At 64.6% G+C, this 57671-nt stretch carries 47 protein-coding genes and 1 pseudogene (2 of these 48 running past the window's edge); 32 read left to right on the top strand and 16 right to left on the bottom strand.

Annotated features, from left to right (window positions below):
- Nucleotides 1-125, bottom strand: partial view of a DUF6328 family protein gene (locus AC5RVD_RS08140; protein WP_494111640.1) — the beginning only. 391 nt of this gene lie to the left of the window's left edge; 125 of the gene's 516 nt are visible here — the first part of the coding sequence; the start codon lies at nt 123-125; its stop codon lies beyond the left edge, outside the window.
- Nucleotides 126-304: 179 nt separating this feature from the next.
- On the opposite strand from AC5RVD_RS08140, the gene AC5RVD_RS08135 reads away from it, so the two are divergent.
- From AC5RVD_RS08135 to AC5RVD_RS08095, 9 genes are all read left to right on the top strand, one after another.
- Complete coding sequence (locus tag AC5RVD_RS08135) at nt 305-1126, top strand: DUF4397 domain-containing protein (protein ID WP_494111641.1); 822 nt, start codon at nt 305-307, stop codon at nt 1124-1126.
- Nucleotides 1127-1220: 94 nt separating this feature from the next.
- Complete coding sequence (locus AC5RVD_RS08130; RefSeq protein ID WP_494126633.1) at nt 1221-1910, top strand: class F sortase; 690 nt, start codon at nt 1221-1223, stop codon at nt 1908-1910.
- Nucleotides 1911-1974: 64 nt separating this feature from the next.
- A complete protein-coding gene (locus AC5RVD_RS08125; protein WP_494126632.1) occupies nt 1975-2547 on the top strand; it encodes an RNA polymerase sigma factor in 573 nt (190 codons plus the stop codon).
- Nucleotides 2534-3319 (top strand): anti-sigma factor, encoded by a 786-nt coding sequence (locus AC5RVD_RS08120; RefSeq protein ID WP_494126631.1) that lies wholly within the window; start codon nt 2534-2536, stop codon nt 3317-3319. Before AC5RVD_RS08125 ends, AC5RVD_RS08120 begins: the two co-directional genes overlap by 14 nt.
- A 68-nt stretch (nt 3320-3387) precedes the next feature.
- Complete coding sequence (locus AC5RVD_RS08115; RefSeq protein ID WP_494126630.1) at nt 3388-4191, top strand: TspO-related membrane protein; 804 nt, start codon at nt 3388-3390, stop codon at nt 4189-4191.
- Between the two features lie 125 nt (nt 4192-4316).
- On the top strand, nt 4317-4877 hold the full coding sequence (locus AC5RVD_RS08110; RefSeq protein WP_494111646.1) for a Dps family protein: 561 nt from the start codon (nt 4317-4319) through the stop codon (nt 4875-4877).
- A gap of 17 nt (nt 4878-4894) precedes the next feature.
- Nucleotides 4895-5929, top strand: a complete 1035-nt coding sequence (locus AC5RVD_RS08105) for an acyl-CoA dehydrogenase family protein (RefSeq protein ID WP_494126629.1) — start codon at nt 4895-4897, stop codon at nt 5927-5929.
- Complete coding sequence (locus tag AC5RVD_RS08100; protein WP_494126628.1) at nt 5923-7362, top strand: PIG-L family deacetylase; 1440 nt, start codon at nt 5923-5925, stop codon at nt 7360-7362. Before AC5RVD_RS08105 ends, AC5RVD_RS08100 begins: the two co-directional genes overlap by 7 nt.
- 49 nt (nt 7363-7411) lie before the next feature.
- A complete protein-coding gene (locus AC5RVD_RS08095; protein ID WP_494126627.1) occupies nt 7412-8212 on the top strand; it encodes a glycosyltransferase family 2 protein in 801 nt (266 codons plus the stop codon).
- Between the two features lie 37 nt (nt 8213-8249).
- Here AC5RVD_RS08095 and AC5RVD_RS08090 read toward each other — a convergent pair whose 3' ends face one another.
- The gene (locus AC5RVD_RS08090; protein WP_494126626.1) at nt 8250-9068 is read right to left on the bottom strand and encodes a CPBP family intramembrane glutamic endopeptidase; all 819 of its coding nucleotides are present in this window, start codon (nt 9066-9068) and stop codon (nt 8250-8252) included.
- 79 nt (nt 9069-9147) lie between these two features.
- Nucleotides 9148-9423: a hypothetical protein gene (locus AC5RVD_RS08085; protein WP_494023487.1), complete on the bottom strand. Its 276-nt coding sequence runs from the start codon at nt 9421-9423 to the stop codon at nt 9148-9150.
- A gap of 297 nt (nt 9424-9720) precedes the next feature.
- On the opposite strand from AC5RVD_RS08085, the gene AC5RVD_RS08080 reads away from it, so the two are divergent.
- From AC5RVD_RS08080 to AC5RVD_RS08050, 7 genes are read left to right on the top strand one after another with little or no spacing between them, the layout of a single operon-like run.
- Nucleotides 9721-10812: a polyprenyl synthetase family protein gene (locus AC5RVD_RS08080; RefSeq protein WP_494126625.1), complete on the top strand. Its 1092-nt coding sequence runs from the start codon at nt 9721-9723 to the stop codon at nt 10810-10812.
- Nucleotides 10813-10817: 5 nt separating this feature from the next.
- Nucleotides 10818-11702: a phytoene/squalene synthase family protein gene (locus AC5RVD_RS08075; RefSeq protein WP_494126624.1), complete on the top strand. Its 885-nt coding sequence runs from the start codon at nt 10818-10820 to the stop codon at nt 11700-11702.
- Nucleotides 11702-13432, top strand: a complete 1731-nt coding sequence (gene crtI / locus AC5RVD_RS08070) for a phytoene desaturase family protein (RefSeq protein WP_494126623.1) — start codon at nt 11702-11704, stop codon at nt 13430-13432. Before AC5RVD_RS08075 ends, crtI begins: the two co-directional genes overlap by 1 nt.
- A complete protein-coding gene (locus AC5RVD_RS08065) occupies nt 13429-13809 on the top strand; it encodes a lycopene cyclase domain-containing protein (protein ID WP_494126622.1) in 381 nt (126 codons plus the stop codon). The genes crtI and AC5RVD_RS08065 overlap by 4 nt, the downstream gene beginning before the upstream one ends.
- Nucleotides 13806-14165, top strand: a complete 360-nt coding sequence (locus AC5RVD_RS08060) for a lycopene cyclase domain-containing protein (protein WP_494126621.1) — start codon at nt 13806-13808, stop codon at nt 14163-14165. Before AC5RVD_RS08065 ends, AC5RVD_RS08060 begins: the two co-directional genes overlap by 4 nt.
- Complete coding sequence (locus tag AC5RVD_RS08055) at nt 14162-15019, top strand: prenyltransferase (RefSeq protein ID WP_494126620.1); 858 nt, start codon at nt 14162-14164, stop codon at nt 15017-15019. Before AC5RVD_RS08060 ends, AC5RVD_RS08055 begins: the two co-directional genes overlap by 4 nt.
- Nucleotides 15016-15864 (top strand): glycosyltransferase, encoded by an 849-nt coding sequence (locus tag AC5RVD_RS08050; protein ID WP_494126619.1) that lies wholly within the window; start codon nt 15016-15018, stop codon nt 15862-15864. Before AC5RVD_RS08055 ends, AC5RVD_RS08050 begins: the two co-directional genes overlap by 4 nt.
- On the opposite strand, the gene AC5RVD_RS08045 is transcribed toward AC5RVD_RS08050, so the two are convergent.
- Nucleotides 15809-16201 carry a VOC family protein gene (locus tag AC5RVD_RS08045; protein ID WP_494023495.1) on the bottom strand — a complete coding sequence of 131 codons (393 nt, stop codon included), beginning with the start codon at nt 16199-16201 and terminating at the stop codon, nt 15809-15811. The two genes, AC5RVD_RS08050 and AC5RVD_RS08045, sit on opposite strands and share 56 nt — an antisense overlap.
- A gap of 170 nt (nt 16202-16371) precedes the next feature.
- Here AC5RVD_RS08045 and AC5RVD_RS08040 point away from each other — a divergent pair, with 170 nt between their 5' ends.
- On the top strand, nt 16372-16815 hold the full coding sequence (locus AC5RVD_RS08040) for a YkvA family protein (protein ID WP_494126618.1): 444 nt from the start codon (nt 16372-16374) through the stop codon (nt 16813-16815).
- A gap of 4 nt (nt 16816-16819) precedes the next feature.
- Here AC5RVD_RS08040 and AC5RVD_RS08035 read toward each other — a convergent pair.
- A pseudogene (locus AC5RVD_RS08035) lies at nt 16820-17689 on the bottom strand (serine/threonine-protein kinase); the annotation flags it as partial.
- A 364-nt stretch (nt 17690-18053) separates the two neighbouring features.
- Between AC5RVD_RS08035 and AC5RVD_RS08030 the strand changes: the two are divergent.
- The 3 genes from AC5RVD_RS08030 to AC5RVD_RS08020 all read left to right on the top strand — a co-directional run bounded on the left by AC5RVD_RS08030 (nt 18054) and on the right by AC5RVD_RS08020 (nt 19468).
- A complete protein-coding gene (locus AC5RVD_RS08030; protein WP_494126617.1) occupies nt 18054-18797 on the top strand; it encodes an ANTAR domain-containing protein in 744 nt (247 codons plus the stop codon).
- 105 nt (nt 18798-18902) lie between these two features.
- Entirely contained in the window at nt 18903-19247 is a 345-nt protein-coding gene (locus AC5RVD_RS08025) for a hypothetical protein (RefSeq protein WP_494126616.1), read from the top strand.
- Complete coding sequence (locus AC5RVD_RS08020) at nt 19244-19468, top strand: hypothetical protein (RefSeq protein ID WP_494023500.1); 225 nt, start codon at nt 19244-19246, stop codon at nt 19466-19468. The genes AC5RVD_RS08025 and AC5RVD_RS08020 overlap by 4 nt, the downstream gene beginning before the upstream one ends.
- Here AC5RVD_RS08020 and AC5RVD_RS08015 read toward each other — a convergent pair.
- The 4 genes from AC5RVD_RS08015 to AC5RVD_RS08000 form a co-directional block, all read right to left on the bottom strand.
- On the bottom strand, nt 19465-20865 hold the full coding sequence (locus AC5RVD_RS08015; RefSeq protein WP_494126615.1) for a dihydrolipoyl dehydrogenase family protein: 1401 nt from the start codon (nt 20863-20865) through the stop codon (nt 19465-19467). The genes AC5RVD_RS08020 and AC5RVD_RS08015 overlap by 4 nt on opposite strands.
- A 133-nt stretch (nt 20866-20998) precedes the next feature.
- Nucleotides 20999-21940 (bottom strand): DMT family transporter, encoded by a 942-nt coding sequence (locus tag AC5RVD_RS08010; RefSeq protein WP_494126614.1) that lies wholly within the window; start codon nt 21938-21940, stop codon nt 20999-21001.
- Between the two features lie 100 nt (nt 21941-22040).
- Entirely contained in the window at nt 22041-23774 is a 1734-nt protein-coding gene (locus AC5RVD_RS08005) for a serine hydrolase domain-containing protein (protein ID WP_494126613.1), read from the bottom strand.
- 129 nt (nt 23775-23903) lie between these two features.
- A complete protein-coding gene (locus tag AC5RVD_RS08000; protein WP_494126612.1) occupies nt 23904-24599 on the bottom strand; it encodes a TetR/AcrR family transcriptional regulator in 696 nt (231 codons plus the stop codon).
- 108 nt (nt 24600-24707) lie between these two features.
- Between AC5RVD_RS08000 and AC5RVD_RS07995 the strand changes: the two genes are divergently transcribed.
- On the top strand, nt 24708-25397 hold the full coding sequence (locus tag AC5RVD_RS07995) for a DUF2306 domain-containing protein (RefSeq protein WP_494126611.1): 690 nt from the start codon (nt 24708-24710) through the stop codon (nt 25395-25397).
- A 28-nt stretch (nt 25398-25425) separates the two neighbouring features.
- Here AC5RVD_RS07995 and AC5RVD_RS07990 read toward each other — a convergent pair whose 3' ends face one another.
- The 4 genes from AC5RVD_RS07990 to AC5RVD_RS07975 form a co-directional block, all read right to left on the bottom strand.
- On the bottom strand, nt 25426-25938 hold the full coding sequence (locus AC5RVD_RS07990; protein WP_494126610.1) for a hypothetical protein: 513 nt from the start codon (nt 25936-25938) through the stop codon (nt 25426-25428).
- Nucleotides 25935-26435 carry a hypothetical protein gene (locus AC5RVD_RS07985; protein WP_494126609.1) on the bottom strand — a complete coding sequence of 167 codons (501 nt, stop codon included), beginning with the start codon at nt 26433-26435 and terminating at the stop codon, nt 25935-25937. The genes AC5RVD_RS07990 and AC5RVD_RS07985 overlap by 4 nt, the downstream gene beginning before the upstream one ends.
- A 650-nt stretch (nt 26436-27085) precedes the next feature.
- Nucleotides 27086-28801 (bottom strand): NERD domain-containing protein, encoded by a 1716-nt coding sequence (locus AC5RVD_RS07980; RefSeq protein ID WP_494126608.1) that lies wholly within the window; start codon nt 28799-28801, stop codon nt 27086-27088.
- 9 nt (nt 28802-28810) lie between these two features.
- Nucleotides 28811-32320: a TM0106 family RecB-like putative nuclease gene (locus AC5RVD_RS07975; protein WP_494126607.1), complete on the bottom strand. Its 3510-nt coding sequence runs from the start codon at nt 32318-32320 to the stop codon at nt 28811-28813.
- 193 nt (nt 32321-32513) lie between these two features.
- Here AC5RVD_RS07975 and AC5RVD_RS07970 point away from each other — a divergent pair, with 193 nt between their 5' ends.
- On the top strand, nt 32514-33353 hold the full coding sequence (locus AC5RVD_RS07970) for a hypothetical protein (protein ID WP_494126606.1): 840 nt from the start codon (nt 32514-32516) through the stop codon (nt 33351-33353).
- 192 nt (nt 33354-33545) lie between these two features.
- Here the strand turns inward: AC5RVD_RS07970 and AC5RVD_RS07965 are convergent, their stop codons facing one another.
- From AC5RVD_RS07965 to AC5RVD_RS07955, 3 genes are all read right to left on the bottom strand, one after another.
- Complete coding sequence (locus AC5RVD_RS07965; RefSeq protein WP_494126605.1) at nt 33546-34067, bottom strand: TY-Chap domain-containing protein; 522 nt, start codon at nt 34065-34067, stop codon at nt 33546-33548.
- A 212-nt stretch (nt 34068-34279) separates the two neighbouring features.
- The gene (locus tag AC5RVD_RS07960) at nt 34280-35764 is read right to left on the bottom strand and encodes an ADP-ribosylglycohydrolase family protein (protein WP_494126604.1); all 1485 of its coding nucleotides are present in this window, start codon (nt 35762-35764) and stop codon (nt 34280-34282) included.
- 77 nt (nt 35765-35841) lie between these two features.
- Nucleotides 35842-36732: an ARPP-1 family domain-containing protein gene (locus AC5RVD_RS07955; protein WP_494126603.1), complete on the bottom strand. Its 891-nt coding sequence runs from the start codon at nt 36730-36732 to the stop codon at nt 35842-35844.
- A gap of 127 nt (nt 36733-36859) precedes the next feature.
- Here AC5RVD_RS07955 and AC5RVD_RS07950 point away from each other — a divergent pair, with 127 nt between their 5' ends.
- The 10 genes from AC5RVD_RS07950 to proA form a co-directional block, all read left to right on the top strand.
- Nucleotides 36860-37540: an NUDIX hydrolase gene (locus AC5RVD_RS07950; protein ID WP_494126602.1), complete on the top strand. Its 681-nt coding sequence runs from the start codon at nt 36860-36862 to the stop codon at nt 37538-37540.
- Between the two features lie 1415 nt (nt 37541-38955).
- Nucleotides 38956-39087, top strand: a complete 132-nt coding sequence (locus AC5RVD_RS07945; protein ID WP_494126601.1) for a DUF559 domain-containing protein — start codon at nt 38956-38958, stop codon at nt 39085-39087.
- 334 nt (nt 39088-39421) lie between these two features.
- Entirely contained in the window at nt 39422-40579 is a 1158-nt protein-coding gene (locus AC5RVD_RS07940; protein ID WP_494126600.1) for a DNA cytosine methyltransferase, read from the top strand.
- Nucleotides 40580-40641: 62 nt separating this feature from the next.
- Complete coding sequence (gene drmD, locus AC5RVD_RS07935; RefSeq protein WP_494126599.1) at nt 40642-43848, top strand: DISARM system SNF2-like helicase DrmD; 3207 nt, start codon at nt 40642-40644, stop codon at nt 43846-43848.
- Nucleotides 43838-47872: an Eco57I restriction-modification methylase domain-containing protein gene (locus AC5RVD_RS07930; RefSeq protein ID WP_494126598.1), complete on the top strand. Its 4035-nt coding sequence runs from the start codon at nt 43838-43840 to the stop codon at nt 47870-47872. The genes drmD and AC5RVD_RS07930 overlap by 11 nt, the downstream gene beginning before the upstream one ends.
- A gap of 1 nt (nt 47873) precedes the next feature.
- Nucleotides 47874-51611, top strand: a complete 3738-nt coding sequence (drmA, locus tag AC5RVD_RS07925) for a DISARM system helicase DrmA (RefSeq protein ID WP_494126597.1) — start codon at nt 47874-47876, stop codon at nt 51609-51611.
- Complete coding sequence (gene drmB, locus AC5RVD_RS07920; RefSeq protein ID WP_494126596.1) at nt 51608-53683, top strand: DrmB family protein; 2076 nt, start codon at nt 51608-51610, stop codon at nt 53681-53683. Before drmA ends, drmB begins: the two co-directional genes overlap by 4 nt.
- A 5-nt stretch (nt 53684-53688) precedes the next feature.
- On the top strand, nt 53689-54393 hold the full coding sequence (drmC, locus tag AC5RVD_RS07915) for a DISARM system phospholipase D-like protein DrmC (RefSeq protein WP_494126595.1): 705 nt from the start codon (nt 53689-53691) through the stop codon (nt 54391-54393).
- Between the two features lie 529 nt (nt 54394-54922).
- The gene (locus tag AC5RVD_RS07910; protein ID WP_494126594.1) at nt 54923-55996 is read left to right on the top strand and encodes a reverse transcriptase family protein; all 1074 of its coding nucleotides are present in this window, start codon (nt 54923-54925) and stop codon (nt 55994-55996) included.
- A gap of 440 nt (nt 55997-56436) precedes the next feature.
- Nucleotides 56437-57671 carry the 5' end (the start) of an anti-phage protein ProA gene (gene proA, locus AC5RVD_RS07905; protein ID WP_494126593.1) on the top strand. Its footprint extends 5269 nt past the window's final position, so only the first 1235 of its 6504 coding nucleotides appear in the window; its start codon is at nt 56437-56439; its stop codon lies beyond the right edge, outside the window.

Below are 57671 nucleotides of genomic sequence, written 5' to 3'. Positions count from 1 at the left end.
ATCTGCGCGCCGGTCTGCATCACCCGCAGTTCCTGCAGCAGTTCGTTCCAGTTCCGGTCCAGCTTCTCCTCGAAGGTCTCGGTCCGGCCTTTTGAGTGTTCGTTAACGCGATCTTCCGTAGCCATAGGAAAAACTTAGCGTCTTCGGCGGCTCTGCATGGAACCCGGACGACGGCGGTGCTCGCCACCGCTGGGAACGGCCGAAAAAAACTTTCATGAAAGTGCATCCAAATACCCTGCCCGGACAGTAGTAGGGATGTAAGCACCGATCAGCCCGATACACCGGGCCGTTGAAGGAGAAGAAAATGCGCAAGAGCATCGTTACGGTTTCAGCCCTGGGACTTCTGGCACTCGGCGCGGCAAGTCCCGCCCAAGCGGCCGAACAGGAAGCCCAGCTTTCGGTCCTGCACGGCGTCCCGGATTTGACCGTGGACGTGTGGGTGAACGGCGAGCGGACGCTGGATGATTTCGCTCCCGGCGACCTGGCTGGCCCGCTGGCCCTGCCGGCGGGCGCGTACTCGCTGGCCATCACCGCCTCGGACGCAGAGAACGCCGACAGCCCCGCCATCGGCCCGGTGGATGTCCAACTGGAGGGCGGCGGCAACTACACGGCCGTGGCCAACCTGGACGCCGAGGGAAATCCCACCGCCAACCTGTTCGCCAACGACGTCTCGGCCATCGACGCCGGCAAGGGCAAGCTGACTGTGCGCCACACGGCCGCCGCCCCCGCCGTCGATGTGCTGGCGGGCGGATCACCGGTGATCGAAGGCCTGTCCAACCCGAACGAACAGACCCTCACCCTCGACCCGGGCACGATCTCCGCGGCGGTGGCTGCGGCGGGCACCACCGAACCGGTGATCGGCCCGGCCGACGTGCCGGTGGCGGAGGGCACCCACACGATTGTCTACGCCTGGGGCAGCCTGAATGACGGCAATCTGGCTCTTGCGGTGCAGAACATCGAAGGACTGCATTCCGCGCCGGGCGCCGTGCCGGGCGGTATGTCGGGCGCGGCCGCAGAGGCCGGCCCGGACTACACCATCGCTGCGGTTGCCGGCGGAGCAGTGCTGCTGCTCCTCGGCACCGGCGCAGTCGCCCGTCGCAGGCTGGCGGTTCGCACCACCGACTAACTGCGACGGGTCTGAAGAAGCCGGCGGTGCCAGCCCGGGGCGCCGCCGGCTTCCATCGCTCCGGCACCAGCCAACCACCCCTCGAGGAAGAATCATGGCAACCGTAACGACGACGATGGGCACCCGAGCAGGGCTGCTGTGCTGCGCTGTCTTGATCGCCGCTACCGGCTGTGCCGCACCAATGCAGCCGGCAGCGGGCCGGCAGCTGGTTCCGGCCGCTTCCCCGGCAACTGCCGAAACCCCCGGGCCCGTGGCGACCGCGGTCCCGCTGGTCGACAAGATCCCGGATCCTGCGGATGTCCCGGTGCAGCGCGCCGCACCACTGACCGCCACCAGCGACGAGACACCACCCAGCCGGCTGCTCGTGGCCGGTACGTCAATCGATGTGCGCGTCGTCGACGTCGGCGTCAATACGGACAACGCCATGGAAATCCCCGAGTCGGTTGAGCAGGCGGGTTGGTACCGCTACGGTGCCGCGCCGGGTGACCGGAGGGGGACCGCGGTGCTGGCGGCGCACGTCGACACCTTGACGGGCTTGGCTCCCTTCTCCGAACTAAGGCAGCTCGAGCCGGGCACCCTCATCACGGTGGAACGGAAGGCAGCCGAGCCCGTTACCTACCGTGTCACCGAGGTGGCGCTGATGGACAAGGACGATTTCGACGGAAAGGGGATCTTTCGCCGTGATGGAAAACCGCTGCTCAAGCTGGTTACCTGCGGTGGCCAATGGCTGGACGCACGAGAGGATTACAGCCACAATGTGGTTGTCACGGCAGTTCCTGACTGACTTCTCCGGTCCTTCAACACCTGTTTGCGTGGCGTTTCCTCCCACCAACCGGAAGGACGCAGGCTTGGTACCTCATCCTTTCGAAGCGTGGGATACGGACATCGATGCAGCCTTCGTGGCCGGCGAGGAGTCTGCCATCGCCGATGCCTACCGGCACCTGGCCCCGCTCGTCCACACGCTGGCCGCCAGGGCGCTGCGGGACAAGTCCGCGGCGGACGATATCACCCAGGAAGTATTTATCCGGGCCTGGCGAGCCCGGGAAGGATTTGATCCCGCGCTCGGCCGGTTGCCGGCCTGGATCGTGGGAATCACCCGGCGCGCCATCGCTGATGCGTATTCCTCCGCCGCCCGCGAGCAGCACAAACTCCGGGCCGTTTCGGCGGTGATGCCCGACCCCGAATTTGCCCGGGACGCACAGTCGCCGGAAGTCCTCGCAGACCGCCTGCTGCTGGACGACGAGTTGGAGCGGCTGGGCGAACCCAAGGGCTCCATCATGCGCTTGGCGTTCTACGAGGATCTGACCCACGAGCAGATCTCCCGCCGGCTCGACCTTCCCGTTGGTACCGTCAAGAGCCATATCCATCGCAGTTTGCACCACCTGAGGAGCCGATTGGAGGTCGACCATGCAGCATCTTGATCCGGAACTGATCAGCCTGCTGGCGCTGGACGACGCCGTCGGCAACCAGTCCGACAGGGACCATCTACGCCGCTGCAGCCAGTGCGCGGACGAGTACCAAGCGCTTCGCCGGGCGGTGGAAGCGGTCAGGGCCGACCCCGAACCGACCTTGGACTCACCCGGCCCGGCGGTCTGGGAAACCATTCACCGGGAGCTGGCGCTTTCCCCCGAACTGGCCGCGGATCCTTTGCAGGGCCGTGCAGAAGCCGCCGCGGGGCGCCGGCCCTCCCGGACCCCGTCATCGCGCGGGTTGACTGCCAAGCCCAAGGCTTCCCGGCGCCTCCCCGCCGGACCTCCCTCCTCCCGGCGGCTGCCCTCCCGGCACCTGCCCGCCTGGCTGGCCGCGGCGGCGGCGGTGGTGATCATTGCCGCCATCGGCATCTCGTGGGGCGTCACCCGCGACGCCGCCACCCTGGCGCAGGCGGCCCTGGAGCCGCTGGAGCAATACGCGGCCACGGGAACCGCGCGGGTTGTCGAAGCCAACGGCACCAGGGAACTTGAGATCCGGCTGAGTGAGAACGAGGCACAGGGCTACCAGGAGGTGTGGCTGATAGCGCCGGATTTGTCCGCCCTGATCAGCCTCGGCGTGATGGACTCGGACACCGGCAGGTTCGCCATCCCGGACGGGCTGGACCTGTCGCGGTTCCCCATCGTCGATGTTTCGGACGAACCGCTGGACGGTAACCCCGAGCACTCCAGCGTCAGCATTGTCCGCGGCACCCTCGACACCTAGCTGTCCTTACGGTCAAGACAGGAGGGTTTCGCAGCGCATCTGAAATTCCGTCGACAGCCGGAGGAACCATGCAGCAGCAAACGGAAATGAGGACCGGACCGGCCGTGCCGATCCTGGTGTTGGTCAGTTCCCTGGTGGCCATCGTTGCCGCTTTCCTGGGCAGCGGGGCGCTCATGGGAACGCCGATCCAGGAGGCGGCAGGGGGTTGGCTGAATGAGGACTCGACACCGCTGGCCCCGGCCGCGGCGGCCTTCCGCATCTGGTCGGTCATCTACCTGGGCCTGCTGGCCTACGCGGTGTGGCAACTGCTGCCTGCGCAGCGGCAGTCGGAACGTCACGCGGCCCTGCGGCCCTGGGCGGTGGCGGCCATGCTCCTGAACGCGGCCTGGATCTGGGTAGTGCAGGCGGGCTTGTTGGTGTTCAGCCTGACGGTGATCGTTGTCCTGCTGGCGGTGCTGGCGCGCATCCTCGTGCTGCTGGTCCGGTCGACTTCCGGCGCGTGGCAGGAAACCCTGATCACCGACGGCACCTTCGGGCTGTACCTGGGCTGGGTCACGGTGGCCACGGTCGCCAACACCTCGGCCGTCCTCGCCGCGTCCGGGCTGGACAACATCGGGCTGCCGGTGACGTTGCTGTCTTCCATCGTGCTCGCCGTCGCGGCGGCGATCGGCGGCGGAACCGCCCTGTACAGCCGCGGCCGGATGGCGCCGGCACTGGCCACCACCTGGGGCCTGGCGTGGATCGCCGTCGGACGACTGGATGGCGGGCTCGTCGACGAGGGCACCGCGATTGCGGCCGGCATCTGCGCGGCGGTGGTGCTGGTCTCCGCCGTCGTCATCCGGTTCATCGCGAGGGGAGCCCCGGGAGATTAGTAAGCGTGCTGAATTTCGCCCTTGGCTGACGGATGCGCCGCCGACGGGACGAAACCGCCGGCCATGGCTAGGTTGGAAATAGCAGCACGCCGACAAGCGGCAGCACCTACACAAGGAGGTTTCTCATGGCGGAAACGAACCGATCGAAGGCAAGCTACACCGTACCGGGGCTCGAACTTGAAGAGGGTGTCAAGGTCGCCGACCTCTTGCAGATGCGGCTTCACGCCCTCAATGACCTGCAGCTGACGCTCAAGCACGCACATTGGAACGTGGTGGGCCGCGACTTCATCGGCGTCCACGAAATGCTGGACCCGCAGATCGAAAAGGTCCGCGCCATGATCGACGAGACAGCCGAGCGCATCGCCACCTTGGGCGTCTCGCCGAACGGTTTGCCCGGCGCCCTGGTCAAGGAACGCAGCTGGGATGATTACGACATCCACCGTGCCGGGACCGCCGAGCATCTGGCCGCACTGGACGTCGTGTACAACGGCGTGATTTCCGACCACCGCGAGGCCATCGAAACCGTCGGCGAGATCGATCCGGTCACGGAGGACATGCTGATCGGCCAGACCGCCGAGCTGGAGCTTTTCCAGTGGTTCATGCGCGCACACTTGGAAAACAGTGCCGGTGAACTGACTACCGCAGGCGCCAGGACCGAAAAGGGTGCGGCCAAGAAGACGAAGTAGCCCGGTAGCACCACGCTGTGGAACAACTCAACGGCGCCTTCAGGGTCCGGCGGCAGCTCCAGCTCGACTGGGGCGCCGCCGGGCCCTTGTTGGCAGCTGCCCGAACCTGTGGAGGCAACCCGCTGCCACTGCTGGACATCCTGCGCGGGGCCGACGGTCCGCCGCCGCTGCCCGGGACCGGCGGTACCCGGGCCCTGTGGGAGTTCCTTGCCGCCCTCGCGGCCGAGGACCTGACCGCCGTGCGCGCCGTGGAGCCCCATCTGGACGCAGCTGCGATCCTCAGGCAGGCAGGCCTGGAGCCGCCCGCCGGGACGGCGTGGGGTGTCTTTGCGGCGGAATCGGCTGGCGCCCGCGTGGATGCTTCACCGAAGAACGACGGCGGTGCCTGGCTCCTGTCGGGGACCAAGCCGTGGTGCTCCCTGGCGGCAGAATTGGATTTTGCCATTGTCACCGCACACGTGCCGGGTGGACGGCGTGCTTATGCGGTGGACCTGCGCCAGCACACCGTGACCGTGGAGGCGGCAGGCTGGGCCAGCCGCGGCCTGCGCGAGGTGCCGAGCGGCCCGGTGACCTTCGAACAGACACCGGCCGTCCCGGTGGGCGGAACCGACTGGTACCTGGACCGGCCGGGCTTTGCCTGGGGCGGCATCGGCGTGGCCGCCTGCTGGTTTGGCGGCGCGGTGGGACTGTTCCGCACGCTGGTGGCGGCGGCGTCCGCCCGGACCCCCGACCAGTTGGCGTTGGCGTGGCTGGGAGAGGCGGACCGGCTGCTGGCCGGCGGCGCCCATGTGCTGGCCGCCGCGGCCCGTGACGTGGATGACGGTTTGGCAGGGGCGGTGCTGGCGCACCGCGTGCGCGGGCAGATCGCAGGGCTCTGTTCGCGGATGCTGGAGATCTGCGGCCAGGCGATGGGACCGGCGCCGCTGGCCCGGGACGAGGACCATGCCCGCCGCGTGGCGGACCTGACCGTCTACCTGCGCCAACACCATGCCGCCCGCGACGACGCAGCACTCGGGGGCATGGTCCTGGACCAGCCGGAGTTCGCATGGTGACCTTCTCCCACTCCGAGGACGGCACCGCCGCAAGCAGCTGGCTGGCCGCGGGCGTCGAACGGTTGCCGGCCTTGACCCCAAACGTGCTTCCGGGGCGGGGCGAACGTCTGGTGGTGGTTGCGGCGCATCCCGACGACGAGTCCCTGGGAGCCGCCGGGCTGATCCACGCCTCGCTGGCCCGCGGGGCGGATGTCACCGTGCTGCTCTGCACCGCCGGCGAAGCCTCCCACCCCGAATCGGCCACGGTTACGCCCGCAATCTTGGCCCCCACCCGGCTGGAGGAGTTCCGGGCAGCCATGGCGTCGTTGGAGGCAGCGGCATCCGGTTCGGCGGGGGCCGGGGAGGCGGGAACGCTGGCGTGGAGGTATCTGGCCATACCGGACGGCCGGCTCGCCGAAAACAGGAAGGGGCTGGCCGAGGGGTTGGCGGAGGCGTTGGCCGGGGAACGGCGGACACTGGTGGCCGCGCCGTACCGCGAGGACGGACACCCCGACCATGCGGCCGCCGGAGACGCGGCTGCCGAGGCCGCCGCCTCGCACGGCGCCGCCCTGTTGGAGTTCCCCATTTGGTACTGGCACTGGGCTGTGCCGGAAGCGGACACCCGGTGGCGGAGCTGGCGGACGCTGGCTTTGGCCAGCGAAGGACTCGCGGCCAAGAAGCAGGCGTTGGCCCTCCATGAGTCGCAAATCCGGCCGTTGTCCGACGCGCCCGGCGACGAGGCGCTGCTCAGCGCTGCCTTCCAGCAGCACTTCGCCCGCGAAGCCGAAGTTTTCGCCTGGACACCGGCTCAGGCGCCGGAACCCGCGCGGACGGCCCCACCCCCGGGTGCGGCAAAACTTGCCGGCGCCAGCGATGCAGCCGGGATCTTCGACCGGCTCTACCGCAGCAAACCCGACCCGTGGGACTACGAAACCAGCTGGTACGAACGGCGCAAGCGAGCCGCGACGCTGGCCGCGCTTCCGCGTCAGCGCTACGCCCGCGCACTGGAGGCCGGCTGCTCCATCGGAGTGCTGACGGCCGAGCTGGCCGGCCGCTGCGACCACCTGATCGCGGTGGACGCCAGCGAGGTTGCCTTGGCCAAAGCCAGTGCCCGGCTGGCGGCAGCGGATCATGTAGAGCTGGTCCGCGCCGCCCTGCCGCTGGATTGGCCGGAGCAAACAGCTGGAGGCCTGGACCTGGTGGTGGTATCCGAGGTCGGCTACTTCATGACCCGCGCGGAACTCCTGGACCTGCTGCAGCGGATCCGCCGGGCGCTGCACCCCGGCGGCCATCTGCTGCTCTGCCACTGGCTGCACGCCATCGAGGGCTGGGAGCTGGACGCCGAGTCGGTCCACGGCATCGCCCGTGAAGCCACCGGTTGGGAGGCAGTGGTGGTGCACCGGGAACGCGATTTCCTGTTGGAGGTCCTGCAAGCTCCCGGAGGCAGCCCATGAGCGTCTCGGCCGTCGCGGCGGTGGTCCCGCAGGCGCCCGGAGTCCGTGCATGAGCACCCCGGCCGTCGCCGCGGCAACCCGCGGAGCAGTGGCGGTGCTCCCGGTGCGGCACATCGCCGTCGTCATTCCAGTACACAACGAGGCACAGCTGCTGGGCAGGTGCCTGCAGCGGGTGCGGCGCGCCATGGACGTGCTCCAAGCGGAGCGGCCCCGGTGCGGCGTAGCACTGACCGTCGTGCTGGACCGCTGCACCGACGCGTCGGCGGAGATTGTCCGAAGCATTTCCGAGCTGGATCCGCGGGTGGCCGTGGTGTCAGGGGAGTTCGGCTCGGTCGGCGCCGCCCGGTCGGCAGGCGTCGACGCCGCACTGCAGCGGGCAGACCGGCAGGACGCCGCGGCGGGGGAGGACATCTGGGTCGCCTGCACCGATGCGGACACCGTGGTGCCGGCCCATTGGCTGACCGCCTTCGCCGCCTTGGCCGAGACCGGGGCAGATGCGGTCACCGGAACGGTGGAACCCGAACCGGCCAGCATCGCGCCTGCGCTGCTGCGTGCGTGGCGGACACGGTACTCCGGGCAGGCAGCGCACACCCGGGTGCACGGCGCCAATCTGGGCGTGCGGGCGTCCAGCTACCTGGCCGCCGGCGGGTTCGCGGCCGTGGCCGAGCACGAGGACGTCCGGCTGGTGGAAGCTATTCGCTCCGCCGGCGGGGCCGTACTGCCCTCGGACCAACTGCAGGTGGTGACCTCCGGGAGGCTGCGCGGCCGGACGCCGTCCGGTTTCGCCGGCTACCTGGCCCGCCTGCGGCAGACGGACGGCCCGGCACAGCCCGACCGGGGCGCCAACTGACAGGGCGGGCGAGGATTTTCCGTCAGCGCCAGCGGGGTCAGTACAAGAAGATCGGCAGCCAGTCGCGGTTGTGCGCGTGGACCAGCGCCAGGAACAGTACGAAGTCGAAGATCAGGTGCACGGATACGACGTAGGTGAACGACTTTGTCAGCTTGAAGGTGTAGCCCTGCAGCAGCGCGAACGGGAAGGTCAGTAGCGGTCCCCACGCCTGATATCCGATTTCCCACAGGAAGGACGAGAACACGACGGCCTGCAGGATGTTGGCCAGCCAGTCGGGAAAGTGCCGGCGCAGCAGCGTGAAGGTGGTGCAGATGAAGAACAGTTCGTCCCAGATGCCAACGGCATTCACGCCGAGAAAGAGCCGCCAGAAGATCGTGGGGTCGGAGGCATCCGGCCAGTTTTGGTAGACGCCCGTGCTGACCAAGTACACCGGCAGGATGAAATAGCCGAGCGCCACGACGCCGATGAGGTACAGCTTGGCAGACAACGGCCATTTACGGCCGGTGTTGACCGGGAACCTGATGATCTTCTCGCGGTAAACAAACCTCGACACCAGCCACGGCACCAGGACGGCCAATGCGAGGGCGCCACCCATCAGGGCCATGTGCCCGATGCTCAGGTCGGCGTTCAGCGGGACCAGGCTGATGATCAGCATTCCCGCCGCGATCAGCGCGAGGTGCCGCACAAACTCCCGGTCGACCAACGCCGCCGTGGCCACGCTCAGCGCGAGCAGGCTGTAGCCAAGGGGGCCATTCTCGACGGCAAACAGCAACACGCCTGACGCCGAGAGGAACACCGCCGGCACCAGTTTCCAGCTCAGCGCGGTCCGGGGTGGTTCGGTCGAGATTGTTGTCACGCAACCAGCATGGCAGCACAGCCGCCCGCGCGGAAACCGTTGACGGCTTAGCGCCCGGTTGGTTCCACTCCAGCGCCGGCTAGTGGTGGCCGGCCCTGGTGGTGCCGAACATCAGCGTGCGGCGTTTTATGTCGTAGTACACGGTCTCCGCGGTGGAGAGGAGGTCCTGGAGGTTGTCGGCGTCGTCGGCATCCAGCGTCAGCACTTCTTCCCACGCGCCCTGGTCGAGGACCAGTTGCAGGGTCCAAGTGCCCGGGGCGCCTGGCTCGCCGGCTACCCAGGTGAACTGGTAGTGGCTGAGCTGGCGGACCTTGATGCTGTCGTCGGTGACAGGTTGTTGCGGTGTCGGTGTCATGGTTTTTTCCTTTTCGCGAGGAAGCCTTAACCGGCCTCACATGGCGCCGGGGTCCGGACGATATACCCCAACGATGCTAAGTGTGCTTACCACTTTCCATGATGGGACAGCCGCTGGCAAGCCTTTGGGCGACATCGGCGCCGGGCCCGCCAAAACGACCGGCTACTTGGGGATCCGGGCCCTCCAACCGGTGGCAATGGTCGCGTACTGGGGCGGAGTGACGCACACTATGGAACAACGAATTGCAGAACTGACGGGGGCAGCCATCGCGTCCCCACCTTGGGGAGAAGGCCAGTCATGACTCTGAACGCCGAAAGCCGCGCGGGCGCCGGGGCAGCGTCGGACTCCTGTGACTGGCAGCGCCTCGGTCCCCTCGTCGAATCGGAACTTCAGCGTTTCGCGGCAGGGAATCGCGCCCGGGCCGGCACGCTCTCGCGTTCCTTCCCCGTGCTGTGGGACCGCATTGATGCCGCGCTGGGTGGCGGCAAGCGGATGCGGCCCAGGATGGTGCACCTCGCCTATAGATCCTTCGGCGGCGAGGATCCGCGCCGCTGTGCCCGGCTGGCGGCGGCGTTCGAGCTGCTGCACACGGCGCTGGTGGTGCACGACGACGTCATTGACAGGGACTTCCTCCGCCGCGGCCTGCCGACCATCGGAGCCCGTTACCGGGACGACGCCGTGGACCAGGGGTTGTCCCGCCCCGAAGCCGAACATCTGGGCCACTCGGCGTCGATCATTGCCGGCGACCTCCTGCTGACCGGTGCCCTGCGGATGGCCGGCAGCTCCGGCGCGGGGCTGCCCTGCGCCGACGTCCTGATGGATACGGTCCACGATGCCGTCTTTGCCTCCGCGGCGGGCGAACTCGACGATGTCCTGCTGTCCGCCTCGACGGAGAGCCCGCGCCTGGGTGACGTCCTCGGCATGGAGAGTTTGAAGACGGCGGCCTACTCGTTCGAGGCGCCGCTGAAAGCCGGGGCGCTGCTGGCCGGCGCCGGCGAGCAGCCGGCCGAAGCGCTCGCCGCGGTGGGTCGCCGCATCGGCCTGGCCTACCAGATCGTGGACGACGTTCTGGGGACCTTCGGGGAGCCCGGTGCCACGGGCAAGTCTGCCGAATCCGACCTGCGCGAGGGTAAACGCACCGTGCTGACCGCGTATGCGGCAGAGTCGGATGGGTTCGACGGCCTGCTGGCTGCGTTTCGGCGCGGCGCGGCGGGGGTCGGCGAGGTCCGCGCGGCGCTCAAGGACTGCGGGGCCGACACGCAGGCAATGGGGCTGGCCCGCAGCCTGGTTGACGAAGCGCTCGAGGAGTCCCGCAGCCTGCCGCTGGACGCCGGGGCGTGGAGCGAACTGGCACGGGTCTGCAACCACGTGTTGACGAGGGGGAACTAGCGGCCATGGAACCGAACCCGCTGCTCCGCTATACCGACGCCGCCGGCCGGAGTGCCGGCGTCGTGATTGCCCGCTATTCCACGTCCTTCGGCCTGGCGTGCCGGCTGCTCGGGCCGGAGGAGCGCCGGCACATCGCCAACATCTACGCGCTGGTCCGGGTGGCCGACGAAGCGGTGGACGGTGCGGCTGCGGCGGCGGGGCTCGACGCCGTGGCCGTGCGCGACCAGCTGGACCGGCTGGAACACGAGACCGAAACCGCGCTGCTGACCGGTTACAGCACCAACATGGTGGTGCACGCGTTCGCGGGGACGGCCCGCGCGTGCGGCATCGGCGTCGATCTGACCCGGCCGTTTTTCGCCTCGATGCGCGCGGACATCACGGTGGCCGAACACACCGCCGATTCGCTGGTGGACTACATCTACGGCTCCGCCGAAGTGGTGGGGTTGATGTGCCTGCGGGTGTTCCAAACGATGCCCGGCGCGGTGCCCGGCCGGGACGACGAGCTCACCGTCGCCGCCCGCCGGCTCGGCTCCGCCTTCCAGAAGGTCAACTTCCTGCGCGACCTCGCCGCCGACCGGGCCGAACTGGGCCGCAGCTACTTCCCGCAGTCCGGCGCCGAGGCGTTAAACGAGGAACGGAAGCTAGCGCTGGTGGCCGACATCCGCGCGGATCTTGCGGCCGCACAGCGGGGCATCGGGCTGCTCCCGCCCGGCGCCTGCACCGCCGTCGCACTGGCCCATGCCTTGTTCAGCGCGCTGGTGGACCGGCTGGAGCGGATACCGGCGGACGAGCTGCTCTCCCGCCGGGTGCGTGTCGGCACGCCGCAGAAGGCGGCGATCGCCCTGCGGATCCTTGCCCGCCAGCGGCTGCGGGGAAGGAGCGCCGCCTGATGGGCCCGGCGTCGTTCAAGCACGGGCTGTCCCCTCGCCGACGGGCAGCGGGAACCGGTCCGCAGGCCGGCGGCTCCGCAGGCCAGCCGGTGGTGGTCATCGGTGGCGGGGTCTCGGGACTGGCCGCGGCCGGGCTGCTGGCCCGGGCCGGGCACCGCGTCACCCTGCTGGAGCAACGCTCCGGGCTGGGCGGCCGGGCGGGACGGCACGAGCGCGACGGCTTCCGCTTCGACACCGGCCCGTCCTGGTACCTGATGCCGGAGGTGATCGACCACTGGTTCAAGCTGATGGGCACGAGCGCCGCGGACCAGCTGGAGCTGGTGAGGCTGGACCCCGGCTACCGCATCTGGTTCGAGGGGTATCCGGCGGCCACGGAAGTGCGCTCGGGCCGCGAAAACGTGGCGGGACTCTTCGAAGGCCTGCAGCCGGGGTCCGGGCCGGCCTTGCACCGCTACCTCGACGAGGCGGCGGAAACGTACCGGCTGGCCAAGGAGCACTTCCTGTACGACGACTTCGCCAGCCTGCGCAACCTGGCCCACCCGCAGGTGCTGCGCCGGGCACCCCGGCTGGCCAAGCTGCTGGGCTGGAGCCTGGACTCCTACGTCCGCGAACGGTTCACGGACCCGCGGCTGCACCAGGTGCTGGGGTACCCGGCGGTATTCCTGGGAACCAGCCCGTACCGTGCGCCGGCGATGTACCACCTGATGAGTTACTTGGACCTGCACGACGGCGTGTACTACCCGATGGGCGGGTTCGCCGCCTTGGTCGACGCGATGGAGCGGCTGGCGCGGGAGGCCGGCGTCCGGATCGAAACCCGCGCCACCGCCCGGCGGATCGTCACCGGGCAGTCCGGCGCCAAGCCCCGCTGCGAGGCGGTGCTCTGGTCGAATGCTGACGGCGCGGAACACCGCACGACGGCGGGCGTCGTCGTCGCTGCGGCGGACCTGCACCACGTGGAGACCGCGCTGCTGCCGGCGCGCGTGCGCAGCCACCCGGAACGGGTGTGGCGCCGCCGCGACCCGGGACCCAGCGCCGTGCTGGTCTGCCTGGGCGTGCGCGGGGCGCTGCCCCAGCTGGCGCACCACAACCTGCTCTTCACCCGGGACTGGAGGGAGAACTTCAGCCGAATCCGCTCCGGGCGGGCGTTGGCACGGGAGACCTCCATCTACGTCTGCAAACCCAGCGCCACCGACGCCGGCGTGGCGCCGGCCGGGGACGAGAACCTGTTCATCCTGGTTCCCGCACCTCCGGCGCCGGCCTGGGGCTCGGGCGGGGACGACGGTTCCGGGGCGGCCGTCGTGGAAGCGGTCGCGGATGCGGCCATCGACCAGCTGGCCGCCTGGACGGGCGCGGCTGACCTGCGCGGCCGGATCGCCGTCCGCCGCACCTACGGCCCGGCGGACTTCGCGGACGGTTTCAACGCCTGGCGCGGCAGCGCGCTGGGTTTGGCGCATACCCTGCGGCAGAGCGCCTTCCTGCGCCCGGGCAACCGGAGCCGCCGGGTGGACGGGCTGCACTACGCCGGCAGCTCGGTCCGGCCGGGCATCGGCGTGCCCATGTGCCTGATCAGTGCCGAGCTGGTGCTCAAGGCCGTGCAGGGGATCGGGACGCCCGGGGCACTGCCGGAACCGGACCTTCCTGCGCCCGGCCAGGCGCCGTCGTTGGGGCCGGAACCGAACCCGACGGCCGGCCATGCGCCGACGCCGGATGCTGCGAGGAGGACCGCATGATCTACCTGGCCGTGCTGGTGGCGCTGCTGGGCTGCATGGCCCTGCTGGACGCGCGCTACCGGCTGTTCTTCTTCGCCCGGCCGGTCGCGGCCGCCGTCACCCTGGCCACCGGGCTGGCCTACTTCCTGGCCTGGGACGTCTGGGCGATCGCGCTGGGAATCTTTGTGCACCGCGACTCGCCGCTGATGACCGGCATCATGCTGGGGCCGGAGTTGCCGCTGGAGGAGGCCTTCTTCCTGGCCTTCCTCTGCTACCAAACCATGATCCTGTTCACCGGGCTGCTGGCCTGGGGCCGGCACCGGCGGGGTGCCCGTCCGGCCGGAGCGCAGTTGGTCAGCCACGACGACGGCCCCTCGGCGGGCGGTGGTCCGGCGTGAGTTTCCTGGAGCTGAATGGAATCTTCCTCGGTGTCGCAGGTGTGGCGGCCTTGGCCGCGGTCCTCGCCAGGCGGGTGCCCCGCGGGGCTGCGGCGGCGGCCGGCCTGTCCGTCGCGGCGCTGTGGGTGCTTACCGCCGTGTTCGACAACGTCATGATCGCGTCCGGGCTGTTCGACTACGGCGGACACGCGCTGGCCGGACTCCGGATCGGCCTGGCGCCGATCGAGGACTTTGCCTATTCGCTGGGCGCGGCGCTGCTGCTGCCCGCGGTGTGGCTGATGCTCGCCGGAGGGGATCGCCGCCGTCGTGCCGATGAAAGGTCAGGCCGGGCCGACGGGGGAGGGGAGTCGCCGTGATCCGCGAACTGGTCATCACCTCCCGGCCGGTGTCCTGGGTTAACACCGCCTACCCCTTCGCCGCCGGATACCTGCTGGCCTCCGGCGGCATCGACTGGCTGCTGCTGGTGGGCACCGTCTTCTTCCTGGTCCCGTACAACCTGGCGATGTACGGCATCAACGACGTCTTCGACTACGAATCGGACCTGCTCAACCCGCGCAAGGGCGGGGCCGAGGGCGCGGTGGTGGACAAGGCGCGTCACCGCGCGATCCTGCAGGCCAGCGCCGTGGCCACGGTGCCGTTCATCGCGGTCCTGGCGGTAGCCGGCAGCGTGGCGTCCAACCTGGTGCTGCTGGTCTCGCTGGCCGCGGTCTACGCGTACAGTGCGCCGGGGCTGCGGTTCAAGGAACGGCCGTTTTTGGACTCGTTGACCTCCAGCATGCACTTCGTCTCGCCCGCGGTCTACGGGCTGGTCCTGGCCGGCGCCGGCTTCACCCCGGGGCTGTGGGCCCTGCTGGCCGCGTACTTCCTCTGGGGCGTGGCCAGCCATGCCTTCGGCGCGGTGCAGGATGTGGTCCCGGACCGCGAGGCCGGGCTCGGGTCGATCGGCACGGTGCTGGGTGCCCGCCGTACCGTGCTGGTCTCCGCCGCCGCCTATGCCGCGGCCGGACTGCTGATGCTGGCCACCGATTGGCCGGGCCCGCTGGCCGGGCTTCTGGCCCTGCCGTACCTGGCCAACGTGTTGCGGTTCGCGCGGATTGACGACGCCGGCTCGGCCGCCGCGAACGCGGGGTGGAAACGGTTCCTGTGGCTGAACTATGTGGTCGGTTTCCTGGTCACCATGCTGCTGATCTGGTACGCGGGAGTCCGGTGAGACCGCGGGACGACGGCGCCGCGGCGGACCGTTCCGAGGGGCGCCATCGAACCATCATGACCGTGGTGATCCCGGTGCTCGACGACGCCGCGGCGCTCGCGGAGTGCCTCGCGCTGCTGGGGCGGCAAACCCGTCCCGCCTTCGAGGTCGTCGTCGTGGACAACAACTGCACCGATTCCTCGGCCCACGTTGCACGGGCCGCCGGGGCGCGCGTCGTCGTCGAACCACGCCCCGGCATCCCGGCCGCATCGGCTGCGGGCTACGACGCCGCTACCGCGGGCTTCGCTGCCGCCACCGCCGGTGTCATCGTCCGCTGCGACGCCGACACCCGTCCTCCCGCCGACTGGCTGGCACGGATCGGTGCCGCCTTCGACGCCGATCCCGGCCTCGACGCGCTGAGCGGGCCGGGCGTGTTCTACGACCTGCCGCGGCCGGTGGCCCGGCTCGCCTCCGCCGCCTATGGCTCCAGCTATCGGTTCGGCGCCTGCCTGGCGATGGCGGCCCTGCCGGTATGGGGATCGAACTTCGCCATGCGACGGACTGCCTGGGAACGGGCCAAGGCAGGCATCCACCGCGACCGGCCGGACATCCACGACGACCTGGACCTCAGCTTCCAACTGGCGCCGTGGGCGCGCATCCGGTTTGACCGGCGGCTGAGCGTCGGTGCCGCCGGGCGGATCTTCGCCGGCAGGGCCGCGTTCACCAAGCGCTTCCGGTGGGCTTTCACCACCCTGACGGTGAACTGGGCGGTCCAGCCACCCGGGCAGCGGTGGCTGCAGCGCCTAGGCTTCAGGCCTCCGGAGCGGAGGAGTGCAGCATCTCCAGATAGTGCGGGTTCTGCATGATGCCGAGCACGTTGCCGAACGGATCCACGACCGAGGCCGTGACAAATCCGTGCCCGCGTTCCGTGACGGGCTCTAATTCTTTTGCGCCCTTCTCCAGCAGGCGCTGCCGCACGGCCCTCACATCGTCCACATGCCAGTAGAGGATCGCGCCGCCCGGGTCGATGGCGTGTCCCGGCGGAGCGTGCATGGTGTCGATCAGCCCCAGTTCATGCTCGTAGTCGCCGACCCGGAACTCCGCATACCCCGGCTGCTCAAAGTAGGGCTTCTTGCCCAGCAGGTCGGAGTACCACTCGACCGCCGCCGGCAGGTCGGGGGTGTAGTAGCTGACCGTACTCATTCCCCGCAGCATGAGTCTCCCTCCGAAGGATTGCCGAAGCCGCCCCAGACGCCCGGACCGCTGTGATGGTTGGACGCTACCGCACATCGACGTCCCTGTCTGCCCTACAGTTGCCGTAGCGCGGCCAAGGCAAAGTACGACGGCGCGGCCGTGCCGGGAACGGAGCAGAAATGGACTGGGTTGACCTCCTGGTTGGTGTGGCGGGTGGCCTCGTCCTGGTCTACGGGGTGCTGCTGGCCAGCCTGTGGTGGTACGCCCGCCAGCATCCGGAGACCGTGGGAATGCGCGACGCCCTGCGCCTGCTGCCGGATCTGTTGCGCCTGCTGCGCCGGTTGGCGGGGGACCGCGCGGTACCGGCCCGGACCCGGATTCTGCTCGTGTTGCTGCTGGCCTACCTGGCCAGCCCCCTCGACCTGGTGCCCGATTTCCTGCCCGTCATCGGTTATGCCGACGACGTCCTGGTCGTGGCCTGGGGCCTGCGGCTGCTGATCCGGAACGCCGGCCCGGAGGCGCTGCGCCGGCACTGGCCCGGTACCCCGGCAGGACTTCGCGTGATCGAACGCTTGGCCGGGCTTCCGGCGACGGGCTCCGGGCCGGCCAAAACGGCGCCGTGAACCCCTAGCGCGCCACAGCTTCCAGGCGCTGCGGTTCGTGGTTTGGAACGAAGGGGGCGTCCAGCCTGCGCCTGCCCCACAGCCGGCGCCTGCCCCTGAGTGAAAGCTCCATCTCCTCCAGCGCCAACGCCGCCTCCCGTCCGGTGGGGCGGTCCGCCGGATCGGCAGCCGTCATGGCGCCCAGCAGCAGAACCCAGTCGGGCCCCAACTCGGCGGGAATCACCGGGTCGCGCAGCAGCCGGGCAACCGCCGCCTCCAGCGGCGGACCGGGAAAGGCGGGCTTGCCGGTCAGGCACTCCAGCAGCACCAGGCCCAGTGAGTAGATGTCGCTGGCCGGGCCGGCCGGCTCGCCCTTGGCCTGCTCCGAGCTCAGGTAGGCGGCGGTTCCATAGATGCCGTCCTCGCGGGCATCTTCGGAAATCACGACGGCGACGCCGAAGTCGGTGAGTTTCGCCCGGAGGCGGGACGCGTCGTCGTCGTAATTGAACAGCATGATGTTGCCGGGCTTGATGTCCCGGTGGACCACGGAGTTGCTGTGGATGTAGGAGATTCCCTCGGCCAACTCGTGGCCGACCTGGGCCACGTGGCGCGGCGGCAGCGGCCCCTCGGCCAGTCGCGTCCGCAGGTCCGCGCCCTCGATCAGCTCCATGACGAGGTAGATCTGCGGGTGTCCCGCTTCCACCCGGTCGATGCCCGCGTCCAGCAGGATCACCAGGTTGGGGTGGGTCAGCCGCGCCAAGAGCTTGATTTCCGCGTCATCGCGGTGGAACTCTTCCTCGTTCATCGAGGGCCGCTGGATGACCTTGACGGCCACCTCGCGTCCCAAGACTTCATCCTCCGCCCGATACACCCGCGCGCTCGCGCCGGTGCCGACAAGTTCCTTGAGCCGTTACCGTCCGCCCAAGTGCATGCCGGACGGATCTGAATGAGGCGTACTCGTCAACGTCTCCTGCTTTCCGGCTGTCCTTTTGACAGCATACTTAGCATCGTAAGGGTGCCGGACGCCAGAAAGTTGCCTCAAGCGATCGGTAGTCCGAATCGTTATCGGCAGGCGGCGGGAAAGGCCTGCCCGGTGCCGGCCCGGTGCCGGCGGCCGCTCCGAGCAAGGCCCGAGGCTCCGGCGAAGCTGAGTCCGCCGGCGGCCGTCCCGAGCAGCAGCCAAATCCTGAAGCCCTAGCTGTGACCCACCTCACGAGGTGTAGCGTGGAGCGTACGCCGGAGCATCAGTGGAGGGCATCATGGCACGCGAAATTTATGATGATTCCGAGACGACGGTCAAGGATTTTCTTCACGGACTGGCTGCCGACAGTGCGGACATCGAGGCGTTCCTGAACGCAGTGGCTCGATTGGCGGTGCACAACCTTTCCCGGCCCGGCGAGGAGCTCCTGAGCGGTATCACGCTGCTGCGCCATAAGAAGGCCGGCACGGTCGCCAGCAGCAGCGATCGTGCGCAGAAGATGGACGAAATCCAGTACGCCTATTCGGACGGACCCTGCCTGCGCGCAGCCCGTGAGCACACGGTTGTCCATATCGCCGAACTGCAGGTCGAGACCAGTTGGCCTGCGTACACCAAGGACATTTTGGCCCAAGGGATCCGGTCCATCCTGGCCGTGCCGATCCCGCTCGAAACCGGGGACAGCGCCGGGCTGAACCTCTACTCCGATCAGCCGCGGAGGTTCGACGCGGACGCCCTCAAGGCCGCCGAGCAGTACGCGCACCAGGCCTCCCAGGCACTGTCCCTGGCCGTCCGGCTGGCCCGCCACCGGGAGACCGAAGCGGACCTGAAAGCGGCGTTGGAATCCCGGACGACCATTGCCGTGGCCGTCGGGATCATCATGGGCCAAAGCCGCTGCAGCCAGGACGAGGCGTTCGCGATGTTGAAGTCCGCCTCCAATACCCGCAACATCAAACTCCGTGATCTGGCGTCCGACATCGTAGCCTCTACCGGAGCCCCCTCGGCCGAAACCCACTTCGACAAATAGTCGGCATCCGCATCGCCCAAGCCCTTGAGCAGCACGTGATGTTCTTGTACCGTTGGGTCCGGTTAAGCAGTTGGCCATCGATCCACTCATATGGAGCGCCGATCATTGGTTCACAAACTGCGTGTGCTTGTCAGGCTTGATATCGACCGTGTCTCAGCGGTCATCGAGGTGGGCGGATGCCTGACCGCCGACAGCTGCACAGCCCTTCTACCTCTTGTCCAACGCATGGATCGCCTGGCCCACGGAATGGGGGTCACGGTCGACCTGTCCGACGCGCAGCACATTGAGCGCCGCGGCCTGGAGATGCTCGAACGCTTCAGCGCCGGAGAAGCAGTTAATGCGACGCAGGCTGCGCCCTTCACCGGCACGTTGGCGATCGCCGTCCCGGCGGATCTGCCGGAGTGCCCCGCCCTGCCCGTAGGCCGGGCCCGATTCCAGGGGGCGGCATGAACAGCATGACGCCAACGTCCGGGCCCTCGCCGTTCCCCCGTGACCTGTCGGTCCTTTCCGTGGACCAGCTGCTGACGCTTAGCAACCAATGCTTCGAGCAACTGGACTGCGAACACCCGACGCGGGATGCGTTCGTCCAGTACTACGTGCTCACCGCGGAGCTCGAAGTCCGGGACGAAGCTGTGGAAGACGGTGACAAGCGAAGCCGCCTTGGCGCTTAGTCCTCCAGCCACGCAGGTGTGAACAGCAGGTTCAGCCCCTCGGAGACGGTGGGGTGCGTGATGATGGCGTCGCGCACCGCGGTGAAGTCCATTCCGCCGATCATCGCCATCTGCAGCACCGCGATTGCCTCGCTGGCCCCAGTTCCCAGCAGCGCGGCACCCAGGATCTTGCCGGTCTTCCGGTCGAGCACGGCCTTCCATTCGCCGTCCAGCTGACCGAGGGTCCTAGCGCGGGGGATCGCGCTCACGGGCATCCTGGCGATCCGCACATTATGGCCGGCGTCCCGGGCCTGTGCCTCCGTCATCCCCACCCTGGCGAGCTCCGGCGTCGTAAAGACGGTGTAGGGGATCAGCCGTCCCTCGGTGGACCGGGGCTCGCCCTCGCCCCGGGCGGCGGCCAGGTTGATTTTCAGGATCCGGTAGTCGTCGTAGGAAGCGTGCGTGAACTGCGGCGAGCCGGCCGCGTCGCCGGCGGCCCAGACGCCGTCGGCCGTGGTGCGCAGCTGCTTGTCCACTTGAACGAAGCCCTTGTCCGTCAGCTCTACGCCAACCTTTTCCAGCCCCATCCCGTCCGTCATCGGCCGGCGTCCCAGCGCCACCAGTACGTCGTCCGCGGTGACGGTCTCACCGGTGGACAGGGTCACGGTCACGCGACCGTCGGCGGCGCGCTCGATCTTCTCCGCGGACGCCTCGAGCTTCAGTGTGATCCCGGCGTCGGTGAAGTTCCCGGCCACCAGCTCGGCCACGTCGGCGTCCTCCCGCGGCAGCAGCTGCCCGGCGCGCTGGATAACCGTAACCTGCACGCCGATGGTGTTCAGCAGGTCGGCGAACTCGCAGCCGATGTAGCCGCCGCCCAGGATCACCATGCTCGCCGGCAGCTGCTCCAAATGCAGCAGGGTGTTGCTGGTCTGCACCCTGGATTCGGCCAGGCCGTCGATGTTGGGCAGGGCCGGCTCGGTGCCCAAATTGAGAACGACGTCGGTGCCGCGCAGGAGGCGGGTGCCGCCGTCGTTCAGCGCGACTTCCACGGTTTTCTCGGCCACGAACTTTGCCTCGCCCAGGATAAAGTCCATGCCCGACCCCGTGAACAGCTTCTGCTGCCCGGCGACCATGGTGTCCACCACGTCCTCCTTGCGGTGGCGCAGCAGCTCGAGGTCCATCCGTGGCTCCTCCGCGCCCGCCACGCCGAACTCGGCCGCCCGGCGCACGGTGTCCAGCACCCGCCCGGACTGGATGAGGGTCTTGGTGGGAATGCACGCCACGTTGATGCAGGTGCCGCCGACCATCGCCCGCTCCACCATCGCCACCTTCTGGCCGGACTTGGCCAGGTCCATCGCCAGCGACTTGCCGGCCTTCCCGCCGCCGATCACCAGCAGGTCGAAATCCTCGGGTTCCATATCCATCCTTCCCTCGGGTTGCTTGCACGGCCCATGCGCTATTCACCGGGCACGCCGTCGCCCGCGGCGCATCGTGCCGCCTTATGGCCACCCTACGCCGACCGGCGTCGAGCGTTCCCGCCCTGAGGCGGCCTTACGGGATCTCCTCCGGCGCCGAATCTTTGCGAGGTTCGAGGGTGTGCCGCGAGTCTTTGCGCCCGGCGGTTGTCTTGTCCCGGGTGGTGAAGAACACGCCGCACATCACCAGGGCCGCGCCGAGCAGCTGCATGCCGCTGATGCTCTCGTTCAGCAGCAGATACGCACCGAGCATGGTGAAGACCGGCACGAAGTTCAGGAACACGGACGTCTGGGACGCCCCGAGGACGGCAACGGCCCGGTTGTACAGCATCAGGGCAATCACCGACGGAAAGACGCCGAGGTACACCAGGCCGGACCAGTGGCCTCCGCCGATCTGGGGGACTCCCACGATCAGCCACTCCGCCGCCATGACGGGCAGCAGGATCATGACCGACAGTCCGGTCATGACCAGGACCGCCCCGTAGGACGGGAACAGATGCAGATACTTTTTCACCGCGACCGAATACACCGCCCAGGACACCGCGGCCGCTGCCATGATGGCATCGCCGATGTTCCAGGACAGGTCTGCGAGGCTCATCAGCTGCCCGTTGGTCACCACCCACAGCGCCCCGCACATGGAGAGCACGACGCCGAACCACTGGACCGCCCTGAGCCGTTCGCGCAGCAGCCAGAAGCTCAGGGCCACTGTTGCTGCCGGAACCGATGCCTCCAGCACGGAAACGTTGGTGGCCGAGGTGAATTGGAGGGCGGTGTAGATCAGCGTATTAAAGAGGGCGACTCCTGTGAGCGTCAGCAGCAGCAGCGGTTTGCGGTGCTGGAGGAACAGTCGACGGGACTGCCAGGCGCTGCGGTATCCCAGCGGGAGCAGCACCAGGAAGGCAATGAAGACCCGGAAGAACGCGATGGTCAAAGGCGGCAGGTCGCTGAGCGCTTTGCCGGTCAGGATATTGCCGGCATAGAAGATGACCACCAGCAGGAGGAGGAAGTAGGCGCGCATTCTCCTCCTTGGGTCGGTTTCCGGCGCTTGTCCCACACACCCTACGTGCTAAACACTGCGCCGGGCCGCAGCCTGGTGGCGTCCGGGGGTCTTGGGTTAGTCAAGCGGCGTGCCGGGGCGTCCGGAGCCGGGACAGCAGCCAAACCGTCCGGGGGAGGGAGCAGACGATGGCCAGCGTCAGTGCCGGTACAAGGGCGGCACCGACGTCGGGAAGCTGGCGGATGATGACGGCCAGGTAGGTTTCGAACCGGGCGGGTGCGTAAACGAATCCCAACCAGACGAGGAACGCGTCGAGGGCCAGGGCCCCGGCGGCCCAGAGCACAATCACTCCACGGTACCGGGCCATGCCGACCGGGTCGTTTCCGCGCGTGCCTGCGGAGCTGGCTCCGGCTGTGGTGGCAGGGCCGCCGCGGCGCGGGCCGATGCGTTTCCGCGCCAGGACGTGGAGCGCCAGCGCCAGGCTCGCCAGCTCGGCGAGCAGCAGCGCCAGGGCGACGGCCCAGCCGTACTGCTGCAGCCAGTCCTCGTCTGCGTCTAGGGGTTCGGGAGGCTGTCCGTGGAGAATCCGCAGGACATTGCTGTCCAGCGCCTGCAGCCGGGACGGCGCGGACGTGTCGTTCCCGTTGATCAGCAGGGCAAGGCCCAGCCCGGAGGACGGAACCATGGCCTGATAGGTGTGCGTGTTGCCCCATTCGCCTTGATGTTCCAGCAGCAACGGCAGGTCGCCGTCCCCTCCGGGCGGGGCGTCCGGGGGTGTGGATTCCAGCAGGGGGCGCGCAAACCATGCCATGGCATACCTTTTGGACTCGTCCACACGGACCCGGGGCGTCAGCAGCGTCCCAACGCTTTCCGGCCGGAGGATTTGGCGGTCCAGGTAGGCGCCGCCGTGCAGCAGGGCGATCAACTCGTGGCCGAGATCCTGGGCCGATGAGTACATGACGGTCGAGGGCATCCCCGTTACCGCGGCCGGCACGTCCGTCTGTCGCCACCAGGTGCCGAACCACAGTGAGTAGCCCGACGCCAGGTTATCCGCGCGCGCGGCTGCCCGCGTGGTGTGGCTGTTGGCCATGTCGAGCGGTGTGAACACCTGGTCCTGCATGTAGTCCCCGAAGGGCTGGCCGGAAACGGTCTGCACCAGGAGGCCGAGGACGTTGTAGTTGGCATCGGAGTAGGCGAACGTTGCCCCCGGCGGGTTGGCCAGGCTGGCGTCGGACAGATCCCGCACGCCCTGTTCCAGCGCTGCAGGATCCTGGGTATCCGATGCTGCGTAAGCCGAGCCGTCTGCCGTGGACAGCCCGCTGGTCTGATGGAGCAGGTGGCGGACTGTGATGGCCGCCGCGCGGTGGTCACGCATGCTGAACCACGGCAGGTAGGTCCGCACGGGTTCGTCCAGCTCCAGCAGGCCGGCCTCCACCTGCTGCATCACGGCGATGGCGGTCAGGGATTTGCTGGTCGACGCCAGAAGAACCGGCGTCTGGGCGGTCATGGGGCGCCCCGAGTCATCGGCGCTGCCGAACGCCGCCTGGTGCACTAGTCCGCCGTCTCTGATGATGGCGAGGGAGACTCCCGGAATCCCGAGGGCATCAATCTGGTCTTGCAAGTAGGCATCAACCGCCGCGAAGGCCGGGTCGGGCGCGCCGCGGCCCGGGACCGGGGGCGCAGGTGCCGCTGTCGCGGCGGCTGCCGCGACGCCGTCCGCAGGCGCCGCAGGCCAGGTTCCCAAGGCTGCCGGGCAGGTGCCGACGGCGAGGAGGCAAGCAGCCGCACAGGCGAGGGTGAAGGCGGTCCGAAGCTGCAACGGCGTCCGCCCCATCCGTTCGCGGTTGTTGCCCATGCCCGCTCCTGCGGTTCGGACTGCGGTTCATTCACCGTAGAGGCTGGCGCCTGAGAGCACAATGGACCGACAAAACTCGTGGCTCCCACGAGGCCGGGCGAGGAGGACCCCTCGCTCAGACCGCGGGCCTCAGGACCGCCGGGCCGACGTCCATCCCTGCTGGTGAAGCTTCTCGAAACCGTCGAGGAGGAGGTCCAGCGCGAACTCGAACTCGAACTGGTCGTCGCAGCCCTGGCCCACCACGGACCCCTCGTCGTGGGCGCCCGCCATGGCGATTTCGGCGATATGCGGATACCGCTCGGCCATCACGCGCAGCATCTCCGGCGGAACGTCCGCGGGCGCGCTTTGGGAATCGTCGAACAACTCCTGGGTAAAACCCCACATGCGGCTGCCCAGGGCGTGCATCACGTGGTGGGTGAGATCGACCGAGAATCCACCGGCCCGGAACATGCCGATCACCGAGTCCATGTACTCCAGGACAACCGGCGTCTTGTTGGTGCGCGACTCGAGCACCTGGCGGGCCCACGGGTGGCGCAGCAGGACCTCCCGGGCGGACAACACCCGCTCACGGACGGCGTTCCGCCAGTCCGTCCCGCCGGGCCGCGTCTCGATCTCGCCGACGATGACGTCAACCATGCCGTCGAGCAGTTCTTCCTTGTTGGCGACGTGCTTGTAGAGGGCCATCGGCACCACGCCCAGTTCCTGGGCCAGCTTGCGCATGCTCAGCGCGTCCACGCCGGCTTCGTCGGCAAGAACGACGGCGGCGCTCAACACCCGCTCCCTGTTCAGCGGGGTGCGGCGTGCGGACTCCACCTGCTGAGCCATCAGGACCACCCTTTCTGACGGCAGATATCTCTTGACAAGTGTACAACGTACACCTAGCTTTAGATCACGAGGTGTACGCCGTACACCCAAGACTTGGGGGAATCAACAATGGCTGCAGAAACCATCGCCGTCACCGAGGCCTCCGGGCGCCGGCCCCGCGGCCGCTGGCTCATACCTGCCGGCTTGATCTTTGTCAGCCTTATCCCGGTCATCTTCGGATCCATACGCGTGGCCGAGCTGACCGGGGGAGCGCCGGTGACGCCTGCCAACGAGCGGTTCTTCGACTCGCCCGTTCCCGTGCTGATCCACATCCCCGCGGCCATCGTCTACAGCCTGGTCGGGGCCTTCCAGTTTGTGCCCTCGCTGCGCCGCGGCAAGCGGAGCCGGCGCAGCTGGCACCGCATCGCCGGGGTTGTCCTCATCCCGGCCGGCCTGCTCGCTGCCCTCTCCGGCCTCTGGATGTCCGTCTTCTATGACCTCCCGCCCGACGACGGCGTCATCCTGCTCGTCCTTCGACTGGTGTTCGGCACGGCCATGACGGCGAGCATCATCCTGGGCATCCTCGCGATCAAGCGGCGCAACTTCGCCGCCCACGGTGCCTGGATGGCCCGCGGCTATGCGATCGGAATCGCCGCCGGAACGCAAGCCCTGGTGACCATCCCTTGGATCCTCCTGGTCGGCCCGACCAACGAACTGAGCCGTGCAGTGCTCATGGGGGCGGCCTGGCTGCTCAACCTTGCCGTCGCCGAGTACTTCATCCGCCGCCGCGCCCGAAGGTCCCTGGCTCCGGAATCGTGACGGGTTCGTGGACATATCTAGCAGGTGGTCACTGCGATCTCAGCACTGCGCTGACCATATCCTCGTACGACGATAGGCCGAGGTCGCCGTGCATGGCGGTGATGGTCACGGCATGACCGCTGGAGGAGGACTGACTGTGTGTGCTTCCCGGTTTCGGTTGCTTCGGCACGAACTTATAGGTTTGGTTGCCTTCCTGGATCTCCGTGCCCGCGAGGTCGTGCAGCCGGTGTGCCTCTTTCCGAGTGATCCGCAAGTGCGTGTGCAAGTCCTGAGCGAGGGCACCATTGACCGCCTCTTCGATCCGGCGAACGGACTTGCGTCGCGCGGCAAGACGCAGAGGTACCCAGGAAAACAGCACGAGGATGAACACAAACAGGGAGACGTCCACGCCACTTCCGGTTACCAGCGCAACAATTACCCATAGGAGTGAAATCAGCACAGCGGATCCGAGCAGACAGCCTCCGCACGATCCGATAGCTACCGGGACCTCTACAGTTGCGGTAACAACTGGGTCTGGCGCGCCGTTGCTGGCTTTCTTCATCGCCACTCCTTCAATTCGGCGAGGGCCTCCGCTTCGCGCGCCAGCCGCAGGGCTTCCCGGAACTCAGGTAGTTCTGTGTTGTGGATCGCCATAGGTGGGTCGCCCAGTGCAGCGAGTGACGCCAGATGGGCATGGCCATCCGCGAGCTTCTGGGCAACGTCGAGACGGTCTCGTGCATGGATCAGCTCGTTCCGCACGCCTTTGAGCTTGTCTCGGCGTTCTTCTTCTCGTTGGCGCCGTTCGCGCCAATAGTCCCGAGTCCGTTCAGCGGTCCGGAACATCCTCTCTCCGGTCTCAATGAGTCCTAGGACACGGGGATCAGTGGTGTCTGCAGCCCGCAACTGCTTCAAGCACTTCTCATAACCGGCCGCGATAGAGGCGTAGTGTCTTTCGGTTTTGATCGCGCTCTCAACCGCAGGACTGAGTTTGGCTGCAGTTCGGTCGATTGCCCCTACCACCGAATCAAGCCGCTGCCGGATGTCGACGTAGTTGTTCACCTCTCGTGGGCTCCGAGCCATTGATTTTCCCCCAACTCAGTAACTACCGCTTCGGATGAGAACCACGTACCGGAACCCTATGAAAACCATCCGATGTCCATGTGCGGTGTGCAGTCGGTTCTGCGCCTTCGCCTCAGCACAGGAACCCTAGAGAAATGATCACATTAGCCTGTGACGATTTCTACTCAATTCCCTCTTCGAATACTTGCTCAGGTCTGGGAGCAGGGACTCATTCTTCCAAGCAAGGTTCCCAAACACACCATTCGTATCCGCAGTGGTCATCCATACACTGCCAATCTGCGCTGCCCGGCTCGATGACGCAACCGGCCCTTATTACCTTGGGCTCCGGACCATCATCGGAAGGTATCCACATGCCGTGGACAACTGGCCAGGCTTCGTGGCTGCAGCGCGGGCACGTCGTCGTACCGTCGCCAGCCACCACCGGCGGGTTTGTCTCAACGGGGGCCCACACTGCTCCGGCAGCACGCAGTTCGTCGAGGGTGACGTCGAGCAATTCCGCGGCGGTGTCCATAGGGACACCTGCCTCGCGCATGGCCATGACACGGGACCAGAGCGGGCCGTTTCTGAAATCTCTCATGCGGCCAACCTAGCGGTCAGCACAGACCGTTTGCCTTCTGAAGGCGTTCGGTTCATCGTCCGACATCCACCGTTGTCTCTTCAGCGTCGGGCAGCGCCGGAGACCAAGGCTCGGCTCGTTTCAGCGCTGCCGCCAGCGTCGTTCCACCTGCGTCAGCCAGCAAGTCCATGTCACCGACCACCACCAGCAGGCTCCTAGCTCGGGACAGGCCCACGTAGAGCTGCTCCGGCGCACGATCCAGCTCCTTAAAGCCATTGGCGCAAAGGATAACCACCGACCTCTCCAGTCCCTTGAAGCCGAGCACATGGCCGTAGAACTCTTCCTCATTAGCGTGGAAGTTCTGCCAGTATTCAGCGATCTCGCCACTATCGAAATAACCCTGGTGCACCGGATGGCGGTGTCGAGTGGTCAATAGTGCGATCTGGTTGTTGGCCCAGCCTTCTTCAATCAGCGCATCGACACAGTCACCGGCAACATCCAACGCTTCGTCAACTTCGCATTGGACGAAGCGTACGGGCAGGCCCGTACCACCTCGTGGCTTGAAGTAGTCTCCGGCGAAACCCTTGAAAGTATCGGCAATGCGTCGAGTGTTGCGCAGGTTCTCGTCAATGTGGATCGGCACGAAGCTGCTGATCGGGCCTGCCACTCCGTCCGCCCCCGGGCCGGCCCAGCGGCGGTAGACATCCTGGCGGTCGTCCATGAACGCATAGGCCTCGCCCGCTTCGGGATCTTTGAGGCAGGCGAGCAGCGCCTCCCACCACAGCGGGGCAAAGTCCTGCGCTTCATCGACGACGACGGCGTCCAGCTTCTGCTCGTGCGGCAAGTCCGCAGCCAGTTCCTTGAGCAGGCGCGGCATCTCTTCATCAAAATACTCCTGGCCCGACCCATCCGGAACGCCAAGAGCGCGCACGTACTCATGGAACTCGCCAGTGAACACCGGCTGTGCCTGGCGCCAGCCTGACGTCCGGCCCTGCAAGTACTGCCCGAGCCCCTTGTTGTAGCAGAAAAGGCCCACACTCTTGCGTTCCCGGCACAATCTTTTGGCCTTCTCCACAGCCAGCCATGTCTTGCCGCTCCCTGCCCCGCCGGCAAACCGGATCCTGGTTAGATCACGGGTTGCGGATAGCAGCACGGACTGTCGTTCCGTGAGCTGGTCCTGGCGGTCTTCCAACTCCTGGGCCTCCGCCGATTCCCTGTCGCTCAAGGGCAGGGTTCCGGTTAGGCGGACGATGATCCGTTCCATGTACGACGGCGCCAGAGAACTCGCGCCGCTGCCTTCGGTTTCGATGGCCCGCCGAATTTTCTCCGGGAGGTTGGCGAGGTCGTCTGCGTCCAGCACGAGTGAGCGTGGGCATCCGGCCATCGACCAGTCCTGAGGGACATTCGTGTACGGCAAACAGACCATGTACGCGAAGCGGCTCGACAGCTGGGTCCCGAGCTGTTCTCCGATCCACGTTCGGAAGGCGTGCATCGAGGACTGCGACTGCGCGACGGGGCTCTGGATCTTGTGCCTTCCGGCCCTGTCCGACTGCCACCACTGCCCCTCCTCAATGCTGACCAGCCCACCCTTGACCTCGATCGCCGCCAGACCAACACCTGGCCACAGGACCAACAAATCGATCTCGTGCTCAGCGCGTCCGTGCCGCACGTGCACAGAATGTGCGAGCACGACGTCGTCGGGCAGGCTTTCCCGCAGCTTTGCCCAGACCGCCTGCTCCGCCGAAAACCCGTCCCCGAACTCCGGCTCTTCCGGAATGCACCTAGCCATGTTGCGAGCCTACGATTCCGCGAGCCCGATGAATGCACCGAGCTCTGCCAAGGCATGCGGTTTCTTCGGCAGGTAATGAGTCAACCGGGGGGAGCGGATGAGGACAGCACGCCATTTGGCTCGCGAGACTGCGACGTTGATCCGGTTTCGATTCAGCAGGAAGTCCATGCCCCGCGATGCCGAGCGAGGTTCGGAACAGGCCATGGAGACAACCACGACGGGTGCTTCCTGACCTTGGAACTTGTCCACGGTGCCTACCCTCGTATCTACGAGCCCAGCATCATCGAGATACTGCCGGATGAGTTCAACTTGAGCGTTGTAGGCCGCCACGACCAATATGTCTGCGGGCCCCAGCGGACGAGGCGGGGCGTCAGCTGACTCCACCCAGCGGAGCCCGAGGTGGGCCCGCACCTGACGAACCACCTCGTCCGCTTCTTCGCGTGAGGCAGTCGTTCGCTCGCTGTGCTGAACGTTCACGGTCTGCAGTCCTGCCGGTTTGCCGTCCAGCCGCCGCTCGGACGCGGCCTCGGCAGAACGTAGGCGGCCGCCGTAGGCCAGCCGCGACACGACCCGGCAGAGTTCGGGATGCATACGCCACGAACGCTCCAGAAAATAGCCGAACTGTTCAGGCAGCACCGCGTGGCCCTGGGCGAGCCAGCCTAGGGCGGAACCGTTGACCGGCGCCGGATGCTTGCCCTGCGAGACCTGCGGCAACTGGTTCGGGTCACCGAGCAGGAGGATCCGCCGAGAACGATGCGCGGCGGCCATGGTCATTGCCAGTGAGAACTGACCGGCTTCGTCGACAACCATGAGATCGAATTCGACCGTCATGCTGGGATCCGCGAACGTCCAGGCAGTGCCACCAGCAACGAGGCCGCCCGCTGTCTCGACATGGGCTCGAAAAGAATCACCGTCCGGCACTGTGGTCCACGCCCGTGCTCCGTCGGACTCCGGCTGCTTGATTACCCGATCTGAAGGGAGCCCGGCGCTAACGATACTGTCGAGCAAGTTTTCCACGACGGCGTGTGACTGGGCCACGACACCGATCTTCCACCCCTTGTCGACCAAGGCCTTGATGACCCGTGCCCCTACGTGCGTCTTGCCGGTGCCCGGCGGGCCCTGCACAGCGACGAAGGAGTCTTCGATCGATTCCAAGGCATGGACTATGGCGGAAACATGGTTGCCGTTCGGCGGGGGAGTGAGCGCTCCAGGAAAAAGATGGTTCGGAGAGCGCCGGCGCATGAGCTCAAAGACTGCATGCCGCGGCAGGTGCGAAGTGTCGTCGGCGAGCTGTTGAGCTAGCCCATTGATTGCTTCTTCAAGGTTGTTGGTCGGGAGCGGCATGGCAGGAGCGAGTGCCATGGGCAGGGCCGTGTACCCCGTCTTGTCCACTTCTTCGAAGACAACCGTCGCGGAGGTTCCCTCGCCGGGTTCTACTGAGATGATCTCGGTGTTCTGCAACGAGGCCCGAGCGTTCCGGGCAAGCACAGGGTTGTCAGAGAGCCGCTCTGGCCAGGGGATGTCAAAGATTCGCACGTAGCTTACGGTCCGCCTCTTCTGGCCGGCCAGCGTATAGCGCGAGCCGTCGGCTAGTCGCCCGGTGGCGCGTATCCGACGCCGCAGGCTCCTCTGTTTCCCGGTTTTCCCCCAATCGGAGAGTACCTCGCACTCATCTATCAAGAAGACGTTACGGTTGTCCTGCCAATCCTCGACGTCTTTGTTGAGCCGGTCGAAATGTTCTCGAAACGCGGTGTTCTTCTCTCGCCGATGGAAGGCCAGCGCCGCCTCGACGAGCGTCAACACCACTTCCTCCGCGGTCCGTTCCGGTGCTGCCGGCAGCGTCTCGACCAGCCTGCCCATCGTTAGCTCAAGCTCGCTGAGTGGTGTCGGCGGTTTCGGCTCCGGGTCGGTGGCCCCGCCGTCGTGCCCTTCGCTATCCGCATCTAAACCGCGCAGCCAGTCGCGCAGTCGCAACGTGGAGATGCAGTCCTCGCGGTTGTAATCCTCGATGTTCTTCCAAATCGCCTCCGCCCCGTCGAGGTCTTCGAGGGCGCGGGCGCGGCAGTACTCCTCGTACTGCTTCACTGATTCAGTCGCCGTAGCCACGTCTCCTGAGCGGAGTTCCTCTCCCATATAAAGCGGCTCTAGCTTTTTGATCGAGTACGACGGCGCGCCAACGCGGAGGCTGCGCTTGACGATGGTGAAGAGGTCCACCAAAACACCGTTGCGTAGCCAGTCGTCCACGGCCAACTCGCCGCCGGGATAGGTATGGGACAGACGTTTGAGAGCCGTCTGCTCGTAGGCAGCGTAGTGGTACACGTGCATGTCAGGATAATCCGCACGCCGTTTCTCCACGTACTCAACGAAATCGAGGAACGCTTGGCGCTCCTGCATGCGGTCATGGGCAGTAAACTTCGTGAAGAGCGCGGGAGCGTCGCCGACAGGTGCCTCAATCACACCGAACAGGTACTCGATTCCCCAGTCTCCGGTGTCCGGATCCTGCCACATGGGATCGCCTTCGAAGTCGAAGAAGATGTCCCCGGGTGAAGGTTTGGGGATTGCTCCAAGGGCGTGATCTTCGAGGATCCTGAAACTTGGTACTCCGTCCTTGGCCTCAAGCTGCATTTTCGCCTGGTCCACGAGGCGGGCGAGGAACTGGTCCTTGCCGGGATTGGCAGCCGCGAGATCGGCGACAGTGCGGATACCTTGTTTTAGGAGACGACGGCGGCGGTCGCCCCGCATGCCAGCAACTTGGTAGAGGTCGTCCTTGGCACCGATGGCCTCCTTGCAGTAGACGCACGTTCCGCAGACCATTAGGCCGTCGGTGAACCACTCGGCGACAGTTCCGATGTCGCGGTGCTGCTGGGCAGTGGTCACCAGCCGGTCGAACTGCTCACGGAAAACGGGTAGGAGGTCGTCCACTGTATGGCGGGATTCCTGACGGTTGCCGAGCACCAGAACCACCTCGGGTGCCACGTTGATACCGATCTCCAGCAGCTGGTCCGCGTAGCTGGCCAGTTGTAGCAGCGCCGTGGTCTTGGCATGCCGCGCGAGCTTTGTGTCGTAAACCGCGAAGGAGCCGTCGGGCTGCTTGACCAGGAAATCTGCCTTGCCATGGAAGGTGCCGTCGAAGAAGGACGCCTGGAAGACGACGTCGGCACCGGACTTAAGGGCTTCTACGGTTTCGGCGTGTTTGGCCTCATAAGCGTTGCGGGTTCCGGCCTTCCGAGCCTCTTCTGAGATCTCAGAGACGATGTAGACGCCCGTCCCATTGGTCTCGTCCCAAGCCCCGTACTGGTTGAGGTACTCCGCAAGGACCGACTGCTCGTGGACATCGCCGAGTTTGCTGGCGCGTTCCAGCATGGCATCGGTTAAGAAAACTGGCTTCTCCGACCATTTCAGTGCGACATCAAGACGACGCAGGAATCCAAAGTGGCATTCGCTGTAGCCCACCAGATCGCTGGCGGAAAATACGAGATCGTCTGCTCCGCTGCTGTTCGCTGATGCCAACGTAAACAAGGTGTTCCCCCCTTTTGCGCGGCCACCATTGACCGATTCTTAGATCCTACGGGCCGCTTCTGGCCAAACAGTGCTTATCCTCAATGACGCCTCCTGTAGGACCGCATCGAGAGCCCTACTCACCGCTAAACCGTCGCGGGGGAAGGATAGAATCTGGTCATCAAATCCTCGATGACAGCCGTGGGGGTGGCGCATGGAGTACATAGTGTTTTGGGTGGTGGCGGTCTTAGGGGTGTTGTGCGTTTGCATCATGTTGGGCAGGGGATCCAAGAAATTCGTGCAAAGCCCCTCGAAAGCGCAGAAAAAGCAGATATCTCCAGCGGGGGAGTACTCTCGGAGCTCAAATCTTCTGGCAACTGAACTGCAGTCCAAGACGGAGCGCAAAAGACGACAGCACCTCCAGCACGCAAAAAAATGGGAGCAAGAGTTTTTGGAGGCGCTGCCGCCTCACGAGCATCCCGACTACCTCGAACCGTCCCCTAAAGACGAGGTCATCAGTGTCACTAAAAGGAAATCGGATGGACGCGGGCCGAACACTCTGACAAAGATGCGCTCCGCCTCTGGAACTAGTTACCTCGTGATCAGTTCAAGTTATCCCGATGTGACCCATACGTTGAAACACGGCGAGTTCTCGCAAGACATCACCCAAACCTGGAATGACCTCCTAAAGCGAAGGACAGCGAAAGAAAAGCGTCGCGAGGCAGATGCTCCACGACGCAAAAAGGTTGCGCAGGAGAAAGACGCCAGGCATCGGCATGAGGAAAAGGAACGCAGGGAGCTATTGGCGAGACGCAGCAAGCCCTTGCCTCGTGCCCTGGTGCCCGAGGACGAACTGAAGCGCTTCTACGGCCGCGGCAAAATGGCCGACCCAATGTACTTCGGATATAACCGGTTCGAGATGCTAATTGATGCAAAGGAACCCGGGCAGTGCTCTTATTGCGGGAAGTTCAAGGCCAAGACCTCACTCGGCTATTACATCTGCAAAGGTGACTATTTCAAAGAAGGTGAGTGGTGGCACGAGGGTATGCTCTGATCTGGAATCCTCCCCCGGCAACAGCGGCGAGGCAGAGGGCGCATGGAGCGGCTCGACCGGCCAGCGAACTGCATCGATACGACTTGCGGTGCGCGGGACCACGTCTTGGGCCTGTGAAAACGTACGTCCGTCGCCCTCGACCTGTTCGCTACTGCAAACGGCTTACTGCCTGTGCGCCAGAGGACGGCGTTGCTACATTTCCGGTGGAGCCGTCGCCACCCGCCAGTCCAACATCCTGATATCCGGGCAGGCACGGCCATGCCGCAGGCCGTCGAGCACGGCGGCGGCAACGGCTTGAGACCCCGTACGCAGGCTGTTCCAGTTTGGACAGTAGGCATCCGGTGGCTGCCAGCCGGCCTCCTTCAGCCAATCGCCGTGCAGCGGCCAAGTATCTCCGGGCAGGTAGTCGTTGGAGACGATTTCGCACCAGTAACCGTCCTCGTGCAATCTGACCTGGGCGTACGGCGCTATGGCGTCGTCGCTAGACTCGCCGTATTCGATCATCACGAAGTCTCCGTCCTTAAGCCAACGAATCTCGTCAGCCACTGCCGCGGCCGCGGCCTGCCAGAAGACTTCCATCTCGTCGGGGTGGGGCTCGGTCTCGGCAGCAGCCGGTACGGGCTCGTCGAAGGGCCGCATGACGGTGCCGCCGAAACGTCCTTCGCCGGCACGGTAGGCAACACCATCGATGTAGGCGGTGTGACGCTTCGCCACCTCCAGACACGGGCTGCCGTCCTCATGATGGGCAGCTAGACCCGAGGCCGATAGTCCTTGTGGCGTCTCTTCGAATCCGTTGGTCAGAATGACCCTCCGACCAAGGACATCTGTGGCCCGTTGGAGGCAATCCCCGCAAAGGTAATTCCGCAGGATGAGATGCTGGGGGCGCTCGCCGCCGCAATGTGGGCACCGTGGGTCCGTGTTCGCTTTCATGCTGCCTCCCCGGAGAGCCGGCGCAGCGTGGCCATGAACAGCGGATTCGGGTTGGCGCCGGGCAGCACTTCCTTGACCTTCCCCAGTGCTTGCAGCGGTGTCATATCGGTCGCCAGTGCTCCGTAAAGGGCAGCAACGGTGGGGGTGCGGCTTTCCATCCGCACGCAGTGCAGCAGGACATGCTTGCCCTCGGAACGGAAAAGCGCGACGGCGGCCGCCGCCTCCCGCAGCACGAACTCCAGATGGGCGTTGGCCTCCGGGGCAGCCTCGTCCAGCAGCATGAACGCTGCATGGTCCGATGCGGGAACGCGGGCGTCCTGCGTACCGACGCGGGAGAGGGAAACGACGGCGTCGTAGTCGTCCCGGGCCAGAGCCGGCGCGCCGCCGAGGAGCACGCCGGGATCCAGCGGGTGTTCCACCACCTCGATTCGGGAGGAACTGATCCACCCCGAGTTGTCGAAGGTTTCCACGTCCGGCCAGCGGCCGGGCGTCCGTCCCTCGCCGCGGGCCAATTGGAACCCGACGCGCAGCAGGTCCCGTGCGTTGTAGCCCGGCCAGCCGTGCAGGTTCCGGCGCCACTCGAACGGTACCGCGGTGTAGCCGTAGGTGGCTCCGAGCAGCCCGCCGGCGATCGCGGCCACGGTGTCCGTGTCGTTGCCCCCGCGGACGGCCTCTTCCAGGGCGGCACGCAGGTGAGCCGGGCCGGAAGCTGCGTCCGCCGTCGTCGTGATGGCAGACCAAGCCCCTTGGAACGCCTCGACCACCCAGCCATTACGGGTGAAGTCTCGCGGGCGGCTGCGCTCGGCCGTTTCGATGCGTTCGAGCCAAACGGCCTTGCGATCGACAGGCAGCAGGGACAGTCCGGCGCGGACGTCCAGCTTGCCGGTAAGCACGGCCCGGCGGATGGCCACACACCAGAGAGCGCAGGCCTCGCCGGCCTCCGGATCGAAGTGGGTGAGGGCGCTCAGCTCTGCTGCCGCATCGAACAGTTCCTGCGGCGATGCGTCAAGATAGGCCAAGGCCAGGGGTGCCGTGCGCATCAGCGAGCCGTTGCCGGCGGAGCGGCCGGTGTTCACATGCACCTGCTCGGCGGAGGCCAAAGCGTCCGCAGCGTTCGGCGCAGTGCGTCCAGCGGCTGCGGCCAGGCGCTGGGCACCGTTCAAAGCGGACGACGTCATGACGCCCACGTCCCGGGCGTCGCGCGCCCAGTCTGCCCAGCCGCGGACGACCGCGTCCTTGGCTGCGCCGTCGAGCGTATGCCCCGGGGCGTCGAGCAGTGCCTCGGCGATGGCCAGCGCCATGGACGTGTCGTCCGTCCATTCGGCCGGCTCGAAGCCGAAGGGGCCGCCGCCGATCATGGCAACCGGGGTGCCTTCCGGCATCGGGGCGTCGAATTCGTAGCCGGCACCCAAGGCGTCGCCGGCGGCTTGGGCGACGAGAACGCCGGCGGCGCGGTCATTCTGGGCAGAAGAAAGGTTCATGTATGCCTCCAAAGGGCGGGTAGCGGGTGAGCTGGAGCGGTGTCTGCGGTGCGGGTCTTGCTAGCTAGCGATGAGAGTCAGCCAGTCATCATCGGGTGCCGAGTGTCCCAGCCGCTCAAATGCGCGAGGGCCGGATCCTGTCCGTACTTGGGTTCTAGGGCGGTGATGCCGCTGACGGTGACCGGTCCCAAGCTGTGGGCGAAGCCATGGGGCAGCGGCGGCAATTGGACCTCCATCAGCCGTACAGCCAAATCCCGCGCGGACTGCGCCGGAGTCCTGACGTCTGGCAGGGCGCCGGCGGTGAGCTGGATGTCCAGCCACGCCGCCTCCACCATGGAGCGGTAGTGGCTGCGGAACAGCTTGTGGCTGCCGAACAGCTCCAGCATCAGCGCCTTGCCGCCAAAACCGACGACGACGCCGCGTTGCCTGTCGATCGGCCGGGGCAGCCGTTCCAGATCCGGGCTTGCACACCGCGCGGCGTCTAGGTGGTGGACCAAGGAATCGGAGTCGGAAACCGTGTTCAGCCCCTGGTAACGCGCCACTCTTTCCCAAACACGACCCTGGGTTTCCGCGCCTCGGTCCGCCCGGTGCAGCTCGGCCCTGACGTTCAGCGGTGCGCGGCGGGCGGAGCGGCTGTGACCGGATGCGCCGCCCCAGCGGCCGTGTTCAACGCAGTAGGTGTCCACGTCCCGGGTCTCTCCCGGATCCAGGATCACGTCCCGGGCGCAGACACGGTGCTGGTGTCCGCCCTCGAGCAGTTCGCCTTCGAGCAGCAGTACCGGCTTGGTGTCCCGGTTGGTGACGGTTAGCTTTCCGACCTGCGGGCCTGAGGCGAGCTCGGTGACCTCCAGGTTCGCGGCAGCCCCGGTGGCAAGGCCAACCGTGCCCCGGCACTCGGCCCAGACCGGGAACAGTGTGAGCGGACCGAGCTGGCTGCCGCTGCCGATGTGTAGCTGTCCAATCTTCATGCGTCCCCCAAATCTTCCGCCTTACAGCCTCGGTTCACCCGGGCGGTTCAGCCGATTCTGACTTAATGCGCTTTCGCACTAAATCAACTATAGAGCAAGGTGGCGACTTTTGGCAATAGCGCATTTAATGGTTCCTGTGACTACAAAAGACGACGCAGCCAAGACCCTGACCGACCACCCTCGCCCCTCGGTGGCAGTAGACACCGCGCTGCTGACAGTTTTTGAAGACCGGCTTTGCGTCCTGGTGGTGGCCAGCACAGAGTCCAGGTCCGGCTGGGCGCTGCCCGGGACCTTCCTGCATCCGGGGGAGCGGCTGGCGGAAGCCGTGCTGCGCTCCCTGCGGGTCAAAGCCGGCATTACCGGCCGCACTCCGAAGCAGCTGCAGGTCTTTGACGACCCCGGGCGCGACCCCCGCGGCTGGGTGCTGTCCGTGGCGCACGTGGACGTGGTGCCGCAGGAGCAGCTCAAGCCGGCCGTAGCCTGCGACGTCGTCCGCCTGGTTCCCGTGGACGAGCTGGCTTTGCCAGGCGCGAACGATGGCGGGCTGCAGCTTCCGTTCGACCACCCTGCCATCGTGGGCAAGGCGCTGGATCAGGTCGCCAAAGAATATACCGACCAGCCGGATCCCGCCGGGCTGTTGACAAGGCCATTTACCCTGCGGGAACTCCGCGACCTGCATGACGTGATGCAACGGGAGACGCAGGACCGGGACAGGTTCCGGCGGAAGATGGAGCCGATCCTGGTGCCCACCGGCGAGATGACCGGCGGCGGCCGCGGCCGACCTTCGAGATTGTGGCAGCGTCCATAAAACTATGGACGGTATCCCCGGCCATAGGCGGACCACGTCAAGCGAAACGGTCTGCCTTGGGCATATAATCACAGCTGTATTGGATGCTAGCCAGAGTCAATTGCTTATGGTAAATTCCGCATACGTTACGGCGAGGCTGTGCTCACGATGCTCTATTTGAGATGCAGTGCAGGTCGACATGACGCGAGCCAGATTCCGAGACGCGACACCAGGGAGTGGCATGAGCACTTTTCGTCAAGGATATTGTCCGGCCTGTGGAGAAGAGTTTCGAGTCGACGCAGGAGCCCGGAAAATTCCCGATCACTTTCGTGAAGGCGTAATGTACTGTCCGGGTGCAGGAGTCGTGGCCAGGAAATTACCCAAGAAGAAGCCGAAGACGCCAGCGAAGCCTAGTAAACCGCTGGTGGTTTCCGGCAAACTGGGCGAGGAACCGGCCAAACATGAGGCCGCTCCGCAGGAATCCGCACCGCCTGATCCTATATGGGTCCCTGGCCAAAGATTTGTGAATTCAGGCCAATATGACACGTGTACGGATGAAGAACTGCTAAGGCGGGACCAAGCCGGTCAGGACTGGGGGCGCGGAGGCCCAACTATATCCATTCCTTTCGGAGGTATGGGACGGCGACGGCGCTAGACCCGATTTGCCATTCTCAAGTTACATCACACCACTGAAACTTAACTGCAGCACAAGTCATATTCGTCAGGTAAGACTATTTCCTTCCGGCGGATGAGGTAATAGCGTCGGTCTGCTCAGCACCTTCATCTAACGGGATTTTTGGCTGTTTCATTCGTTCTATTCATACACACGTGTCTTCGACAGTGGCTAGGCGAGGCAGCGGGCGAATCAATACCTGTTGATTGGCTGCTAACTAGTTCTGCCGACTTGTCCCCCTGTTATTCATACCTCTAAAGCCAGCTTTAGCTAGAAATGCCGACGTTTCGAAAGGGGAACGGTGTAGATCGGATAGTTCGTATGCCGATCCCCTTGCCGCTCATGTACGGCTAAAGCCACTCTGCACGGATTGCGCCTTGGCTCCCCCGGATGTGGCTGACCACCGCCGTTTCCTTGTTGAATAGTTCCGTGACGAACAGAGGTCAGGCATTCAGGGCCCTTTCATAAGCGGTATTTTGTGCTTATGGGCGGTTGTTCATGGGCAAGCACGCCTGCCACCCGCAGAGTGATGCGGAGCAACAAGTCCCGAGACACGGTTCCGGAACTCTAGGTAAGGCGCGACGCCCACGCACTCGGGCTGCGGTATCGCGTTGGCATCAAAACGACCACTAACCTTGCGACGGACGACCGACATGGTCTTCCTCCGGATCAACGTTGCCGTGTTCACCGATGGGTGCTTTTGGCATGGTTGTCCCGAGCATCACAGGGAACCAAAATCAAACGTCGACTTTGGCAGCAAAAGATGGCGCGCAACCGTCAAAGGGATAGGGAGACTACCGAACTCCTGGAAGCTGCGGGCTGGACCGTCCTGCGATTTTGGAGCCACGACCCCGCGACAAGGGTCGCCGAGACTATCCGTGAAACCGTCGAATAGCGGCGGACCGGACATCCGCCCTGATTTATCCGGGCCTCCTGGTCAGACCGCGACGACGATCCCCACTACTCTGTCGCTAGCGCTTGCTATTCCTAAGCTTGACGGTGGCGACTTGGCTCGAGTTCTCGCACGGTTTCCGCTATCGTCATTAGGCAAGCAAGTTCAAGCTAGTAGGAGCAATCCGTGTCGAGTCCGTCGTCCTTCAAGGTTGCAGCAGGGCGCCGGAACTTTCACTCCAGGATGACTGGTTCCATGGGATGGCGTAGAGCGATTGAGGCCACGGCTTCCGAGCGATCATGCTGGAGAAGAGCAGCCTCCCGTGGATTGGTCCAGCATGCGTGATGCCCCGATCCTTAGCCTCTTCGCTGGCATCGGTGGGTTCGAGCGGGCCTTCCACAATGCCGGGTTCGCTGGAAGCGTGTTCTCCTACGAGAACTGGCCCTCGGCGCAATCCGTTCTCACAACACGGTTTCCGTCAGCCACACTGTTCGAAGACGTACGAGGACTGCGCCCCGACCTTCACAACGCTGAGATAGTTACCGCTGGGTTCCCTTGCACGGACCTTTCGCCGGCAGGCAGACTTGCTGGCATAGCCGGAGATGCCTCTGGCCTCATCATTGGCGTCCTGAGCGCAATCCAGAAGCAGCAACCCGAGTGGGTCCTGCTGGAAAACGTTCCGAACATGCTGCGCCTCAAGGGAGGTGAAGCAATAGCGATAATCGGAGGCATGCTTAGCGACGCCGGCTACCGCTGGTGTTATCGCGTGCTCGACTCTCAACATTTTGGCGTAGCCCAGCGGCGGAAGCGTGTATTCATCCTTGCCAGCCGCCACCAGGATCCGGAACGTGTTCTGTTTCGGGATTATTCAGTGGCTTCAGATGCCAAACAGAGCGCTACGGGTCGAATTGCCAAGGCGCACGGCTTCTACTGGACCGAGGGAAATCGAGGCGTCGGTTGGGGTAACGGCATTGTGCCGACAATCAAGGGATCGACGACCGCCGGAATACCCTCCGCCCCTGCTGTCTGGCTGCCGGGACAGCCCATCGAATTGCGGTTCAGGACGCCGTCCATTGAATCTCTGGAGACCCTCCAAGGATTCCGCCCACGCTGGACCCGCGCTGCGCCTACACGGGATCGGTGGAAACTGGTCGGCAACGCAGTGGCTGTCCCGGCCGTGCAGTGGATCGCAGAGGGCCTCCGAGATTACGACCAGTTGAGCGGCGTCGACTTAATGATGGCACTCGATGTGAAACACGGTTGGGGTACGGCGGGAACGTCCATCGACGGGCATGTTCGTTGTCTTACAGCATCTGAATATCCGATAACGGGCGCGTTAAGTCGAACCTTCACTCTTCATAGGCTCCTCAAGGAAAGGGGCTCAAACGCTCTCTCTGCCAAGGCCACGCGGGGGTTTGCGTTGCGACTGTTAAGAAGCAATCTTCGCTACCCAGACTCCTTCATGCGAGACCTGACGGAGTACGCGTCCCTGTGATGTCGGGGCTTGTGTGTATAAATAGTGGGAGTATCAACAAAATCTCTAATGGGGGAGCATAGATGACAGTCGCGCCTGCGGCGTCGGCAGTTCACGACGAGCTGCCTGAGGTCGGTCAATTGGTCACGGTTCGAGGTTCAAAATGGATCGTCACCGACGTCGCGGCACAGGCCCTAGAAAGGTCAAGCGCCGACGACGGCAAGGCCGAACTCCAGCACGCAGTGTCGCTCCAGTCGATCGAGGAAGAGCACTACGGCCGCGAGATGACGGCCATTTGGCAGCTTGAACCCGGGCGAGGTGTGATTCTGGACCAGGGCCTCCCGCTTGAAGTCGACCCAGATCATTTCGACGATCCGACCACCTTCGCTGCTTACGTCGATGCCCTCCGCTGGGGTGCCCTGACCTCGGCGGACGCCCGGACGCTACAAGCCCCGTTCCGCAGCAGCGCAACCATCGAGGCCTACCAGCTTGAGCCACTCCGTCGTGCGCTGGAAGCGCCTCGAGCGAACCTCCTCCTGGCCGACGACGTCGGTCTCGGCAAGACCGTCGAAGCAGGACTGGTGGTGCAGGAGCTACTGCTCCGCCATCGAGCCCGATCCGTCATCATCGTGTGCCCGGCCGGCCTCGTCATCAAGTGGCAAGAGGAGATGCGCGACAAGTTCGGCCTGGGCTTCGAAATCGTCAACTCCAACACCATGCGCGACTTCCGGCGACGCTTCGGAGTACACGCGAACCCATTCATCCTGTTCCCCCGGGTGATCGTCTCCATGTCCTGGCTGCCGTCGCCGCGAGCCGAGCGACTCCTCCGGGACGTCTACGCCCGTGCCGACGACAAGCGTGTTGCGGACCGGTACGCCTTCGATGTTGTAATCGTCGACGAAGCCCACCACGTTGCCCCGGCCACGCCCTCGCGAGGCGGCAATAACAAGAGCCGCTACGCCATCGACAGCCAGCGCACGGTGTCCGTCCGCGAACTCGCGCGACGCTGCGAGCACCGGCTCTTCCTCAGCGCCACCCCGCACAACGGTTACACCGAATCGTTCACGGCACTCATGGAGATGGTCGACCCGCAGCGCTTCGCGCGCGGCGCGGATCTCGATCCCAAGGCGCTCCGCGAAGTGGCCGTTCGCCGGCTAAAGAAGGACCTTCCTGATGAGGGCTTCCAGCTGCGCGAAGTGCACGCCCTGCTGTTCCAGCCCTCCGACGACGAGTCTGAGGCTTACGACCGGCTGATCGCGTTCACCAAACGGCGCAACTCGGCCGTAAAAGCCGAGAAGGGCAAGCGCGCCGCAGACCTCGCGACTCTGATCCTGAAGAAGCGGTTCTTCTCTTCGCCCACAGCATTCGCCTCGACCGCCGAAACGTATCTCGCCACCCGATTGCGTGGAGACGACGACATCGACTTGCCTGACTACGACGAGGTGCTCGGCGACGAAGCCTCCGAGGAAGAAGAAGGCCGCCTGGAGCAGCCTGAGCTTGAAGCACTCCGCATGGCACAGCGCGCACAGGTCCCGCTGACCAATGAAGACGTCGCGGACCTTGAGTGGCTCATCGCCTGGGGCTGGCGCTACGCCTCGTTGCCTGACACGAAGCTTCAGGCGCTCATCAACCTGATCCGGGGTCAGCTGCTCACTCCCGACGGAACGTGGTTGAACGAACGCCTCGTCATCTTCACCGAGTACGTCTCCACGCTCAACTGGATTCGCGACATCCTCAATGCGTTTGACCTCGGAGGCGACCGTCTCGCGGTGATCGAGGGCTCAACCGATGCCGAAGAGCGCGAACTCATCCGCGTGCGCTTCACCGAGAACCCTTCCAAGGACCCCGTGCGGATCCTCATCGCGACTGACGCCGCAGGTGAGGGCATCGACCTGCAGACACACTGCCACCGTCTGGTCAGCTTCGACATCCCCTTCAACCCCAACCGCCTTGAGCAGCGCATCGGCCGCATCGACCGTTATGGGCAGACCGAACGCCCGCAGATTTACCACCCAGATCCGGAAGACAAGTCGGCCACGTCCTCGAACTACGCCAGGGACACCGACTATCTTTCCCGCGTCGCCCGCAAGATCTCACAAGTGCAGGAAGACCTCGGGTCCGCCGGCGACATCATTGATCCCGATATCCAGCGAACTCTTGGCTACGGAGATCTGCCTGCCCGGCCGAAACTAGTCAAGGGCTCCGGCGAGCAGATCATTCAGACGGCCATGCAAGGCGAACACAATCTCCGCCGTGAACTAACTTCCCTTGCCGACAGGCTTGAGAGTTCCCGTGACCGCCTTCACCTGCATGACCGCAATCTGCGCCGCGTCCTGGAGACTGGGCTGCGGGTGTCCGGTCAGCCGGGCCTCATTGGTGTGGTCGACGACGACGAACAGGCCGACCTCTACGCGCTGCCGTCCGGACTCGACCGGACCTGGACGCCGGGTTTGGAGGGGCTGCGCACTCGTCTGCGCCCGGATCTGGCACGCCCAATCACCTTTGACGGTGACGAGGCGAAGGGTCGCACCGACATCGTCTACGCCCACTTGGGACACCCGCTCATCCAGCGCGCCGCGCGTGAACTGCGCGGCCAGATCTGGACCCGCTCAAATCACATTCATGGCGTGAGCGCCGTGGTAGTCGACGGGCTGGAGCAGTCGTTCGTCGCCGGCGTCGCACGCTTGGTCGTGGTCGGCGACGGCGGCACTCGCCTCCACGAAGAAGTGTTCCTTGCCGGCACCCGTCTCACTCGACGCCAGGAACTAGGCGTCGAACGCTCGGAGGACCTTCTGGTCACAGCACTGGACGCCGAGAAGTTGACGTCACCCGCCCCCGGCGTGCTCGCCGGACTGGCCGATCTTTGGAACGTAGACGGCGCCGACGACGGCGGCATTCGCCAGCGCGTGGCCGACGCCGTCGCCTCCCGGGCTCAGAGGCTGCGCAGCGGGATCGAGCAGGACCTCGTCAACCGCAAGGCCGCCGATCTCGAACGTGTGAACGAGGTTTTCGCCCGATTCCGCCTGACTTTGGCTAACACACTCGACAACGCCGAAGAGCGCAAACGCGAGCTTGAAGACATGCTGTTCCATGAGGAGCAGCGCCAGCGCGAGAAGGACCTGACAAACATCAGGCGGCGCCTCGACGCCCTCGCCGAGGAACAACGCGATGAGCGGGACGCCGTGTCTAGGCGCTACGCCAACCTGCAACCGCACACATTCGTCGCCGCGGTCGTGTTCGCACTGAGCCCGGCCGATGCAGAGAGACTGGGAAAGAACCATGGCAATTAAGGACCCTTGGGAATGGCTGTCTCTCGTCGACGTTGATGGACCATTCCTTTCGCGCGCTGCCCTCAAATCGGTGTTCCCGACTGGTCTTGACCGGCCGTACAACGCCATCGACGACGTCAACAGCACCTTCGCTTACGAGCACACGGTCTGGTCAAAGGCGTGGACCGCCCGACAAGGCCAGCCAGGTGCCGCTAAAGATCTCGCGTGGCGCGACCGCTGGGTCACCGCCGTCCTGCGCGACCTACTGCAGTGGGGCGACTACCTTGACGGGCATCCGGACTCAACGATCGGCGCCAGTTCGCCTGATGGGGACGTGACCGTACGCCCCTGGGCGGCGCTGGATACAGGCGAGGGGCCAGCCGCGCTGGTCGTAGTCGTCGACCCAACCGACGATCTCCGACGAACCGGCGCCGATGGTTGGGCCGCCGACGCCATCGACCGAACCGCTGCCCTCTTGCGCGAAGCGAAAGTCAGTGTCGGGCTCGTCACCGACGGCCGCTGGTGGGGCATTGTCTCCGCTGTCCGGGACGTTACGACAGCGAGCGGCGTCTTCGATTCGCTCATCTGGCGTGAGGAGCGGGACAGCCGGGACGCGTTTCTCGCCCTCGCCGGCCTGGTCTCGCTCGCTGGCGGCGCCATCGAGAAGCGTCTGCCGAAGTTGTTCGAGCTCAGCGTCGCCAGCGCCGAGGCAATCACCGAGGCCCTGGGCGACCAGGTCCGTCGCGCGGTCGAGCTCGTCCTCCAGGCCATGTCCGAGTCGCATTTGCGGGCCATCGGGAACGGGGATGAATCCCCCCTCCCGGACGACAGCCAGCAGGTGTACGAGGCCGCCGTATCCGTGCTCATGCGCGTCGTATTCCTCCTTTTCGCTGAGGAACGCGCCCTGCTGCCGCAACACCAGATGTACCGCGACTCGTACGCCATTTCCGGAGTGCGCGTCGACCTGGAGCACCACGCACAGAACGACACCGAAGAAGCACTCGACCACACATGGGAAACCTGGCACCGCCTACTCGCCGCCAGCACCGCGATTTACTCGGGCGCCACCTTCGAAGACACCCGAATGCCGGCGTACGGTGGGTCGCTGTTCGACCCGGCCCGATTCCCGTGGCTACGGACGACCAACGCGCAGGGGCAGCTCTCCGTTCGCGTCTCCGACCGAGTCATGCTCCAAGTACTCAAGGCCGTTCAGATCGCACGTGTAGGCGGCGAAGCCCGACAGCTGTCGTTTCGCGACCTCGACGTCGAACAGATCGGCTACGTCTACGAGGGACTGCTCGGCTATTCGGCCGAATACACCCGAGACGTGGTCGTCGGGTTGCAAGGCAAGAGTGGGTACGAGCCTGAAATCGCTTTGACCGAGCTGTGCACGATTGCCGATGCCGCGGCGACCGGAGCAGACTTTGCCAAGAGACTCATCGACCATCTGGGCAAGACCCAACCCAATGCGAAACCCGCTACAGCACGCCAGATCGCGAAAGCCTTCGAGGCGGACGACGAATCGGATACCGCCGACGCCCGCACCCGCCTCGGCTTCGTGCTGCTCGGAGATACCGAGCTGACCGACCGACTCGCGCCACTGCACGCCCTAATCCGCAACGATCTTCGTGACTTCCCTTACGTGGTTCCAGCGGGAGGGCTTGTGATGACCGAGTCTCCCCAGCGTGCCAACACGGGAACCCACTACACTCCTCGGTCACTCGCAGAAGACGTCGTCCTCCACGCGCTCGAACCCTTAGTCTTCTCGCCGGGTCCCCTCGACACCGAGAACCGGGACGACTGGGTCCTGAAGAGCCCCACTGAGATCCTCAACCTCAAGGTTGCGGATATCGCCGTCGGCTCCGGCGCGTTCCTCGTTGCCGCCGCTCGATACCTCGCGGAACGCCTCATCGAAGCCCGCTCGAAAGAGGGGCTGGGCGCTGCCGCCAACGAAGACGCTAAGCGTTGGGCCATCCGTGAAGTCGTTGCTCGCTGCCTCTACGGCGCCGACATCAACGGCATGGCCGTCGAGATGTGCAAGCTTTCACTCTGGCTCGTCTCTATGGACCCCGGCAAACCATTTTCCTTCGTTGACGACCGCGTGTTCCATGGGAACTCACTGCTCGGCGTCACCACTGAACGGCAGCTCCGCGCACAGCATATCGACCCCAGCCGCAGTCGACTACTCCAGAGAAAGCTCCTGCAACTCGACGTCGACAGCGACCTCGCTCGCGCTGCGCAGCTCCGTCGCGAGCTCTCCAGCGGCCAGGTCGACGACGCCGACCGAATGCGTTCCACTCGCGCCAAGCGGAAGCTCCTGGAGGAGTCCCGTGAGGTGACGGCCAGGCTGCGCGATGTCGCCGACGGCATCATCGCGGCCGGGCTGCTTGAGGGTGGCAAACCGGGACGAGCGCTTGAAGCCCGGTATGAGGATCTAGCAGACGCGCTTTACGCTGCTTTCCCCCAAGGCGGTGTTGACGGTGACCGCAGACGACTTGACACGATACTTGCAGCGGGCCTGACACCCACAGTGGATACCGGCGAAGCCCGTTGGAAGCCTCTCCATTGGGTGATCGAGGCGCCAGACGTAGTAGTGGACCACGGCGGTTTCGATGCGATCATCGGCAATCCGCCATTCCTTGGTGGTCCGAAACTCACAGGCGGGGTTGGAGAAAACGTTAGGGACTGGTATGTCGAGCAGTTGGCCAGCGGCGCTCGGGGTGTGGCGGACATGGTGGCTTACTTCTTCATACGGGCTTATGACCTTTTGCGATACGGTCACGGCACTCTGGGTCTCATCGCGACGAATACGGTCGCCCAGGGGTCTACAAGAGAGGTCGGGCTCGGGAGCCTCGTCGACCGTGGCCTCGCCATATTTCGGAGCGTTCGCACCGCAGAATGGCCCTCTCGCAGCGCAAACCTGAAATACGCGGCAGTCTGGGGAACATCTGCGAAATTGGGAGAGACGTGTCGGTCCCTTGCAGATGGGGTTCTCGTTGGACGCATTTCGTCTCTGCTGGAACCCGAAGGACGAACAAGCGGTGATCCTCGACGTCTGCGGTGCAACCGCGGAGTGTCATTCATTGGCGTCTATGTTTTGGGCAAGGGCTTCGTGCTCGACGACAGAGAGGCCAGCGAAATGATAGCTGCCGACCCTGCCAATGCTGATGTGATCAGGCCTTACCTTAACGGCGATGACATCGCGAGTCGTCCTGACACTTCTCCCAGCCGATGGGTCATCGATTTCCGCAACTGGGACGAAGCTCGATCCAGACAGTACGCGGAGCCTTTTGAGTGGGTCCGTGAACAAGTCCGCCCAGAACGCGCGAAGAACAATCGCAAGGTGTACAGGGAGAGGTGGTGGCAGTTCGCAGAGCGACGGCCTGCTCTCCAGCAGGCCGTTGTTAACCTGGACCGGGTAATCACACTCGCGCGTGTGAGCAAAGCGGTCATGCCTCTGTTCCGACCATCCACGGAAGTGGCCAGCGAGGCGACCGTCGTGTTCGCTTCGGAGAGCGACGAGCTCTTTGCGTTCCTGTCTTCGAATATTCACTATCTCTGGGCACAAAGATATAGCTCGACCCTCGGCAACACTGTGCGCTACGTGCCGTCCGAAGTTTTCGAGACTGTTCCTCTCCCCCCGGCCAACTCGCGGCTGCGTATCGCGGGACGGCACCTGGATGAATCCCGCAAGGAAATCATGACCAGACGCAACCTTGGCTTAACCTCGCTCTATAACAAAGTCAATGACCCCGATAACTCCGACCCCGATGTCGTTCACATGAGAGACATCCACATTGAAATCGACCGGGCCGTCGTTGAAGCGTTTGGGTGGGAAGGCATAAGCCTTCGTCACGGTTATTTCACCTATCGGGAGATACCTCGGTTCATAGTTGATCCGGCCGCCCGTGTCGAGATTCTCGACCGGCTGCTTGAGGAGAATCATCGCCGGGCGGCGCTGGAGGCACAGAACGGCGGCAAGCCGCTGGTCCCGATGGAGCTCGACCTTGATCCGGAGACCGCCCCAGAAGGAGCGATGTTCTAAAATGACCACCGAAACAATTCCGGCCCAATCGGCTACCTCCGCCCAGGTTCGCGACGAGCTCATAGACGTATTGCAGCGCGATTTGATCGGGCCGTGGGGGGACCCGGACGAGACGGTCAACGGCACGCCGCGTGCCCGCTACCTTGTCGGAGCGCTGGCGCCAGTAGCGATCGGCGACGACGACCCGCTGCCTCAGGCAAAGACACAGCCGGAGGTAGACAGCCCGGATGACTTCCGTGACTCCGACGTTGCGGCAGTCCTGGACGCAGAAGCGAGCCGCGAGGTCCAGGGCGTTGTGGACCAGCCGGACGAAGTTATATCGGACGCGGGCGGCGTCGACACCGACGAAGACCGCGGCCCGGAGTCAAAGCTCATCGCGCCGTCGTCGATGGGGCTCCGCTTCCAGGTCGGCCACGACGACGGCAACCTCGTTTTCACAGCACGGTGGGGTCAATACGCGTCCCGCCGGGAGACCGATGAGGACGGCCGCACGCAGACTTTCTATGACCGGACCGACCACGTTGAGCCGCGGACGATCGACATTGCGGCAATCGGTGCTGGTCAGACGCATACCGAAGTGATCATTGAGGGCCATGTCGCTATCTCGGTCGAAGTCTTCGAGCACGACGGGCTGCGGGTGGTAGAAGCCGCCCTCCAGAACACCAAGGTCACCGGCAAAGAGCTCCCGCCCAAGGTGTGGCTGTTCCAGACCCAGCTGGAAGTCAGCGCCGAGGACGGGAGCGCAGTGTTCCGTCCCACCCGCGACGCGCTTGAGCAGGCACGTGATTTCGGCGACCCCGAAGTGCTGCAGCTCGATCTCCTGTACCGCGATCGCCTTGAGTTCGCCGTCGGCCGCACGGCCTCCGCCACCTGGACCCTGCCGGACCCAACGTCCCGCACCGCCACCGCGGTGCGGACCACCTGGCTGCCCACCGCCGAGGTCCCGCAGACCCTTGCACCCACAATCGAGGGCGCCGAGATGAGCATGCGGCTGCTGATGGACGCGTCTCCTCAACAGCTTGAGAAGTACCTGACGCCGTTGATCGACGGCTATGAGAAGTGGCTCAGCGATCGCCGCACCGACGCTGAGGCCCTGCCGGAGCACCTCCAGAAGGTCGCCGAGACGGGGATCAAGGACGGCGAGGACGCGCTCAAGCGTCTGCGCGCCGGCCTGAATCTGCTGACGAATACTGATCCGACCGTCCGCGCCAGCGAACAGGCACGCAAAGCCTTCGCCTTCATGAACCGCACCATGCGCGACCAGCGCATCCGGTCCCAGATCGCGGCGCTCCGGAACGCAGACCGCGATATCACCGTTCGAGATGCCACCGCGACAATCGAAGGAAAAGGTGATAGTGCTGCATCCTGGCGGGCATTTCAGCTCGCGTTCATCCTGATGCAACTGCCGTCGATCGTCGACCCGACGGTGCCTCGGCGGTCCGGTGACTTGCCCCGAGCGGAGCTCCTGTTCTTCCCCACGGGTGGTGGCAAGACCGAGGCCTACCTGGGGCTCGCGGCTTTCACGTTCGGCATCCGCCGCCTCCAAGGCGTCATTGAGACGCCCGGCGGTCTGATTGACGGCCGCGACGGTGTCGCCGTGCTGATGCGGTACACGCTCCGCCTGCTCACCTCTCAGCAGTTCCTGCGTGCCACCACGCTCATGTGCGCCGCCGAAGTAGTGCGGCGTGAAGACCCAGCGACCTGGGGCCAGGAACCGTTCCGCATCGGCCTTTGGGTAGGCTCAAGCGTCAGCCCGAAACGCTTTGCTGAGGCGGAACAACAGGTGCGCGACGTACGCAACGACGACGGCAACTCTGCCTACGGTCTCACGGTGCTCCAGTTCAGCAGCTGCCCCTGGTGCGGGACGCCAATTAACCCCAAGGCGGATGTCGTAGCTGTCAAGACGACCCAGCGCATTCACGTGTACTGCGGGGACAAGCTCGGGCGGTGCCCGTTCTCAGCCGGAGGCAGTGCAATCGATGGTCTTCCCGTGCTCACCGTGGACGACGAGATCTACCGGAATCCACCGACCTTCCTCCTGGCGACCGTCGATAAGTTCGCGAGACTCGCCCGCGAGGGTGAGGCTGCGAGCCTGTTTGGCTACGTGTCTCAGCGGTGCGAACGGCACGGCTACAAGCACCCGGACACGGTGACCTCTGTGTGCGGAGCTAGCGGCCACACCGCAAAATCGGAGGGTGGGAGAACCTATCCGAAGGCCATCGTGAAGGATGTGGACCGGCTGCGTCCGCCGGACCTCATCATCCAGGACGAACTCCACCTCATCACCGGCGCGCTCGGCACTGCAGTGGGATTGTTCGAAGGAGCAATAGACACGCTTTCAACGTGGGGGTACGGCGCTGCCGACAGCCCCGCGCTAGTGAAGCCCCTGGTTATTGCGTCCACCGCGACCGTGAGGAACGCCCGGGATCAGGTGATGAAGCTCTATGCGCGCCAGGTGCAGATCTTCCCACCCCAAGTCCTATCGGTGACAGACACCTTCTTTTCGAAGGAAGTCACCATTAGCGAGAAGGACCCTGGCCGGCGTTACGTCGGGGTATGCGCCCACGGGGCCCGCCTGACCCTGGCAGAGATCCGGGTCAGCGAAATTCTGCTCCTCGCCGGACAGAAGCTGTTCGACGCCCATGGTGCGGCGGCGGAGCCGTATGTGACGCTGGTTGATTACTTCTCCGCCACCCGGGAGCTGGCCGGCATGCGCCGCTATCTCGAAGACGACATCGTCACCCGAACCAGCAACCCCGACAAAGACTCCGGTTACCCCCGGCGGGGGTCCAGTGGGCTGCGGATCGGCGAATTGACGTCCCGCATCTCGTCAGCGGATATATCGAAGACGCTCACCACCCTCGGGGTCCCTTTTGACCCGGACCGGGATACGACTGAGGCTAAACGGGAATATGGTGTGCGGGCCGCAGCCGCCAAGAAGGCCGGCAGGAAGCTTCCGCCGCGGGACATGCCGTATGACGTGGTCCTCGCTACCTCCATGCTCCAGGTCGGTGTGGATGTGCCGCGGCTTGGCTTGATGCTGGTGGTTGGCCAACCGAAGAACACTGCGGAGTATATTCAGGCGTCTTCGCGCGTTGGTCGTGAAGCCTCGAAACCCGGCCTCGTGGTGACGCTCGCCAACCGGTCCCGGCCGCGGGACATGGCGCACTATGAACAGTTCGAGCACTACCACGACACGTTTTATGCGCACGTCGAAGCGCTGTCGGTGACCCCGTTCTCCGACGCCGCCTTGGAGCGGGGCCTGACTGGCGTGCTGGTGTCGGCGGCCCGCGTCGCCGACCAACGGAATGAGCCTTCGCTCTCGCCCGAAATCGGGGCTGGGACGATCGCGCAGCGGCGAACGTTTGTCGACACGCTTGTCGACCGGCTCGTCACACGGATCAAAATTGCCAGCGGCGGGGACGACGCGGTAGCGGACGCCGCCAAAAGCAAGCTCATCCTGCGCCTCGACAAGTGGACGGACGAGTCGGACAAGTGGTCAGGCGCCTTGACTTATCAAAAGGAATCTCTGGGCGGTGGGCAGATTGTGTCACCCCTGCTGGTGAGCCCGGAGACAGTGGTTCCTGACGAAGACAGTCGTCTGTTTCAAGTGGCCAACTCGATGCGCGAAGTTCAGCCCGAGATCAATCTCCTTGTAACACCGATTGTTGGCAGACTAGCGGAGCCTCTAAGTGCAACTGCGCCGAAATGGGTCTTCTCGAAGAAGGATGCGAAATGAGTCAAGTCGTAGAGGAAGAGGCATCCAGCGTCGCCGGAGTAGTGGCCAACCCGTTTGGGGAGCTAGAAGCTGTCGGCGCGAAGAACCACAGCCGCGTCGGCTCGGTACGACCTAGCGCTCTGCTGTACACCTCGGGCATTGGGGCTACAGTGGATATGCCTCACATAGCGGTGATGCCCCAAGGGCTTGACGCTTGGGAGATCGCTTACTCGAAGCAGGGCGGCCCGCAGCTGGTCTTGGTGCCGCGGCTGCTTGCGGCGGTACGGAAGATGTTGCCTCGCGTCGAAGAGCTGCGGCAACCCCCCTGGGTGCCGGAGAAGGCCCATGAAGGTGGCACTCCGATCGGAATCCCGACCCGAGTGTTCCCTCAGTGGCTGCGCTGCACCGGCTGCGACCTGTTGGCGCCTATCTCGGAGTCGACCAAGTTCGAGTTCGTGAACACCAGCAAGCACCGCCCTGACAAGGCGCAGTTCGTGCACAAAGCGTGCAAGGGTCGCCCAAAGAAGGGCCAGAAGCAGGGCACTTTGGAAGCGCGGCCGCGCCTAGCCGTGCCTGCCCGTTACTTGATCGCCTGTACCGACGGGCACCTCGACGAGTTCCCTTATGTCGAGTGGGTGCACGGCGCCGACGGCGACCCCGTGAAGTGCAAGGTCGCCAAGCCTGAGATGCGAATGATGGAATGGCGCTCGAACCTCGGACCGCAGGTGAAGATCTCTTGCGTGGCCTGCGACGCCTCACGAAATATAGCTGAGCTCACGCGGGCCGGCGGAGAAGAGATGCTTCCCGACTGCCGCGGACGGCACCCACACCTTCCCACTTACGCGCCGGCCGACAATCCGTGTCAAGCGGACGTTAGGCTGATGCTGCTGGGCGCTGCGAACCAGTGGTTCCCAGCGTCGGTGAGCGTGCTTGTACTGCCTGCGCGCAAGAACATTACGACCGCGGACGTGGCAGAGACAGTGAAGGGACTGCCGGCCGTCACCTTCGCAGATGTGCACACGCTCGATGACTTAGTCGGGTGGCGGAAGTACGGCCCGAAGGATGTCCGCACGATCTTTGACGGAATCGCAGATGACGCCCTGTGGAACGGAATTCAGGTCGCTCGAGGCCAGGCAGTCGCTGAACCCGAGTCCTCACCTTCGGGTTTCGATCCGATCAGCCTGCTGGAACCAGAGTGGGACACCCTCGTTCACCCCAAGGATTTCGAGCGCGAAGACCGAAAGGCTGGCTTCCGCGTGCGGCCGGTGGAGGTGGCATCGGCCCTGCGGCCGGTTCTGTCCCACGTCGTCGCGGTGGAGAGGGTCAAGAAGGCCAACGCGTTCATCGGTTTTACGCGCATCGATGCCTTGGACCGTGTAGGCGACGCTCCCAACCGGATCGCTCCGCTCGTCCAGTCAGGGAAGCCGAAGTGGGTTCCCGCAACGGAGGACCGCGGCGAAGGAGTATTTCTGCGCTTCGATGAGGACGTGATTCGCGCCTGGGAGGACGGCGTACTCGAATCCAAGGTGTGGCAGTCCCATGTAGCCGCTCACGAGCGCAACGTCAAGAGGCGCCAGAGTCGCACCGCGGTGGCGATCGATCCGGCAGACCGAATGCCGCCGCCGCGATACTGGGCGCTGCACACGATGTCGCATTTGCTCATCCGTGAGATGGCAATGTCCAGCGGCTACGGCTCGGCGTCACTATCTGAGCGTCTTTACGCATGGCGTGAGACGGACGACCGCCCGGCTGCCGCAGGCATTCTGATCGCCACGACATCCCCCGACAGCGAGGGAACTCTCGGAGGGTTGGTTGACCTGGCCAGGACGGAGCGGCTGGAAGGTGTATTCCGAAATGCGCTGCGCCGGGCGGAGCGGTGTTCATCGGATCCGATTTGTGCGCATCGCGTGCCCAGCGGTCAGGAAGACTTCCTGCACGGTGCGGCCTGCCACTTCTGCCTGTTCGTGTCGGAGACGTCCTGCGAGAAGGCTAATCGCTTCCTCGACCGTCGCTTCGCTTTGAAACTGAATGCAGGGCCTGAGCACGCGGTAGAAGGTCTGCTCCAACCGGTGCTCGAAACTTTCGGAGGCTAGGCGTCGTGGCAGATGCATTGCTTCAGTTGGCGCAGGCCCTGACTGCCTCGCAGGCGACGAGCATCGCCGCATCATTGGAAATCGACGGGCGGCTGGACCGAGCAGCATCGTTCTTGCCAGACTCCTCGCGTGCCGCGGTAGATCTGCTCGGCAAGGCGCTCGCGTTGCTCGGTGAACCAATGCAGTTGGCATCGGTGCTACGTGGATACGCGGCCGCAGGGAATCGGGCGCCGGCCCCGCCTCGGGCAGTCTGGAGCGGTCCGAGCTTCCAGGGCGATGGCGACCACACAACCGCAGCTGTCGCACACCTGGTCGACGAGGCGAAAGAAGACGTTCTCGCCTCGACCTACTCCGCGACGCTCGACTCGCCCTTCGTTCAGGCCCTATGGCGAGCAATTGCGAGGGGCGTATCGGTTACGATCGTTTTGGAAGAAGCGAGGATGGCCGAGACGTCCCAAGCTCTCCAGTGCAGACTCCAAGGGGCACGATTTCTGAAGTATATACCCCAGAATGGCGCGTACGGAGTTCAACATTCGAAGGTCGTCATCGTCGACTCTGCCACTGCTTTGGTGACCAGCGCAAACCTCAGTGACGCCGCAGCACATGGAAATCTGGAAGCCGGTGTGCTAGTCCGAGACTCGGACTTCGCATCGAAAATGCGTCGACGGTTCGCCGCATTGCTCACCGCCGGAACTCTACAGAGGGTGTAAAGCTACTTAATGTCGTCCTGTTCGGTCGTGACGCACCGGACTGCTGGCCGCGACGGAGCCACTGTCAGTGACGAATTTCCAGATATCTCCGCCGCCAGCATCACAAACCATTCGTTCATCACCGATCATTCGTTCCATGAGAAGTCCTGACGACGTCTCCGGCTTGTTTGCCATTCGAGAGGATTCCTACGAAGGCCATTGTGAGACATAGTGACACGGTACGGACGTAAAATATGTGTGCGTGATTGGAAATCTGATGGCCAAAGGATGTACTCTAATGCCTTAGAGGGGGTTCTCCAGTATCTAGGATGGGGATATCTGACTAGTCCGGAATAGTTATGTAGTCCCCTATGAGCGGCCAAACGGCCGCTGGGTCATTCAATTGCAGTGGCTTTGATGGATGATGATAGTTGTATCGGTTCGAAAAAAACTAGGTAGATACTGGAGAACCTCGTCGTCTAACCGTAGGTATTTGAGATTCTTGGTAAGCAGTATTTTCCGATGTGCTTGAGGTGACCGGTGAAGGACAATGCCAGCTGACAATCTTATGGAGGACCTGGAGCATTTAGCTTCGTTCGTCGAAGTTAGCCTTCCATTCGTCCGAGGTGTATCAGAACACAGGATTGATGCATACAGGGAATTCAACCTAAAAAAGTCTGATGGGGCTTCGATCCGAAAGATTGCCGCCCCGATTGAAGATCTTGCTAAAGTTCAGCGTTGGATCCTGGACAACGTATTGACCCGGTCCAGGATCAGCCGCTGTAGCTTCGCCTATCAAAAAAACGTCTCCATTAAGAATTGTGCAGAGAAGCATTTAGGCGCGCGTTGGATGGTCAAACTTGATCTTCAGGACTTTTTTCATAACATTGATGAGCGTCAGGTTTCCAAAATCTTTCGTCAGCTCGGTTACGATGACGTGTTGTCCGGCCAATTGGCAAGAGTTTGCACGCGAAGATCGTCAAAGAAAGTTCCCGGATTGCCTAAGTATAAGGCTATACGAGACAGTATGGGCAAAACTGAGGAATACGATTGTCGCAGGCTTGGCTACTTATCCCAGGGGTCTCCCACGAGCGGTAAGCTTGCGAACATTGTAGCCGCAGAGTTAGATCGTTCTTTGTTGAAGTTAGCAAATCTCTATGGTTTGTGCTATACGCGCTATTCAGACGATCTGGTCTTTTCATCGAAGAGAAAGTTCACGCGCGTTGAAGCTCTTCAGATAATCCGGCATGCGCGTAGCGAGGTTGCCGCGAATGGATTTAGAATCAATGAAAAGAAAATCAAGATAAGTCCGCCCGGATCGCGGCTCATAGTACTCGGGCTTCTCGTCAACGGAGATTCTGTGCGTCTGACGGCGAATTTCAGGAATCGTCTTAAATGGCATGTCTACGGTGTGAAAAGATTTGGTATGCAAGGCTATTTAACGTCTCAGGGTTTCATCAATAGTGAGACCTATATTGGCCATGTGGATGGACTATTTCATTACGCAATGGACATTGAGCGGGAGTGGACTTGCCGACTTTATACTGAGTGGCTTACTCTAAAAGATTTCTTACCGGAGAATGCCCTGGAGGATATCGTTTCTGTGATGGTGGCTGCGGATTAGTTCCTCAAGACCGGAACCCGCTTAGCTGTAGCTGTGTCAATGAGCGAGTACCTGGGCGGACGGCGCAACGACTTGACCATAGGTTGGAGACTGTAGCACTGGCTACGGCCCGGCAAGAGATGCTCGCTGCACGCATACGATCCGGACACAGATCCGGAGGCGGCGGACAGAGCGCCGCACCAGCCCCATGCACCTTGTCCACGTCCTCCACGATAGATGATGTGACGGCCGATTTAGGGATGTTGGCGGTGACATTGACCAGGAAGGCCTTGCCGACTCCGGCGTTGGATGTGGGAGCGTCGGGGTGGATCACCCCAAACAAAAATGTGAGTCCGGCCTGATAGACATCGACACAAACGGAATTACTTCATTTGCCGTACTAGTCTGAATCCGGGAGCGCTCAATGCCGGCAGCGCTGCGGCTGAGTTGGGGGAACTGCTGTGGGCTTGTCCAATCGGGAATTTATCGGGCGCGCGCTGGACATCATGTCGGGCGGGCTCGAACCTTTCATCCGAAACACCATGGCCGAGGCGGCGCCGGGTCTTGAGTGGACGCGGGTCCTGGAACACAAGGATGATCTCGAGCACCGCGAGCCCAAACTCTACAAGCCGACCGACCCGCAGGTGCAACTGCGGATGCTCACCGAGCGGCTGGGGAGCCTGGGTTTTCCCTTCAACCTCTCGCCCGATGCCCGTGCTTACGCCAGCGAAATGCGGCAGGTCCGCAACCTGTGGGCGCACAATGAATTGTTCAGCGACGACGATGTGCTGCGTTACCTGGATACGTCGGCGCGGTTGCTGGAGGCCATCGGCGCCTCCGAGAATGCAGAACAGGCCAGAGACCTTTTGCGTGAGGCGCGGGCCAGGGAGTTTGTGGGCAAGGAACTGGAGCCGCCTGCCACCGGCCCTCTAAGTGCCACAGCCGAAGACATCATTCCGGGACCGGGGCTGATTCAGGAACCGGATGAAGAAGGACCGGCAGGGCGGGAGACTGCCTCCAATCCGCAGAAGGCCAACGTCAGCATGGCCATCGAGTCGGCGGCGGAGCTTAGCTACGTCATGGCGTACAACGGCCGGCGGATCGTGAGCCGGCTGACGATCAACAACCGTGGACCCGAGCTGCGCGGAGCGGTATTGAAGCTGACGGTCACCGGCGAGTCCGGCACGGTGTCAAAACCGTCAGAGCATTACCTGGATCTGCCGGCCCACAGGACGGTGACGATCCAGGACCCGGACCTTCAGTCCGATCCGGCGTCGATGCTGCAGCTGCAGGACAGACAGCGGGGAACCGTGCAGGCCGTCCTCGAGGCGGACGGTGAGGCTGTCGCCGTCGCAGCTGAGGGCATTGACCTGCTGGCCGCGCACCATTGGGTTGGACGGCCGGGTCTGCTCTCGCTGGAATCACTGGCGGCTTTCGTCCAGCCGAACCATCCCGCTATTGCGAAGCTGTGCTCCGAGGCATCGGACCTGCTCAAGGCCAAGACCGGCAGCGGGTCGCTGCAGGGGTACCAGGCCGGACCGGAGCGGGCGGATGACATAGCCGAGGCCATCTTCATGGCGATGAAGAACCGCGGCATCCGCTACAGTGAACCCCCGGCCTCGTGGGGGCAGCAGGCCCAGCGGGTGCGCACGGCAGAAGAGGTGCTGGAGGGCCGTTTCGGTACCTGCCTGGACAC

The sequence above is a fragment of the Arthrobacter sp. THG-b23 genome, from assembly GCF_059091265.1.
The sequence above is the reverse complement of the archived record's forward strand: the minus strand, read 5'-3'. Positions and strand labels throughout refer to the sequence as shown.

Excerpts from the sequence above, each read along its gene's own strand:
- AC5RVD_RS08135 (WP_494111641.1), top strand. The coding sequence starts at position 305 with ATGCGCAAGAGCATCGTTACGGTTTCAGCCCTGGGACTTCTGGCACTC.
- AC5RVD_RS08130 (WP_494126633.1), top strand. The coding sequence starts at position 1,221 with ATGGCAACCGTAACGACGACGATGGGCACCCGAGCAGGGCTGCTGTGC.
- AC5RVD_RS08120 (WP_494126631.1), top strand. The coding sequence starts at position 2,534 with ATGCAGCATCTTGATCCGGAACTGATCAGCCTGCTGGCGCTGGACGAC.
- AC5RVD_RS08115 (WP_494126630.1), top strand. The coding sequence starts at position 3,388 with ATGCAGCAGCAAACGGAAATGAGGACCGGACCGGCCGTGCCGATCCTG.
- AC5RVD_RS08110 (WP_494111646.1), top strand. The coding sequence starts at position 4,317 with ATGGCGGAAACGAACCGATCGAAGGCAAGCTACACCGTACCGGGGCTC.
- AC5RVD_RS08100 (WP_494126628.1), top strand. The coding sequence starts at position 5,923 with ATGGTGACCTTCTCCCACTCCGAGGACGGCACCGCCGCAAGCAGCTGG.
- AC5RVD_RS08095 (WP_494126627.1), top strand. The coding sequence starts at position 7,412 with ATGAGCACCCCGGCCGTCGCCGCGGCAACCCGCGGAGCAGTGGCGGTG.
- AC5RVD_RS08085 (WP_494023487.1), bottom strand. The coding sequence starts at position 9,423 with ATGACACCGACACCGCAACAACCTGTCACCGACGACAGCATCAAGGTC.
- AC5RVD_RS08080 (WP_494126625.1), top strand. The coding sequence starts at position 9,721 with ATGACTCTGAACGCCGAAAGCCGCGCGGGCGCCGGGGCAGCGTCGGAC.
- AC5RVD_RS08075 (WP_494126624.1), top strand. The coding sequence starts at position 10,818 with ATGGAACCGAACCCGCTGCTCCGCTATACCGACGCCGCCGGCCGGAGT.
- crtI (WP_494126623.1), top strand. The coding sequence starts at position 11,702 with ATGGGCCCGGCGTCGTTCAAGCACGGGCTGTCCCCTCGCCGACGGGCA.
- AC5RVD_RS08065 (WP_494126622.1), top strand. The coding sequence starts at position 13,429 with ATGATCTACCTGGCCGTGCTGGTGGCGCTGCTGGGCTGCATGGCCCTG.
- AC5RVD_RS08045 (WP_494023495.1), bottom strand. The coding sequence starts at position 16,201 with ATGAGTACGGTCAGCTACTACACCCCCGACCTGCCGGCGGCGGTCGAG.
- AC5RVD_RS08040 (WP_494126618.1), top strand. The coding sequence starts at position 16,372 with ATGGACTGGGTTGACCTCCTGGTTGGTGTGGCGGGTGGCCTCGTCCTG.
- AC5RVD_RS08030 (WP_494126617.1), top strand. The coding sequence starts at position 18,054 with ATGGCACGCGAAATTTATGATGATTCCGAGACGACGGTCAAGGATTTT.
- AC5RVD_RS08020 (WP_494023500.1), top strand. The coding sequence starts at position 19,244 with ATGAACAGCATGACGCCAACGTCCGGGCCCTCGCCGTTCCCCCGTGAC.
- AC5RVD_RS08015 (WP_494126615.1), bottom strand. The coding sequence starts at position 20,865 with ATGGAACCCGAGGATTTCGACCTGCTGGTGATCGGCGGCGGGAAGGCC.
- AC5RVD_RS08010 (WP_494126614.1), bottom strand. The coding sequence starts at position 21,940 with ATGCGCGCCTACTTCCTCCTCCTGCTGGTGGTCATCTTCTATGCCGGC.
- AC5RVD_RS08005 (WP_494126613.1), bottom strand. The coding sequence starts at position 23,774 with ATGGGCAACAACCGCGAACGGATGGGGCGGACGCCGTTGCAGCTTCGG.
- AC5RVD_RS08000 (WP_494126612.1), bottom strand. The coding sequence starts at position 24,599 with ATGGCTCAGCAGGTGGAGTCCGCACGCCGCACCCCGCTGAACAGGGAG.
- AC5RVD_RS07995 (WP_494126611.1), top strand. The coding sequence starts at position 24,708 with ATGGCTGCAGAAACCATCGCCGTCACCGAGGCCTCCGGGCGCCGGCCC.
- AC5RVD_RS07990 (WP_494126610.1), bottom strand. The coding sequence starts at position 25,938 with ATGAAGAAAGCCAGCAACGGCGCGCCAGACCCAGTTGTTACCGCAACT.
- AC5RVD_RS07980 (WP_494126608.1), bottom strand. The coding sequence starts at position 28,801 with ATGGCTAGGTGCATTCCGGAAGAGCCGGAGTTCGGGGACGGGTTTTCG.
- AC5RVD_RS07970 (WP_494126606.1), top strand. The coding sequence starts at position 32,514 with ATGGAGTACATAGTGTTTTGGGTGGTGGCGGTCTTAGGGGTGTTGTGC.
- AC5RVD_RS07960 (WP_494126604.1), bottom strand. The coding sequence starts at position 35,764 with ATGAACCTTTCTTCTGCCCAGAATGACCGCGCCGCCGGCGTTCTCGTC.
- AC5RVD_RS07955 (WP_494126603.1), bottom strand. The coding sequence starts at position 36,732 with ATGAAGATTGGACAGCTACACATCGGCAGCGGCAGCCAGCTCGGTCCG.
- AC5RVD_RS07950 (WP_494126602.1), top strand. The coding sequence starts at position 36,860 with ATGGTTCCTGTGACTACAAAAGACGACGCAGCCAAGACCCTGACCGAC.
- AC5RVD_RS07945 (WP_494126601.1), top strand. The coding sequence starts at position 38,956 with ATGGCGCGCAACCGTCAAAGGGATAGGGAGACTACCGAACTCCTGGAA.
- AC5RVD_RS07940 (WP_494126600.1), top strand. The coding sequence starts at position 39,422 with ATGCGTGATGCCCCGATCCTTAGCCTCTTCGCTGGCATCGGTGGGTTC.
- drmD (WP_494126599.1), top strand. The coding sequence starts at position 40,642 with ATGACAGTCGCGCCTGCGGCGTCGGCAGTTCACGACGAGCTGCCTGAG.
- AC5RVD_RS07930 (WP_494126598.1), top strand. The coding sequence starts at position 43,838 with ATGGCAATTAAGGACCCTTGGGAATGGCTGTCTCTCGTCGACGTTGAT.
- drmA (WP_494126597.1), top strand. The coding sequence starts at position 47,874 with ATGACCACCGAAACAATTCCGGCCCAATCGGCTACCTCCGCCCAGGTT.
- drmB (WP_494126596.1), top strand. The coding sequence starts at position 51,608 with ATGAGTCAAGTCGTAGAGGAAGAGGCATCCAGCGTCGCCGGAGTAGTG.
- AC5RVD_RS07910 (WP_494126594.1), top strand. The coding sequence starts at position 54,923 with ATGCCAGCTGACAATCTTATGGAGGACCTGGAGCATTTAGCTTCGTTC.